We start from the raw sequence: 53224 nt of genomic DNA on the forward strand, positions 1-53224 counted from the left end.
GTCGATCGGTACTGGAGCGCCGGGTCAGCGGCGTGCGCGTGGCGCGTCGCGATGAGCGAGCACCCACCGATGATCGCTGTCCACACAACCGCCTTGGCCCACAGCTTCATCACAGCCCCATGCCGACCGTCGCCATCGCGGCGGCCATGATGATGGCGCGACGGATCTGCTCGTGCCCGGTGGACGTGACGAGGATGCGCTTGAACGCGCGGCGATCCATCCAGTAGCCGACATGTGCGGCGACCGTCAGGTTGGCGAGCTTCCACAGCACGACCTGCACTTGCGGCTCGACGCCGAGCGTGCGCAGCGCGATGCAGCCCGCATACAGCACGGCTGCGATCAGCAACCACTCGATCATTCGCAGTTTGTCGGTCTTGCGCATATCAGCCTCCCGCTAGTTTCTTGAGCCACCCGGATCCGGCGCCGTACACCGCGACCAGCACGATGACCCGGATCGCCCAGGTCGTCAGGATGGAGATGACGCCCTTGCCCACGTTCGTCTGCAGGCGCTGCACGACTCGCTGTTCCAGCCCGTCGATGATCGCGTCAATGTCGGCATCGCTGAGTTTTCGTTCTTCGTCCATGTCGGCCTCACGCTTCGACGAGAACGTCGCCTGCTGGCACTACTACCTGCCGCCCGTCCGTGGACCCCGTGGCAAGTACGGCGCTGCTGCGTGCAAGGCAATTCGCGTCGACGGTCTGTTGGAAAATGATTCGTTGTACTGACGAGATTCTAGCCGCGTATTCGCTGGTATACGAGATCACGAAAACCTGCCCGTGGCCGGTGTCCAGGTGATCGGCAAAAACCGATCCAACGGCACCGACCGACACTGCGGCGCTGAGAGCCAAGCTGGGCGCGGCTGCCAGGGATCCGGCTCGCGCTGCTGCGCTCGCGCCGGTGATTCCCAGCGCCGGAGCAACGCTGCCGGTTTGACCCAGACCCGTGCATCCACCTAACAAGTTGGCAAGAAACGCGGCGAAGCCTCCGGCCGCCCCACTCGCCTGTGTACCGGTGATGCCGATGGACTTGTCGTTCGCGTTGCCAGATACCGTGCCCGTGTCACTGATCACAACGTCGCCGCTTAGCGCGGCAGCGATCATGGGAGCGATATAGCCTGCGCTCGTGGCTGACTGCGCACCGGTAAGCGACCCCGCGCAGATCGCGCTGAGCGCGCCAATTTCGGTCGCTGTGGACGTACCGGACAGCGCGACGCTCATGGCCGCGCCCGCAGTGCCCGCATCCCCAGACGCAGTGGTTCCCGATACGCCCTGCGCGGGCAAAATCATGCCTGCTGCGCCGGAGCTGGATGCGTTCGTCAATCCCTGTGCGGGGGCGATCGCGCCCGCTGCACCCGTCGATGCTGCACCGGACAGCCCTTGCTCCGGCGCAATCGAGCCCACCGCTCCGACCGCCTGCACGCCCAGCTGCGCCAAGTCGATCTCGGCCGCCACATTGCCTGCGGCACCTACACCGCTGACGCCCGAGATGCCCTGCCCAAGCCCCCCAACTGCGCCAGTTGCCGCCGCGCCGGCCAGCCCTTGCGTCGGCGCGACATTGCCAGGCGTGCCGACCGCGGCCGCACCGGTGAGCGCTGGTGAGATGGTTGCCGCGGCATTGCCTGCCGAGCCCATAGCCGAGGCGCCGGCGAGCGCCTGCGCGGGCGCCACCATGCCAGTAGTTCCGCTCGCCTGAACCCCAGACACCGTAGGCGCAATCGTCACACCCACAGATCCAACCGCGCCACTCGACGCCACGCCCGTCAGGGCGATCACGGTGCCCGAGGCGCCAAACTGGAAATTGACGGCCCCATGCGCCGGCGGCGTGTAGCCAGTGGACGTGAAATTGAAGTTGGCCGCGTTGTGGCTTGGGGGCGTGTAGGCCATCGCTTACCCCGGCACGACTTGATCGTAGATCAGCGCCTGATACGTCGTCGGATCGAACGCAATCACCTCAACATCGGCCCAGTTCGACCCGCAGTTGATCGAGTAATTGCCACTGCCATCCGTCGTGGCGCTCCCGATCAATTCGCCAGTGGCTTTCGCGTACGCGCGCACCAGCAGTCCGGCCGTAGCCACACCAGCCACCTGCACATTTCCCGACACGCTGCGCGCGCTCGTCGGCGCAGCGACAGTAAGCCGGTGCCCACCGGCAAACGCAGGCGGGGTCCAGATAGGCGACGAGTTGAAGGCAGCACTTTTGTGCCCGTTCGAGCTAGGCGCGTTTGTGTTGGACCCGACAAGGAACGTGCGCACCTGTGCCTGCGTCCAGCCGGTCTGGCTGTACACGCTGTCAGCCGTTGTCCAGTTCGCGCCGTCGTCCGAATAATCGAGACTCCAGATGCGCGGCGAATCCGTGGTGAAGGTGTCGTTACGCGCGGTCAACGAGTATTCCACGATGTTCACGGCGCTCGGGAACAGATACTGCCACCACACTTCGATCGAACCGTTGCCCGTTGCAATCGAATAGGTATTGATATTGCCATCGAACAGGTTCGACGCTGGGTAAGAGGCGTTGACGTTGGTGCCCGACGCAGTGCCCCCCGTCGCCGCCTGCGACCCTCCCACCGTCGTGTGCAGTCCGAGTTCGGAAAATCCGCACCCGGAACTACCGTTGTTGCTTCGCGCGTGAAGCCGCCAGTAGAGGTGGGCCATGATTTAGCTCCACGTATTACTGGTTTCGAGAATGATCTGGCCGTTGCCACCGGCACTGTTGGTCATGTTCAATGCCTTGAACGACTTCCCGGACATATTGCCGGAACCCGTAAACGTGTCGCCGTGGCCGAGCGGTTGGCTGTGCAGCGGTGCCCACAGTCCCTTGAGATAGCCGCGAACCGCGCTTGAGTGCCCAACATAGATCGGCGCCATTTCAAGGCCACCGCTCGCCGGGTTCGGATACGCCAGCGCCGCACTGGTCCCTCCGGTAGTAATGTTCGCCGTCGAAGGGCCCGCCAACGCCGAGGTGTGCTTGCAAAACTGCACGCTCCCCACGGTGGCCGTGAAAGACCGGGCAAGGAAGTGGCCGCTCGACGTCGTGCTCAAAATCGACGCGCTGCTTCCAACCAGCAGCGGCAGATTCTCGCTGTTATTCGTCCCGACGTTCTCGGCGCTTCGCCCAATCGTCATGGTGTTCCATACGTCACTCGGCGTATAGCTGAAGAAATCACCGAACGCGAACCCCATCGAGTAGTTCGGGCTAGTGACGTCACCCGTGTCCACGAACAAATAGAACACGGTTGCGTCGGCAAGCAGATACCACGGGCGAACAGTCGAATCTGCCGTCGTCGACTTGCGGCATACGTGTGCGGTAGCGACTTGCGAGGTGGTGGGGAATGGGTTGGTGCCGGTGCCGGTGCCGGTCATCGCCTCATAGCCGCGCATGCGCGCCTCGCGCGCATTGTTCGGGGCGTTGTCGTTCACGTCCAGGTACAGTCCATTCGACCCCGAGCCGTTTTTGTACACCGCGAGGTTCGTGCCGCTGTACGGCTTCGTCCATCCGGCGGCTGACTGCGAGCCATAGCCATTCACCAAACACGCGTCGAGCACGCCGATCAGCGATCCAACCTGCCCGGTCAGCGACGGCGCCGAAGCGTCAGTCGACTGGTAGAAAGTTACTCCCATCGCACACCTCGCTTATGCCAGGCGGAGCAGCGCATTGTTCTGGTCGTTCGTCGGCATCGTCAACGTCAGCGTGCCGGCCGTGATGGTCTGCGCGCCGAACGTGTGCGCAGAGATCGCCCGGTTGCTCTGCGTGCTGTTGTAGAGCAGCACCGTGTCGAATGCGGCCGCCAGGGTCACGTTCGAGAACACGATCGACGCGGACGGTGTCCAGTACCCCGTCGTGCCGCCGGTCGTGGGCGCGTTGGCGTTCGTCACCGTCACGCCGCCCGCCGTGTAGTTCGTGCCCGACACCTCACCCGTCGCCGAGTAGGCCGTCGTGCCTGCACCGATCGAAGCCGTGGTGAGATAGAGAGCCGCCTTGATCGTGTCAGCGCCAGTGCCGCCGCGCGTCACGGTCGTGCCAAGTGCGTGGATACCCGACAGCAGCTCAGCCTTGAACGAGGTGCACATCGCCTGAGAGTTAGCCATTTCGTACTCCTGAATATCTGCCTGAAAAAATCAGCCGATCGCCGCTGCGGCCAGCTCGCTGAACGGGTTCTTCTTCATGTGGACGTGCGCGCTGCGGTGCACGAGCGTGTCGGTCCCCTTCAGTCGGTACTCGACCCACGAGACGATTTCATTCTCATCCTCGTGGCCGCCCGTGCGCTTGTCCAGCTCCGACTCGTCGCGCTCCGTCATCTCGCCGTCAATCAACACCGGAATCATCGTCATTTCAGTCTCCAGATCATTTCGTGATTTTCTTCGGTGGGCTCACCATCCCGAGGCCCGGCCGCTTCGTGCCCTTACGCGCCTCGCTGAAAGCGATCGCTTCGGCCTGCTTCTGCGGCCGGCCTGCTTTCACCTCGGTCGCGATGTTCTTGCTGATCGTCGCGCGGGAACCGCCTCGAACGAGTGGCATGCTAGCTCCTTACTGGATCGTGATCGTGCCGCGCATCAGCTCGGTCACAATGCCCGACGCGTCCGTCACGTCGAACGTGTAGTACCCCATCGTCCACGGCAGGGCAGCAGTCTGCAGCTCGGGCGTAAGCGTCATCAACACCATGTCGATCGCGATCTGGCCGCCCGTGCTCGTCAACGTCGTCAGGGGCGTGCCGGTGCGGTCAGGGTTATCCCAGATCGTCATCGCTGCAGTCACGCCAGTCAGCACGGCCGGCGTGTTGTAGACCAGAAATCCGCCTGACGTGTACGGCGTATAGGTCGCTGCGTTCTCGCCGTTCAGCGCCACGGTGTCCACCGACAACACGGTGGACTTCTCCCAGTCCGGCCCCTGCGGCGGGTAGCGCGTCGCGTTGATCTGCGTCATGCCGCCGGCGGCCACCACGGCCACCGGCCAGCCATTCGGCACGCCGTGCGCGGCCGCGGTAATCACGGGCGGCGTCGTCTGCGTGATGCCGGTGATCGGCACGCTCGTCAGCACGTCCGTCGCCCAGCGCACGGTCGGATGGAACGTCGCGCCCGCGCTCACGCAGAAGTCTTGCTGGTTCTGGCAATCGCAGCTCATGAGCGCTCCACCTGTTCGGAATCCTGACGAATTATAGCGATCACGGCTTCTCCGGCATAGCCGCGTACCGGAGCTGTTGCTGGATCACCGGGATCTTCCGCGGGCCAGCCTGCACACCCGTGCCCGTCATCGCGCCCACCGCATACCCCTGCAGGTGCGAGCGAACCGCTTCGCCCACGCCGCGGATCGGCTGGAACGGGTTCTTCTGGTTGAACTCGTGCATCGCATCCAGCGCATCTTGGCGCGCGCCATCATCGCCCGACGTGACCGCCTTGTAGAGCTGGTCGGTGATAATCTGCCGGCGATACAGCAGGCGGTTCTGCGTCGAGCTGAAGTCCTCGGCAGCCTCGCTCTGCTCGGCCTTCTTCGCCGAGCGGAAGCCCAGCCCTTGCAGCGCGATGTCCCAGCCGTTCGCGCGCAGCGGAATCGGATTGCCTTTCGAGTCCGTATATCCCCTAGCCGCAAGCTCGACCGCCTTGTACGGCGCCTTCAGGCCCGACGGCAGCATCTGCTCGACGCCCTTCGCCACATACCCATCGCTCACCTTCTGCAGCCCGAGCGCCACGTCGATGCCGGCATTCAGCGCCGGTCCGAGCAGCTGTTGCGACAGCGACTCGAACCGGTCCTTCAGCAATTGGCGGCTCGCGATGAACTCGCTAAACGGCAGCAGATCTTGCAGCCCGAACGTCGACGTGTCGGCGCCGATCAGCTGACCAAGCCCGTGCGAGGCGATCGCGCCGCCCTCCTGCCCGAGCGTATCGGCAAGGAAGTTGCGCGCGCTCGACCGGATGTCGGTCGGATGGTCCTGATCTTCCGTCAGCATGTTGTACACACCGGCGAACGCGTTGGCGAACGGCAGGCCCATCGCTCCGGAGATCATCACGGTGGTCGCCATCAGGCCGGCGAACTCGCGCCGCGCCTCCTGCGCGCGCTGCTGCCCTGCCGCGCTCATGTCGCGGTTGAACACGCCATCGTTGACCGTGCGCACCAGCTGCTGCATGGTCTGGAAGTTGTAGTTCATGAACGACAACATCAGCGGCGTCACCTTGCCGAGCGGCCCCTGCTTGCTGAGCCAGCGCGCGGTGTTGTCCGGATCGAAGTTGTCCATCACGCGGCTGATCGCCTTGATCCCATACTCGGTGTTGGCTTCGACGCCGGCCTGCTTCACGCCGGCTGCACCCTTCTCGGCCAGGCGGTACGCGGCGAGCCCGGTGACGATCCGGTTGACCGTCTCGGCATACTGCGCGGTCATCGCCGCAAACCGGACGACGTCCTGCTTGGTCTGGCTGCCGCCACCCGTGGCGAGCCGCTGCAGCTGCTGGCTTTCGCCCAGCTTCAGCACGCCGCGATCGTGCGCTTCCTGCAGAAATGCGCGCTCGGTGGGCGTCAGGTTGACGCCGTCGAGGTTCATCTCCGCGCCAAGCACGCCGCGCATACCGTTCTCGTCCCAGCCCGTGCGGATCGTATTCGCCACGATCTTCATCGCAGCGGCCGTTGCGCCGCCGATCTCCTTGCCGGCGGCCACCATGCCGTAGCGGCTGCCAAGGTACGGCAGGCCGCGATGGTACGGCTGGGCCATCGTGCGGATCAGGAACGCCGGATTCAGCGTCAGATAGAAGCTGCGGCCCAGCGAGTTGATCAGGTTCACCGCGCCGCCGCGCACCGGGTTCATGCCGTTCTGGTAGCGCGTGTTGATCTCGTCGGCGATCGACTGCGCGCGCAGCTTGGCGTCCTCGCTGCCGGTGCGGTTCAGACTCGCGATCGAGTCTGACATCTGCTTCAGCGCGCCACTGAACGCCGGCGCGGTGTACACGTTCGAGATGTCCTGCACGGCGCCGGACGCGCGGCGTGCGAAGTTGCCCACGAAGTCGCCGTCGTAACCCGGCACACCGCGGCGCTGCATCTGCGCGGAGCGGGACGACGTTTCAGGCAGCATGGACAGCAGCTGGCGCGTGACCGCGGCCTTCATCGCCTCGCCCTGCTCGGCCGTCAGCGCCGGGTTCATATCCACTTCGTCGTGCAGGCTCGCGAGCATTTGGCGCAGCGCCGGCGAGACGCCAGCTGCGTTGACCATACTGCGGTCGGCCACCATGCCGGACGCGGAACGCTCCGTGTCGAGGAAGTTGCCCGCCGCCGCTTCCAGCTTGCGGCGCAGGCCGGCGGCCTGGTCGGCGGTGTCGACGCGGAAGAACGCGTGGTTCTGGCCACCCTGCAGGTTGCCGAGCACCTTGTTCGTGCCGGCCAGCGCGGCCTGCAGCTTACCCACCGTCGCGGCGTCGATGCCCGGCTTGAAGCCGATGCTGACGAAGAAGTCGCCATCACGGCCCAGGCTGAAGTACGGGTTGTCGTACTGCGGCCGGTACATCTGCTCCAGCTCGGCCATGTGTGCGCGCAGCGGCGTGCCTTCCGGCAGCTTGCGTGCCGCATCGAACGCGGATTCCACGCGCGCCGCGAGCGTTGCCGCTGCGCCGTCATAGTGGAACGCCGGGTTGGCGTTGCGCGTCGACTGGAGATCCTTGCTCATGAAGTCGAGCCCGCGCGAGTGGATTGCCGCCAGTTGGCCTTCCTGCCGAGCATTCGCCACGCGCGCTTCGAGCGCCGCGCGCGCCGCATCATCCGGCGACATGCGAGCCAGCTCCGCTTCGAGCCGGCGCGTCACGCCGGCGCGCGCGTCCATCAGGTTGGCGATGATCGTGGCCGTTTTCGTCACGAGCATCTTCCGCCCCAGCTTCTCGCCATCGGTGAGCGCCTTGGCGGCGTCCGGGTTGGTGCGCTGCAGTTGCGTGAATTCACGGTGGATACCGTCGATGAACGCCTTGTTCTGCGGGTCAAGATCGGGGTGATTCTTCAGGTTGTCGGCGAAGTTCAGCTTGTAGTCGAACTGGCCGATGCTGCTCTCGCCGCCCAGCTTCATCATCTGCATGCTCAGATCGCGCGCCTTGTCTGCGTCGCTCAGCTTGTTGAGCATCTGCTGCACACCCGTCGCGAACTTGCCGTTCTGCCCTTCGATGTGCTCGGAGGCAAGCCGGCGGCTCGTCATCGCAGCCTCGTAGGCATCGAGCCCCTTCGAGAAGCCGGACTTCACCAGCTCGGGGATCGCCCGCACGCCATCGGCAATGTTCTCCACCGTGCGGCCGCCGAGCGTCGCGCGCAGCAGGCCAATGCCCATCCGTCCCACATCGAGTTTGTCCTTGACCTGGTCGTACGCCGCGAGCTTCGCGTGGAATGAATCGTCCGTGACCTTGGCGGCCTCGGCCGGCGACCGATCGAATGCCTGCACCTTCGCGCCATCGCCAAAGAACGCATCACTCGCCTGCATCGCGCGTTCGAGCGCAGGCCGGTCCTCGACCGACAGGCCCAGCAGCCGACGGATACCGTCCACCGCGCGCTGCCACAACGACTTCTGCGAGCCCTGCTCGCGCAGGAACTGCTGGAACTCCGGGTTCGAGTGCAGCTCGGCCACGAACTCGTTCGCGTCGGTCAGCCCGTACTGCCGCTCGGCGCCAGGCGCGCTCAGCGCAGCCTGGCGCACCTGCTCGATCTCGCGCAGAGCACGCTTCATCTGCGCTTCGGCCTGGGTATGCGGCGTTTCGAGCGATGCAGCACGCTGCAGGTTCGTCAACGTCGCCGCATGCACAGCCTCGTGCAGGATCGTCGACTCTGACTCGTGCCCGCTGTTGATCTCGATCCGGTCAAGCACCGGGCTGTAGCGCCCTGCCATACGCGCTTCGAGGAAGTTCGGCGCGATCTGCGTGTTCAGCCCGAGCGCACCCAGCCGCTCGGACAATGACTTGACCCACGGCTCCGATCCATTCTGTGCAAGATGCGCGAGAACGTCAGACAGCTTGCCCGACTGCGCGGCGGGCGCCAGCAACGATGGGTCAACAGCATCCGGTGTTGCCGCCCGCGGCAAGCGCTGCGACTTCGTGTACGGCTGGTCGGTCTGCCGCGCGAAGCCCACCACGTCGCGGATGAAGTCCTCGCTGTGCTTGCCACCCGTCGGCGCGTTGATCGCCGCGAGCGTCTGCCGCAGCCCCTGCACGTCCTCGTAGCGCTCCTGTTCGAGCGGCGACAGCTGCTCGCCGCCGCGGACGCGCGTGTTGAAGTCGGCCAGGGTGGCATCCAGCTTGTCCGCTGCGTCCTGCGCCTGCTCGCGCACCGACGGCGCGATATTCTCGCTCATCGTCTCTACGTGCGCGGGCGGCTCGGCGTTGTCGGGAGCCGGCGTGGGGATGTTGGTCCCGAGCGCATCCACGTGCGCGGGCGGCTCGGCATTGTCGGGAGCCGGCGTCGGGATGTTCTCGCCAAGCGCTTGGGCTTGCGCGGGCGGCTCGGCCGACATCCGGCCCGCCGTCGGCGCGGCGGCCGGGACTTCCGGCACGGCTTCAGGCGGCGCATTCTCGGCCGCATCCGACTTCCACTTGTCCAGCAACATCGTCATCCGGTCGCGCACGCCGTCCGACATCTGCGCCTTCGGGTCGTCGATCGCCGACTGCAGCGCGTCGATCTGGTCCTGGTGCGACTGCATCTTGTCCAGCCCGAGCGCGTCCATGCGCTTCTCGAACGGCACGCGCGACTGCGCTGTGGATTCGAGGCCTCCGGCTTCCACGGCCGACTTCCAGTCGTCGACGATGTCGGTGCGCGCCTTGGGCGCGTTGGCATCCGGCTGAATCTCGCCGCGCTCGGCGGCGGCGGCCGCCAACGCCTCACCGTTTGTCCGGTTGGCGATCGCCGCCGTCTCGCTCTCACGCTGCGCGGCGAGGTTCGAATAGGCGCGGTCGACCTGCTGCTGGCGCAGCGCCGACTGCAGCGCATCCCCCAACTGCGTGTTCGTGCGCTCCGGCGCGCTGCTCTCGGTGCTCGGCTCGACGGCCGGCTGCTCGCCAGTGGGCGCCGCTTCCGGCGCAGCCGCGCGCTGTTGATCCTGCATCTGCTCGTAGCGCGCGATGTTCTCGCGCATCACGGCGTCTTGCGTCGCCGGATCCGCCAGGTACGCACGATATTCCTGCACCGCGCGCTGGCCGCCGATGCCATTCGCTTCGGCGAATTCCTGGCGCGTCATTGGCTGGGCCGGCGTGGCGCCACCCGCTTCCAGTTCTCCAACAAGCTGTTGGTGGATGGTGTCGACGCTGTCGGCCACCTGTTGCGCGGCTTCCGGCGTTTCGCTCGGGCGCACGGCGGCGTTCGGCTCGAACCCGAAAATCTGGGCGCGTGCGGCGTCTTGCTGCTCGGCCGGCAGGCCGTTCAGGTACGACTCGACAGCGCCAAAATCCCGCGTCGCCGACCCGTCCGGGAACGTGTAGAGCTGACCGGCCGGCAGATTCCCCAGGCGCGGCGTCGGTGCAGGCAGCGCGAGCGTGGGTGCTTCCGGCGTCTCGGGCGCGGGCGGCTGCACGGCGTCCGGTTCGAACAGGCGCGGATCGACCGGCAACCCCTGCTTGTTCGCGATCGCCACTTCGGCATTCGCGCGGAACGCGGCCGCCGCTTGCGGATCGGCCTTCGCCAGCGCAGTGGTGTACTGGTCGGCGAGCTGCGCGCGGATCTCCGGCGCCGTATCCGCGCTGCTCAGTGTGTCGGTACGCATCTTGGCCGAACGCACGCCGAGCGCACGCGAGGCGAGCCCGAGCGGCGACATCACCGCCGTCAGCCCAAGCATCGGCACGATCGAATCCACCGCAGCCTTCCACGGCCCCGTGTCGTCAATCCCGGCCTGCTGCTCGATGATCCCTTGCCCTGCCGCTTGTGTCACGCCGGCGCCCACCGCCTCCAGCGTCGACACCGGCAACTGCTTGAGGAACGGCATCAGCGCGCCGCTCGTGCCAGTCAGGTTGCCCAAGATCCCTTCGGCCAACGAACTGCCTTCTGCGCCCAGCACCTTGCCTGCCGCCGTGCCGACCGCGCCGAGCATCTTGCCTCCCACCATCCCGAGCCCGGTTTGGGTGACAAACGTCTGGGCGGCGTTCAGGTTCGCCGCGGTGCGCGCGACATCCGGCGCGACGCCCTTGGCCTGGGCCTTTTCAAGCGTGCTCTGCCCAGACGCGGCACCGAACAGCGCGCCGCCGGCGGCCGCGCCGATCAACGCGGTGACAGCAGCTGGAATTTCGACCGGCGATGCAGCGATCGCGCCGCCGACAGCAAGCGGTACGGCGGCGACCGGCGCGACCTGCTCGGCACCTTGCGCCAGTGCGTTGACGATCGAGCCATGCTGCTCCGGATGCAGCTGCAACCAGTTCTTCTGCGCCATCTGGTCGCCGAACTGCGTCGCGGCGCTCCCGACGTTCTGCATCGTCGGACTCTGCACCATTCCGCCCACGAACTTGACCGCCTGGCCGCCGAGTGTCGGCAGGTCGACGAGCGCGCCGCGGGCGAGGCCGGTGCCAATTTCGCCGAGCGCGCTGCTGGACTGAGGTGTGTATTCTGTTGCCGAACTCGGGTCAAACTCGCTCGGGGCGAGCGTTGCGGTACTCGGGTCAAAGTCGGACATTATTGCCCTACCTTTTTGTACGTGCCGTCCGATTGGTAGACCGCCACGTTCCCGGATTTATCGACATACGTCTTACCGACGACCGGCTTCATCGTGGATGGCGGCGTAGGGTCATACTGCATGGGAACCATCCCAGCCACCGACGGACGCTGCCCATACGTAGTCAGCGGAACAGCCATTTTCGTTGACGGGTCGCTACCAACTACAGTGCCAGTCGGCACTGACCCGGTCGCAGCTTGATAATGCTGCTCGCCCACTTCCATGCCAGTCCGCACCGTTGCTTGGTCCGCACCATACATCGCCGCATTCGCGCCGATTCCGGCGCCCGTGATCCCGGCAATCGCGGAATTTAAAGCGTCGACGCCCTGCCCTTGGATTCCAGCGAAATTGTTCGCCCCCGTTGCACCAACCAAATGCGCGAGCCGGAAGCTGTAATTTCCAGGGTCGCCTTGCCGAGCCGCAGCCATGATGTCCTGAATGGCCTGCTGCCGATAAGCGGTTTGCTGATCAAAGCCGGCCTGAATAGCTGCCGCCGGGTCGATAAACTTCCCGCCGACCGCGCCCCCGCCTGAGACGCCCGCTGATGGCGCCATGTTCGCACCGGTCGCCCACGTCCCTTGCCCGGCGATATCCGAGGGTGATAGAGCCGGACGGCTCCCCCCGGGCATCCCCGCCGGCAAAGGCGGCACGTTCCACTGCGCCGGCGACGTGTATCCTTCCGGAATGATCCCCTTGAGCGCGAGCGATTGCTGAGAAGCTGCGGCAGGTGGGTGAAACGTCGGCAAGCTGTTCACGAATGCCTGCGCGCTCTGTGACTGCGGTGCAGGCGCGGCGTTGGCAGGGATCACGCCCTGCAAAGCTAGGGGCAAATTCCGAGGTGGCATTGCCGGCTGCGCGCCATACCCTGCCATCTGCGGCAGCTGCCCAGCAACCCGCATCTGGTCGATCAGATTGCCCATCTGCGGAGCGGGTGCCGGCGGCGATGACGGTTGACCAACCGCAATGTTGCGCGGCGTCGAAATTCCCGGCACCGCAAAGTTCGGCATCGAGTTGATGAAATCCTGATTCAGCGGGCCACCGGCCATGATATGCACTCCTGAATATTTATCGCCAATTATAGGTGGGCGCAGGATTTTGCCGTCGCCGTCAATCTAGGCCGTAGTTTCCCGGGTAGGTGTATATTGATTTAGCACCACACTACAAAACGGGGACAGCCATGAAAGCGACCACAGTTGCTGGGCAGTTTTTAATTTGTATGCTGATTGCAAACGCTGCAGTGGCGCAACACTATGCCATAGACCCTCAGACGGGCCAGGTATATCCAATTATCGGTGGCAACCCAGGGCGCGGAGTCCCGGTCGTCATTGATAGCTCTGGGAACCCCACTGCTATCGTCCGCCCGTCCCAAGACTGTGAAGAAGCAAAGTGGCGGCTGCAAGAAAACTATCGCCTTGCCGCTAGTCAAGGTCGTCCCCTTCCGTCTGATTTCGTAGCGGCATCAAAACGTCGAATCGCCCACTTGTGTGGCTACTAGCACCCAGATTACGGGGTGTAGTTGTAATTCGTGTTCGTACTGGTGTTGTTGGCCGTGCTCGTGAGCGTGGTCGTCTGGTCGCTGGTCGACGAGCTGGTCGAATCAGATTTCGACGTGGAATTGCTGGTCGAAGCGCTGGCGCTGTTGCTGACGTTGTACCCGACGCCATAGCTGACGTGGTCGCCAATCTGGCCCGACAGGTTGATCGACGAAAGTGCCGATGCGGCGAGCTGGGCCGCGACCTGCGCGCCGCCCTTGATCGCCTCGACGAGCAGCGTCACCTGCTCGGTAATCAACTGAATATTGGCCTTCGCCGCCTCGATACGCAGGTTGCCGGTCGCCACTGACACATCGGTCTGCGCCTTCAGCACTTCAACCTCGCTGTTGACCCGCGCCGATTCACCCTGCACCTCGGCCGTGTACACCTGGCCCGACGTCTCGTAGACCTTTGCCAGCGTGCCCACGCGCTGCGTTTCGGAGTCGACCTGCACCCGATACGCGTCGGTCAGTGCCTTGAACACGTCGAGCGGCAACTGCTGGTTCACCCGGATGTCGATGTCCTTCTGCGCGACGAGCGCGTCGACCGTCGACTTGAACGCCTGTACCTGACTGCTGTACGCGCCGGTCTGCGCCGAGAAGATGTCCACCTTCGTGGCCTCGGCCTTCACCTGCGTGGCATACGCGTCGTACTCGGATGCCTTGGCGCGCACCGTCTCGGCGTACGCGCCGACCTGCGCGGCGAACGCCTCGATCTGCGTCTTGTTGACCGTCGCGGCCGTGTTCGCTGCCTCGACCTGCGAGCGGAAGATCTCGACCACCATGCGCGCGGCGTCCACACGCGCCTTGTACACGTCGATCGCCTGTTGGTTGATCTCGCCGATCAGCCGCTGGCCTTCCAGCTCGGCTTTGTAGACGTCCAACTTCGCCAGCTCGGCCTGCAGGGCAGCCTTGTAGACCTCCACGTTCGCGACGTATGCCTGGATGTCTGCGCTGTATCGAGCAACAACTTCATGGAAAATATCAATGCCGGCCTGCTGCGCGTACTTCGCCGTCTCGAACGCGCGCTGCGCGATCTGGTTGTTGTAGGTGATGAGCCCTTCCTCGACTTTCCACGCCGTGTCGAATGCAAACCGCCGGTTGCTCTGCTCCAGATCGGCCTGCTTGATCATCACGTCGCGCGACGCCGTCGATACGGCGCTTTGAGCATCCTGCAGCGCGCGGCCAATCTCGATGCTCAGCGCGCCGGGCGGCTTCGTGAAGCCGCGGGCTGCGTACGAGCGCGTCGCGTCCATCACCTTCTGCTGGGCGCCAACCACCTCGCGCGCGCGCGCGCGGTCCCAGATCGCTTGCTCGACCGCCGGCGCCAAACCCGTGGACGTACCGTTCACCCAGACGTCGAGCTGCGTTTTCAGGTCCATCAGCAGCTGATCGGTGTATGACTGCTCGCCGAACGCGAAAATATACTGCGGCGCAAGCGGCGACCCGGGCTGCACCGCCGTGAACGTCGGCAGGCTCAGCAGCGGCTCGGCGGGCACGGTGATGCCCACCAGGCTCGGCACGTCGGGGAGCGCAACGGCAGGGGCGTCCGGAATCGCCACCGTCGGCAGCGAAGGCGAGGCCGGCAGCGTCGCCGACAGCTGGCTCGGCACCGTCGGCATGTTCAACGGCATCGGCTGCGCGGTGAACTGGGGCGCGGTGCCAGGGCTGATCCCCGTCACCGCTGTCAGTGTCGGCGCACTCGGCGCCGATGGCAGATTGAGCGTCAGGTCAGCCGGCGCGACAGGCACGGGCGGCGGATTGAAACCCGTCACCAACGCGCTGACCGGCGGCAGCGTGCCATCAACCGGCGGCAGGTTGAGCAGCGCAGACGATGCGTTCGAGATCTGGCCGAGAAACGACTGGGCCTCGGTGAATGCAGTGTCCGCGTATCCCTGCGCAGTATTGAATCCCGTCGTGACGAGCGCCGCAGCGCCCGTCGACTGCGGGGGCGGCGGCAGCTCCGACCCTGCATCCGGCCCGAACACACTGTCGACAAGGAAGGTAGTGACGCTCATCGCACAGCCCTGTGAATGATTACGCGGAGTCTATAACTACTTCGCATTCCTGTCTAATTGGCAGGAAACCGGTATCAAAAATTGATCGTGGCCGTCGTGTCGCCCTGCCCGAGCCACGTGAGTGGCGCGCGCTGCGCGAGGCCGAACACACCGCCCTGGTCGGGAGTGTAGATGTACGCACCGGCCGGCAGCGCCATTACGGTCGGATTGCCATGGATATCCCACACCACCGGAGCCGACGCATTCGCGCCACCGATCGCAGTGCCGCACGGCGATACACAGTGTGCTGCGGTCAGCGCGCCGAGCCCCATGACGCCTTTCGATTTCGACCAGATGAAGCCATTGCTGGTCCACGCCGAACCGAACGTGCCACATGCCACAGTGCCGTCCGCGCTGATACCCTCGACTTGACCTTGCCCGAGGGTGATTACGCCTTGCGGCGTCCAGAGCACAGCCGTCTGGTTGGCCTCGCCATAATTCGTGCACCCGCCGAATGTCGTGCCTGCGTAATCCATGGCAAAAATTTTCGCGCCGTCGATCAATTGGATCGTCGCGCCCGTCGTCACGTCGACGATTACCGCCGCCTCGATCGCGCCATCCGCGCCACGACCGGCTGCAGTTTTTCCATTGCCGGACATGACAACAGTTTCCGATGCAATCTGGGTCGGCACTGACACTTGCGAGAGCGGTTGGAAAATGCCGCTGCTGCGATGCCATACGTACCCGATCGAATACGCCCCGCCGACGGGAACCGCTGCGATGCCAACCGAGCCGCCATCATACGAGATAGACGCTGCCGTGGAGTTACCGCTGCCATTCGGATCGTTCGATACGCCCGGCACTGGGATATCCAACAGGCCGCCGTTGCGCGTGTACACCACACCGTTGTTGCCTTCCCAGCCGACAGCCACGTGTCCGTCCGCTGACACGGACGTGAGGTATTGGCCGATGTCGGAGTTGCCGAACGATGCACCCACGTCGATCGGAGCGTCGTTCTCGGATACCCAGTAGATACCGGAGAGCCCGAGCGTGTAGTTGTACGCCCCGCCCACGCAAACGTACGAAGGCGACCACGGGTACGTGATGCTCGACTCTTGCGGTTGCTGCGCCGGAGGCGTCACGCCTGGAGGCGTTTCGGTGTTCACGTTCATCGCGATACCCGGCGGCGATACGATCCGTACAGAATCCTGCCCGAATCGTGATCCGACCGTGATCGACACGCCGTTCGGCAGTGTGACGGTGCGCTGCGATTGCAACAGGCCGCCGATCCGCATCTGGTTCTTCATCACGCCGAGCAGCGTGCGCGCGACCCCAAGGTACGGCGCGGCTGCGTCCGAATCGTCGCCGAGGCTCTTGCGCATCTCACGAAATTCACGCATCGCCCCCTCCAACCCGGCGGCGCAGCTGCGTCGGCTTCAGCTCGATCGCATTCATCTCGAAGTCAGCTCCGTTCTGATTGCGCACCTCGAACTGCCAGTAACGTGCCACGAGCCCCTTGCCCAACCGGACATGGTTGCCGTGCAGTCCCGACTTGCCCGTCGCGGTCAGCAGGTAATCACGCTGCGTCACTTCATCCGTGAACACGCGCAAAATCAGGTTGCCATCCGTGCGGTAGCCGACGTACACGCGATCGACACGCTTCAGGTGCGACGTGCTGAAGTCGGTGATGCCGACACGCGCGGCGGCCTGGATCAACGCACCATTGTCGGTGTTGCCGCCGAGCGTGAAAATGCCTGCTGAGCTGGCCGCCAGGTACACGCCACCGAACTGCGCAAACGAATTGAACGGGAAGTTGCTGTACGTCGTCACGCCCATCTGCTCGGTGTGCATCACGATCGTATTCGACGCGGTCGGGGCCGGCACGGTCGCGGCCGCGTTGCCAGTCGACACCAGCTGAAGGTGTGGCAGCACCAGCTGTACCGACCCGACGACATTCTCGTACCCGGATGCCGTCAACTGCACCAACGGCAGCGTGAATGTCGATTGCCCGACCGTCCCAGTCACACCCTGCGCCGCGAGAGCCAGCGCGCGCAGCGCATTGGTCGCCTGGCCTACGGGCGCAGCCAGCCCCGAAATACTGAGCTGTGGCGCCGGCAGCGTGACGGCAACCTGCGCCACAATCGGAACATCGCCAACGATCGCCAGCGTGGGCGTCGATAGGGTAAGCGCGGCCGCGGCAGCCGCCCCGACCGTGCCCGAGGCGATAAGCGTAGGCGCGGGAAGCGCGAGAACCGCAGCATTCGGGCCAAAAGCAGCCAGCGTGGGCGTGGGCAGCGACAGCGCCGCCGTACCAGCGACGCCTGTAATTGCGCTGATCGCCAGCAAGGGTGCCGGCAGGGTCAGGGCGTTCCCTGAACCAATGCTCAGCACCGGCGCCGGCAGCGTGAGCGCCATTGTTCCGGCAACGCCAGCGGCGCCGGTCGCCGCGAGCACAGGCGCCGGCAGCGCAAATTGCACGCTCGGCACCGCGCCGACGCCGGAGATGGACAGTTTCGGTGTCGGCAGCGTCAGCGCGGCCACCGGCACATTCACGAAGCCACTCTGCCCGGTAGCGCCAACACCTGACAGCGCTAGGGTCAGGTCGGCCATACGTTACCCCTTATTGAGCCGGTACTGCCAGCGACCACGATGCGATCGTGGTCGTCGCCCCGCTGGCGAGCGCCGTCGAGTTCAGGTTCAGCTCGGCGCCCGACGTCGCGATTGCGCCGTCCATTCGAATCATAGTGCCAGCCGAATCGAGTGCTTTCGAGTCGGCGACGCTGCCGTACTGCCGGAACCAGCCAGCCGTGCCGGTCGCCGCATTCACGCCGCTCCACGCGTCGGCAGCGCGCTTGGGGAGCGCCCCGTTCGCTGCAGCATCGAACTGCAGCCCATTGGCCGGGTTCACGCCGCCGGCCATGTTTGCGTACGTCGCCGTCATCGTGGTGAGCGAGCCCGATACCGCGAGCCCGTTCGGGCCGGTGCCGGTGCCCGGCAATGCGCTGATCGTCACGACCGCGCCCGAAGCCGTTGCCGTGTAATCCGGCGACGTCTTGTTGCGGTTGATCTGCGCAGCGACGTCGAGCGCGGTCTGCGCGAGCGTCGAGTCGAAGTTGATCGTACCGCCGAGAATGTCGTCCCCATTGACCGTGATCGTGTTGACCGAGCCGGACGACCCCGCAAGCGTCACCGAACCGGTCGCGAGCACTTCGCTCGTTACCGCCGCGGAGCCCTTGGTGATCGTGCAGAGCAGCGTGCCGGTCGGCGCTGCATCGGCGGATGCCGGCTGCGCACCACTGTAAATCTCGATAATGCCATTGCGGAGCGCGTCGTCGATCCCGCCTTCCTTCGCGAGAAAATTGCGCAGCCCGGTGGAAAGTCGCATCGTCATTTCGTACTCCTTAGAGATTCGCTGTTGCAATATAGCGGTTCGGCCCTGCCATGAACAGGGCCGCGCCCTGGCCGCCCGCAGCAAACGGATAGTGGCTGCGCGTGAGGTTCCGAATCGTCAACTCCGGCATGCCAACGCACAATCCCTGCGTCGTCAGCCACATCGGCAGCTCGCGCACGCCGGCCGAATCGTCACCGAACAGGGATCCGTCGACAAAATCCAGCGCGCCAGGGATCGCGCCGTAGTTTGCCTTCGGCACGTACTGGAAATCCTTTGGGTCATTGCCGACCAGCACCCCACACGAGCGATCGGTGCCCACGAAGAACCCGCTGCCGCGCGCGCTGTCGCCCAGTTCCTTATCGGTCATCGGCGCGAGCATTGTGATCCGGCCATCCAACGCGACGTACTCACGCAGATCGAACAGCTCGTAGCCAAATCCCGACGAGTAGAACAGCACGTCGCCCACCGCCACGAACAGGCGGCCGCGGTAAAACGCGACCAGCTGCCCGGCCGGCGCCGGCCCGAGAAACTGTGTAGCGATCGGGTAGCTCAGCTCGGTCGTGTCATTCGCGTAGGTAAAAGTCTGAACAACATTGTCCATCAGCCCCGCGAGATACAGCACCTCGCCATTCGGAGTCGACAAGTACAGCGCTTTGCTCGCCACATCCGGGTCGAGGCTCGACGGCATCGCGAACGTCAGGCCCGTACCATCGGGCACTGTGATTGTGCCCGCGCGCGGCGCGCCCGACTCCTGGCCGTCCGAGCGCCAGTACGTGATGGCGAATTGGTACGTGGCGGCTGGCATCTGGCCGACCGTGATGCTCGGCACCGGCAACGGCGGAACCGGCAGCCCCCAGCTGCGCACAGCGCCCGTCTCACGCTCGATGATGCCGGTATCGGTACCGTTCGAAAAATAGACCCGATCGCTGACTCGCTCAGCGCTCAGCCGGCTCTGACCGTCCGCCAACACAACAAGAGGATGCGCTGTGAAGTTCGCCAGCAGCCGCTGCAGCTGGCCGCCCGACACGAACAGGCAGAACTCCTGCATCGGGTCGGCCCACAGCGAATGCGCCGCGCCCGCAAGCGTCAGTGCGTAGCCATCACGCCGCGACAGCCGGCCGGTCTTGTCCAGGTCGACGTTGTCACCGATCGCGAGATCGCCCGAGCCAAAGCGCTCCGGCGTGACATCCCCGCGTAGACCCGTGAACGTCTCATAGGTGACGACGTCCTGGTCGCGTTCCTGGACTTGGTTGTCGGCCATCGCGCGTCACCGAACCCAGGACGAACCATTCGCGCCGTAGCGGATCTGCGTCGGCGCGAATATTTTCCGCTTCACTTCGTCCTTGGCAAGCTGGACGGCTTCGTCGAACGCCGCTTTATGCTGATCAGCGGACGTCGGCGCGCCGGCGTCACCGTCGAACGTGCGCTGTGCGCGGTACGCTGCCCATTCGAGCACGTCGAGCTGGTAATCCTCGGGGATCTCGGACTCGCGATCCAGGCACTCCTTGCTGTAGTGCCCCATCGGCAGCCGCACCACACGGAGGTAGACGGTCTGGCCATCCTCGTTGGCACCCGGAGTCGGGTAAAACGACAGTGTCACTCGGCTCTGCCGGGCGTACACCAGCGTTTCGTCGGTGAAGTAGGCCAGCGGCGGCCCTGGCGGCAGCGTTGCCGTGTACGGGTCCGCCGGGTTCCACACCATCGCTTCGGCGGGCGTCGACTGAAAAATCAGTGAGTGACCGCTGCGCTGCAGATCATACGGGCCGGGGCCGCCGGGCGCCGTGTACGTCGCGGTCAGGACAGATAGTACGCTCGGATGCAGCGGGTACGTCTGCACGCCCTGTTTCATCCGTACCTGCACCACTTCCGGCGTGGTGCTGTCCCGCATGATCAGCGTCTGGCGTGCGAACCGCCGCTCCGCGTCCTTGATATACAGCAGCAGCGTTTCGTCCGACCACAACGAATCGGTGTCGCCCGCGATCAAGTCGCTGCGGTCGCGCAACACATTGAAGCGCAGTTCGCTGAGCAGTTCACCAAGTGTCATGGCCGTTGCGCCTTAGCCGCGGAGGACGCGGTACGGGAACCGCAGGCGATCCTTGTAGCCGATCACCGACTTCATCTCGTCGAGCACCGGCACCGACATCACGGCGTGGTCAAGCACGTCCACGACGCACTCGGGCACCTCGACTTCGACTCCCGCTTTGATCAGAAACGTCCGGCCGTTCACGCCAATGAACTGGCCGCCCGGAGGAATCTCGTCGATATCCTCCAGCATGATCTTGATCTTTTTCTCGGGCGCGGCCTGCTTTTCGGCGGCCTTGCGCTGGCCGCGCGGCGCGAGCGGTGCGGTCACATCGCCAGCGGCCAAGGCATCGGCAGCTGCATTCAGATCGGATTGGCTCATGTCAGTCTCCGGATGATGCTTGTTTGAAGGCGTCCGCGTATTCCTCATCCGCACTCGGCGGGGGCTTCAGCGAATCGAGATGCTGCGCGACGAAAGCCTTGACCTCGTCGGCAGTCGTGAACGCGTAGCCCTTCCACGGATCTTCCCAGTCGGACTTCGGCTTACGGTTGTTCTCCATGACCTTCGGGTCACAGATTTCCACCTCGTAGCCGTTTTCCAGCTTCTCGATCCGCAGAACAGTGTCTCCGCTCATCGCAATGGCTCCGTGTTGCATAAAAAGTGGCCGGATCGCCCGAGGGCATCACCGGCCCCAAGGAGACACGGTTTAGCCGATCGCTTCCCAGACAAACGACGAGCTGGCCGGTACCGACGCCGCCGGCATCGTGAACGTACCGTCGTTGCCGGTCGCCGGCGCGCCGACGGACGGGCCAGCGGTCGTGCTGAGCGTGACCACGCCGGTCGAGCCGACGGTGTGGACCGAGTTGTTCGCGGCCATGCCGTCGTACCACTCGTCCTTCGTCAGCGCGCCCGAGCTGGTCACGTTGACCCAGCGGATGATGCGCGGCTTGAAGCCGCAGGTAATCGTGAGGGCAGCGGCCGTCGCCGAATCCGTCACGACCACGCCGGTCGCATGGTTGACGATGCTGTCGGCGTTCGCCTGGGTGTTCGTGGTGAGTGCCATGATGGGCTCCTGAGTCGGTTCGGTGTGCAAACGCCCCGCTTAGCGGCGGGGCGTCCGTCAGTTCATCGCCGGGACGTTACGCCGTCGCCGCGACTTCGAGGCGAGCCATCCAGCAGTCGTTGAGAATCACTGCGGCGGTCATCGCCTTCCAGCCGACCGTGCCGCGCTGCGCGAGCGGGTCGCCAGCTGCCGGCTTCGGGTTCACGACCATCGGCACGAGCGAATCCTTACCCTTCAGCGGGACGATGCCGTACGCGTCGCGGCCCAGGTACAGGACTGGGTACACATCCGCGCTGGTGCCACTCGTCGAGCGCATCGCGCCTGCCGAGCCGCCAGCATCCGCCCAGGGAGCGAAGATCGTCGACTGCAGATATCGCACCGTCTCGACCGAGCCGATTTCGTTTTCCCACGGCGTCACCGTGCCGTACTGCTTGGTCGGGACGAAGCCCGTCATGTTGCGGATATCGGATTCCAGGTCCGGGTGGACAAGGCCGATGAACGCCGCTTCGACCGGCTCCGTACGGAAGTCGGGGGTCGACTTGACGATCTGCGTGATGCGCTTCGCGTTCTGGCGGGTGAGCGCCGTCGTCACCTTGCGCTGCATCGCTGTCGAAATCGCGGTATTGACCGAGGTGCGCACCGAGCCGTTGGCGTAAAACACGTTCACGCCAGCCTTCAGCACGTTGAAACGGATCGTCTCGATCGTCTGCGCGGCCGACTCGCCCAGTGCTTCCGTCGCTTGCTGGAGCACCTGGTCTTCGGCCGTATCCATCACGACGTCGGTGATCGTCAGGTAGTCGCCGTATTGCTGCAGCGTGACGGTGTAATCCTGGTTTGCCAGCTTCTTGCCGGTCGGCGTCACACCTTCGACCAGCGGCGTGATCGCGAGCGGCGTGTTGAACGCGTTTGCCGGGTTGCCGTCACCCGCACCGCCCGTTGCGCCAGCGAGAAAGTAGCGCCGGAACTTGGCGACCTTCGTGCTGTTGTTCGGGATCGGGTAGGTCTGGCCGAACTTTTCGAGGACCAGGTACGGCAGGCCGCGCTTGAGCAGCTGACTGACAGCATATGCGGCGACTCGCGGCGAAATATCGCCATATTGGGTTACGGCAGTCATGGCTGACTCCTGTACAAAAGACAAGGAACGTTCGTATTCCTAACTTTCGCAGTGTCAGCATCTCCCCGCTTGAATGGGGCGCCGCAGTGCTACTGAATTACGTGCGAATCTACACCCGCCGGTCAGACCCCGGCAATAGCCAGCAGTACGCTTTTGACCGGCAAACTGATCGACATGCTGTTAATACCTACACGAGTGGCCGTGCTGTTGAGCACGGCCAGCATTGCATTCTTTTCCTCAGTGCTCACCTGTAACTGCGCAATTGCATCCGCGGTCAGTGTGCTCGAATTCAATGCTTCCAGCGCCTCGACCAGTGGGCGCGGCGCTGCGATCCCCTGAATTTGTGCATTTGTGATGGACATGATCCGCCCTCCCGATTAACTCAGGAATGCAGATTACTTCATCCCTGCGAACTCGGCAAATGCCCCGTCGAAATCGTTCGGATCGGGCGCGCTCGTCGGCTCGCTGCGGCTCGTACGCACCGGCTTGAGCGCCGCGGCTGCGGCTGCCGCGGCAGCCGGCAGCGCGGGGGCTGCGGACGCTGCCGGCACAACGGGAGCTGGGGCAGCAGCGGGAGCAGGTGCAGCGGCGGGGGCAGTGGCGGCAGCAGGCGCAGCAGGTACAGGAGCCACATAGTTCGTCTCCTTCTTGAATCGCGCGATCAAGTCCGCCACATCCTCGGGCGTGCCCGTCTCAGTGACAGTCTGGTACGCGGACTTCAGATAGGCCGGCTGGGCATCCACCCACGCAAGCACGGGGTCGCGCACCTGGTCATAATCGGGCACAAGCGACTTGATGTCCGCGTACTGCGTGCTCGATGCAGCCTTCGACGACAGCGACTCGACCGCGTCGAGGCGCGCTCCGACCTGGCCCAGAATCCAGCTTGCGAGGTTCACATACTCGGCTCGACGCATGAGCTGTTCGCCCTTGGCGACATCCGGCCATTCCTTCACATAGGCGTCAATGAGCGCCTGTTCGTCGGCCGTGTATGCCGGCTTGGGCGGTTCTTCGACTGCCGGCGCGGCGGGAGCGGCCGCCGGCGCCGGCGCCTTCTTCAGCTCGGCCAGTTCAGCCTGCATCGCAGCCATCTGCGCCTGCCAGTCGGCAGGCGGCACGGCGGCCGGCGCAGGTTCAGCGCCGGCCGCAGGTGCACTCGCCGGTTCCGTCCCAGAAGTAGCAGCCGGGGGCGTAGCAGCGGTTGCCGCGGCCGGTGCTGCTGCCGGCGCAGGCTCCCCCGTGGTGGCAGCCGATGCGGGATCGGCCGCGGGCGCAGGATCAGCAGCCGGTGCCGGCTCAGCGGCGGCCGGCGCGGCTGCGCCGCTCGGTTGCTGCAGCTCGGCGAATGCCGCGGAAAATTCATCCTCGGGGGTCGGCGTGGCCGGCGCGGCCGGCGCCGCTTGCGTGGTCGTCGTCATGGTCGTCTCCGATTAAAACTCAGAACAATTCTTTCAGCAGCGAGTCGTACAGCTGCGCCTTTGCCTGCAGCGCTGGAAAATCAGCCAGCTGGCATCGCCGCAGCTGTGAGTCCAGATCCTTGAGCCGCATTCGCAAGAGCTGCTGGAGCGACAACAGGCCCGACCGCCCCGCCTGCGACTCCAGACGCACCTGCTGCACCAGCTCCACGTCCATCCGGCGCCGCTCCTGCGGCGGCAGTTCCTGCTCCATTGCCAGTCTCCATGAGGTTCGGCGCGCTCACCTGGTCCGGGTTGAGCCCCTTCTCCAGCGCGCCAAGGATCGTGTTCGCGGTCGTCGCTTCCGCGTTCGCCGCATTCTTGCCTGCTTGCGACAGGTTCTTCAGCGAGTCCGACAGCAGCTTGCGCACTTCAGCCGCGGCCATCTGTTGCGCCTGCGCCTGCTGCGCGGCCGCCTGTTGCTGTCGCTGCTCATCGACCTGCTGGCACTCGCTGTCGTTCATCACGACTTCCTCAGTGTCCAGGTCGCGCACGCGGGCGCGGGCGCGCGCCAGCCCCGGCCACTTGATGTACGGCCGTTCCTCCGGCTGCAGCGTCTGTGCGTACTGGTCGAGCTGCGATCCCAACACTTCCTTCGCGATCAGCGACGTCGCGCCGCGCGCAACCGGCTTGAAATCGCCCTGGACAGACTGGTCCGAGTTGAAGTTGCGGTTGAACACGAGCAACGCGCCGACGACCGACTCGGTAAACGCGTCGAAGCTGCGCACCACGTCCTTGAACGGCAACGCAGCATCGCCGCGCAGCATCGACGCGCCGGCCGCCGTGCGGAACGGCTCGCTCGGGCCTTTCTGCAGGTCGCCGCCCGTCGCCGGGTTGACGAACGTTTCCGTGTCGGCGAACTCCTGAAACATCTTCGCCAAGCTCTGCAGCTCACCCAGGTGGGACTGCAGGTCGATCGAGCGGATCGCCGGATACTGCATCGTTGCGAGCTGATCGTCGTCGCGATAGAAAATGTGATCCGGGTTGATCGCCTCGATATCCTGGTGCAAGTTTAGAATCCGCGTGTTGATCTCGAACACGCGCTGCACCGCGCCGTTGTCGAGCGCCATGCGCACCGCGGCGCACAGGCCCATCTGGCTGTCGCGCATGATCTGCGGCAGGCCGTTGCCGAGCAGGAAGCTTTCATCTTCCTCGAAGATGAAGTGGTGGTACATCGGCATCTCGCCGTCGGTTTTCAGCTTGCTCCACGGATCGAGCTGCGCACGGATCACGCGGTTTCCCATGACCCACACGTTCGCCCGCACGTCCTCGTCCAGTTTGTCGTCCGGCACGTCGACACCCATGTTCGCCATGTCGCGGCCAGACATATACCCTTCCCAGACGATCGCCTCGAACTTGTTACGCGCGGCCTGCGACACGTTGAGCGCCGAGCCCATCGCGCGCAGCTCTGTCTCGAACGCGCGGCGCACGTAATTGCCGGTCGGCGACTCGCGCAGGAACGCGTCGATCTGGCTCGCCATGAAGTCCTGACGCTGCTTCAGCATGATGACCTGATGCTTGCTCATCACCACGCGCTCGAACTGACCGTCCATCTGGTTGAGCGCCTTCGCCGACATATCCGGGTAATAGTCCCAGATCGGCACGAACTCGAAGCGCGGGCGGTACGCGGTGTACGGCTGCGCGACGAGCCGACCGGCCGCGTCCTGCCCCCAGCGTCGCTGCGTCTGTTCCTCGACGAACGGCCCCTTCAGGATGCCGCAGCCGTACCGAATGCCACTCGACAGAACCTTGCGGCAGAGCGCCACGTAGTCGGCCATGCGCGCGCCGCCCAGCTCCGCGAGCTGATCCTCGATCTCCAGCTCCATACGCTTGGCGCGCGACTTCGCGAAGTCGCGAATCGCCTGCTCGATCGCCTCGTCGCTCGGCTTGGCCGGCGTCGGCGGTGCGGGCATGCCTGGCGCCTGCATCTGGGGCGCCGCGGCCTGCATCAGGCTGTCGAGCACCGACTGCAGATCCTTCTCGTCCAGGTCCGGCACGGGCGACGCCGCCACCGTCCAGTTCTTGTCGTCGGTCGGAAACAGCAGGTTCATCAGCCGCGACAGCATCGACACGCACTTCACGCGCGTGAGCTTCGGATACGCGCGAGAGCGGTTCTTGTCGAGCTTGCTCTCGATGTCCGGATCGTAAATGCCGAGGTACTGCCGCGCGTTCATCTCCCAGCGCAGCTCGGCGATCCGCCGATCAGTCTCGTACTGGGTGAAGCGCGACGCCAGGTCTGCGCCCACCCGGCGCAGCACCGCGTCGTCGATCTTGCCGTGCACGCCTTCCAACGTCGTTGTCGCGTTGGGCTGAGTTGCGGAAGGAATGATGGTGTCGGTCGCCATAGGGATCTCGGGAGCAGGCTAGATTATTTCGGCATCCTAATCATTTTGGGCGCGCTAACGGACTGCATAGGGATTGCCCCTACTTCGCTGCCCCCACCCGCGCGTAGCGACCTGTTTGCCTGCGCGTTCCTCGCCGCGGCGGAAGTAGCGCACCAGGTACTCGTACGCGTTCGCCACGTGCGAATGCATGCTCTTGTCCGGGATCTCGCGCTGCACGTCAGTCTTGCTGACCGTGTACTTGTAGCCTCCCGTCAGCGCGCGGATCAGCTTGATGCAGCCAGGGTCGATCGTCATGGCCGGCCCGTCGCCAGTCAGCCGCATCAGGTAGTACTGCACCGGTGCTATGCGGCTCTCGATCGAATTGTCCGTGTCGTAATGAACGGCAAAGTGCTTTTTCAGCTCGGTGATCACCGAGCTTCCCTGCTTCGCCTGACTCTCGTTCACGCTGGCCGGGTCCGGCACCATCAGAAAATCGAACCCAAGGTACTTGCGCATCAGCAGCGGCTTCAGCTTCTCCGCGATCATGCGGTCGGTGGCGAAATCTTCGAGGACGAGTTCGTCAAAGACCAGAACGCGGCCCACGCTGTCGTCGTATTGTCCGAGCACGAGAGCAGAGCGCATACCAGGGTCATAGCCTGCCACCAGTTGACGGGCTCGGTTGGGCGTGAGAGTTCGCTTGCTGACATGGAAGTCCCGGTTGAACATCGGGTAGACCGGCTTGCCGACGAGCGAATACCCCCACTCGACCTCGATGAACTGCTTGATCCAGTGCTTCGTCTTGCCTTTCGCCAGGTTCGTGTAATAGTCGCGCTTGCCCGGCAGGTTCTCGGTGTTCTCGGCTTCGTCCGAGAATCCGCTCGGCTGCTTGAAGTACGTCCAGTTCTCCGGCACTTCCTGGTCGGCCGGCAGCTGGTCGCGCGCTTCTTCCTCCAGCATCGGGTACCACCACACCGCCTCCATGCCAGGGTTGCTCGCGCCCCACATGCCCCAGTTCGTCGCGCCGCCCTCGATCTCCGGCGGGTAGCGGCCGCAGCGGGCGGACAGCGCTTCCACGATCGCCTGCGGAAGCTCGACGAACTCGTCGATGATCGCGAACGTCACTTCGAGCGACAGCACGCGGTTGATGTCGTCCGGCGTATCGAGCGGCCGGAACATCACCTCGCACTCGACGTCGCCGTAGCGCAGGATGAAGTCCTTGTCGGTCGCCTTCCAACGCCCCGCCTGGCCATCCTTGAACCAGTACATGAAGCTCTTGATCGTCGTGTCGCGCAGCTGCGGCGCCGTGTTACGCACCACCACGCAGCGCGAGCGGCGGATGCCGTCGATCGGGCTCGGCGCCTGCAGCTGCGCCATGTAGATCAGCTTCATGAAGATGCCGGTCGTCTTGCCCGAGCCGACCGGGCCGACGATCCAGTCGAGGAACAGCTCCCCCGCGCGGAAGTGCTTGATGAACGCCTTGACGGTCGGCGGCGGGGTGTAGTTGATGCTCGCCATCAGCCGCGGCCCTTCTTCACGCGCAGCCCCGCGACGAGAAACGTCGGCAGCGCCGCCGTGAGCAGATGATCGAACAGGTAGGTCAGCGCTTCGTCGGTGTCCGGGTTGATCGGCACGCCGACATGCCCGAGCGTCGCGACGGCCACATGCAGCAGCTCGTGCGCGAGCGTCGGGATCGCCCCATCAAACACGCCGATCATGTACGCGCGGCCGCCATCCGAGCCCTCCAGCGCGTGCGTAATACCGAGCGCGAACTCGGTATCGTCCCCCGGCACGCCGAACTTGTCCGCCACCGCGCCCCATTCCTTGCGGGTGCGGCACAGCACGACCTCGCCGCCGTACAGCGGGATGGGGATGATGACTGCCCTGGCCTTTTTCATCGCCGGCACCCCGGCAGCTTCCAGACCTTGATGAACGGGCGGCCGTACGCCAGCATCCACGCGTCATCCTTGCGCACGATCTTCATGCGCCAGCCCTCAGCCTGCACGAAGTAGCGCCCGATACGTACATTCAGCCATGCGCTGCTCATGCCTGGGCCTCTGGCGTGCCGGCGACGAACGGCTGGATCTTGTCGATCGTCACGATCGTGGCAAGATGCGCGAACGTCATCACGCCCATCGGCGACATCATCACCGCGAGCGCATCGGCGAACCCGATCACGTCTCCGTTCTCGTCGAACACCGGGCCGCCGGAGTTGCCCGGCGCAACGTCTGCGGTAATGGTCGAGCCGCCCTGGTAGCGCCCCTCGGTCATGATCCGGTTGTAGACCAGCGGGTCGCCTATCGTGTACACGGGCGCGAACTGATCTGGCATGCGCTGCGCGAACCGCACGGGCTTCATGCTGGCCTTCTCGGCGCACACCACGGCGATATCCAGCTGCGCATCCTGGCGGACCACCTTGGCCTGGTGCTCGACCTTGTCGGCGCCGGCAATGCGTACCGTCTTCTCCGCGCCGTCAACCACATGCTCGGCCGTGACCACGCAGTGCTTGCTGACCGGGAAGCCGGTGCCGTGCCCCGAGTCGGTCATGACCGAGACGACGGAGCCGACCGACGCGCGCTGCGTCGACGCCAGCGACGTGCAGGCCACGAGGGTCGCCAGAATGATGAATGCGAGAATGGAGCGCATGTGCGTTCTCCTGCGGCGCGTCACTGGATGGCGTCGGTGGATGCGGGGATATCGCTGGACTCCAGCAGTCGCAGCGTCACGGAACCGGCTTCGTGGTCAGCACCAACAACCCACCGGAAGGCACCGTTGTCCAGCACGCTGCGCATCACCAGCTCGTCCTCGGCCGTGATGATCACTTCCGTCACGCCGAGTTTCGCCAGCAGACACCCCAGCAGAATCGCGTCGGTGTCGCTCTCCGTGTCAAGGATGCGCAGCATGGTCAGGATTCCTGATTATTTGGGGCGAAAAATCAGAGCTGCATGCGGTTCAGCAGTTCGCAGTTCCGGTCGATGACGGCTGCGATATGCGACCCCAGCTCCGACAGCGCGACGCCATGAGCGGATGCCGCTTCAGGTCCGGCAGCGGCCGGCACCGAAGTCAACGGGCACGGCGGGGCAAGCACCACGCGAAGCCGCGCCTCGATCTCCTGTTGCTGCGCGTCGAGCACGCCAACCAGAGTGAGCAGTCGCGACATCATCGCGTCGATCTCGCTCGCGGGGGCCGGCACGGTCGATGCGGCCATTTTGCCCTGCGCGGGGGAATTGGCGTTCAGCTGGTCGGGGTATGGCAGCATTGCAGTCTCCTTGGGTAAAGTCGGCCTCAGCCGAGATTCAGCACGATGTTGAAGTTCGGTTTGCCGTCAGCGTCGGCGGCCTTGATGTCCAGGCCGGCCCACTTCACCGTCGACTTGATCAGGTCCGCGCGCACGCTGTCGCTCGTCGCCGGGTTCTGCACCATCGAGAACGACGTGGCGAGGAAAGCCTCGGCCTGCATGCGGGCCTTCACCTTGAAGCTCATGCCCTCGACGCGGAGCATTTCCACGGCTTCCTGGTACGCCTTGATGAACACCGGGTGCGCGATGATGCGCGCGAATTCATCGCGGGAAATGCCGTATGCCTCGCACACCTCCCGCGGCTTCACCTCGCCCATCGCCAGCTCGATCGGCAGCATGGCCGGGAAACCGATCTGGGCCGGGTCGCGCGCTGCCATCTCCAGCAGGCGACGCAGCGTGTCCTCCTGCGCATCGGCTGGCAGGTTAGACACGTACTCGGCGATGTCGGTCGTCCCCGGCTTCATTGCTTCGGAATCCTCTCTATTTACCCGGTAAGTCTAGCCGACGGGGGCATAGACAAACGATCGGCAACCGACGCAAACGGATCGGTAGTTTCACTGGCATTATTGGTTTTAAAGTCATTTGCCGTGACCACCTGCCCAGTCGCCGCGATTCGGCTAAATATCCGATACGCCTTTTGATACGTAATATTAATTTGTTCGGCGAATACCGTAAGCGGGCACAAATTACCATCCGACATCTTTACGGATAAACCGACCTCACGTCGCGCGACTTTCTTTCGTGGCGACTTCCACCGGCAATTGTTACATTTATAGGGCTCGTTGGGGTTTATCCTGAGCAGCTCGTGCCCCGGCACCCAGGTCGATGCCATCTCGAAAACGAAGGCATCGAATTTATCCCATTCAGGCGAAACTTCGCCCTTGCTGTGCATTTCACTCCACACAGTTTTGAGCGCTTCGCGCAGCGCCGCGAATCGTTTTGGCGTGCCCACCGACTGCAGTGCCACCGCGTGCCGATCCGCATTCTGCTCCTGACGTAAGCAGCCACATGATTTAGTCTCTCCCCGCACCAGCTTGTCCGTACGCACTGTCTTTGCAACTGATCCGCATTCGCAATCGCAAAGGTGGTACGAGCCCACCCGCTTGGTCGCCGTCAATCGACCGAACTTATTTCCTATGATGTTTTTAGCTGCCCTGGACATGTTATTCCCCCGAATTTCTCTGGTTCCTCGTGCCGCGCGCACCGACGCGCAGGCTAGTTTTATCCTACAAACTGTCAGCCGTAAAGGGATGAGCAGTAGGCATATTTGCCCGCAGTTTCGTGGTTGTGCTACGGGGGAATTTAATATCTATAGGGGCAATTAAAAACCCCGCAAAATTCTTTACCCATAGGGGCAATTAATTTTCGGCGCATTTTATATGGGATTGCATGGACGACGACCCCGCCCACCCTCCATCTCATCCCCCTGGGTACCCCCGGCCGGGAGCAAGTAATTCTTTCTTTTGCGCGCATTTTCAGGACGTTTGGTCGCCTCAACCGCTTGTCCGCGTATTTGCGTTAATCCGTGAATTGCATAAGATGCAGTCGCGGGGCAACGTTTCGCTCCAAACGTGTTGGGAGAAAGAGCAGTACAGCGCGCGGATCGCTCTATCCGCTTACTTGTTGGGAGAAAATCATGATCGTCCATACGTCCATCGCCACGCCGGTTGAAGTCCTGCCGTTCCACAAGTCCGCGTACGATATCGTCGCTGCCGCACGCAAAGCCGAGCAAACCATGGCTGCGAAGCTTTGCGTGTTGCTCACCTCGCGCTACGGCGACACGATGCCGACCTTCGCGCAGTACCGCGCCGATCACGACGCGCTCGCCGAGTTGGCGAAGGCTAAGGGGCTGACGGACAACCAATGGGTGCGCAAGCCCTACGCGGCCGCCGTGATCGCGACGTACGGCGCGTTGCCCGTGTCAATGGATGCTGCGAGCGTCACCAAGCGCGCGCAGCGGCTCGCTGAGCTTGAACCGCAAGCCCAAAAGGCTTACGCGGATGCCAAGCAGGCAGCCATTGACGCGGGCAAGTCCGCCCCGATCGCGGAAGCGATTGCACAACATGCGGTCAAGACGTCGAAGAAAGCCGCGACGCCGTCGGCAGGCGCGCCGAAGGGGGAAACGCAGGTTCACCCCGTTTCGCAGTCCGAATCGGTCGAGCAGTTCGTCGCGCGTGTTGGCATCTTCACGGTGCTAGACGCATGCACGCACCTGCTCGCGGCCGAGCGCAAGACGGCTCTCCAGGCTAAAACGCTCAACGCGCTATCCGATCAACTGCGCCGCGAGCTGCAACCGGCGAAGAAGGCCGCGTAACGCGCAACGTGTTACATGACGGTCAGGCCCGTGAGTCGACACGGGCCTTTTTTCTGAGCGAATCATTGTTGGAGAAATCATCATGGAACGGTCTTACCGGTTTTTCGTGCAATACGTTGATGGGCACGTTGACTATCTGCGCGTGTCGGCAGAATCGGCGGTCGCCGCGTGCGTGATGCTGGAAACCAAGGTGGATATGGGCCAACTTGCCCACTACACCCTGGTTATCGGGCCGTGAGTAAACCACAACGGGGCTACTAGAGGAAATTCTAGGCAAATTCTAGTTTCCTCTAGCGTTCCTCTAGATGGTCATCTAGTCCACGACCGCCCGCAAACCCTTGTTCCACAAGGGTTCTTTCTATTTCAATTATTTTTACTAGAGGACTAGAGGAAACTTTTTACCCATCTCTCGTCACGCGCGACCCTCGTTATCCAAATGAATGGTTGGCCCGCAAATAACAACTCTCGTGTACCCATAGGGGGAATTGCCCATATATGGGAGTGACCGAAAAGTTTCCTCTAGTCCTCTAGTGATCTCGCAATCCCTTGCTGCATAAGGGTTTCACGCTAGAGGTGCAGCATGCCCAGTCCTCTTGTTGTTCCTCTAGCCAGCTCTACTTTCCTCTAGGCGGCCCTGTGATGCCCTTTGGCGATGGCTCTGTATTCGTTCGCGACCTTTTCCGTCCGGTTGAATACTGCATATGCGTGCATCCCTGCGCGCGCGACGTAGCGTTAGCGCACTTGGCACTTGGTGGGCAGTGCGCACTGATAGATAGAACATGCGGAGTCGCCGTCCACGTGGTAGGCGATGCATCGGAGGATCCTGACTTTTCATCGGTGCATTTTCCCTCTCATTGGCACCTCGTATTCTCGTCGCGCTCGGTTGCTTGAACCTTCGATCAATCCGACACTGTGATCTAGCAGTCATCAGGAGTCCTCATCATGACCAATGCAACCGACCGGTTCCGCAATCGCCCGATGACGGTGCGCGTATTCACCCTATGCACTCGCTGCAGCACGCTTCGCGATGACGTGGAGATGCGCACCGTCTACATGCTCGACGGCAAGCGCACGGTGGAATCTTGCGCTTCGTGTTACCGGCAAGTGCTCGCGGATATAACCGCGCTTTGCCTGGGTTAGGACAATCGGTTGTCCTGACCACTTGTCTACAACTTGTTAGGAGAAAGCCATGCAAACCCAGAACTATGTCGTCCTGTACCGCGATGCCAAGACCGGCGAGCAACACAGTGTGCCGCACTGGACGCTGCGCGCCGCACAAAAAGCCGCTGGCGCCCTGATCCGCGCTGGCGCGCTCAAGGTGCGGATCATCTGAAGGTGGAGATCAGGTCGCACCTACCATCTGTCCATAACTTGTTAGGAGATAACGATGGAACCGCATAGCCTGTCCGAGCTGGATCCGGCAGCCCGCGAGCGAGCCATTGCGTGGATGCGCGAGGCCGAGGCCAACGACTACAGCCCGGCCGACGTGATCGACGACTGCCTGACCTGCCTGCAGTTCCTGGGCATCGACGTGGACAACGATCGCAAGGGCCGGCCGGCCGTCGAGTATTCGGTCGGCGGCAATGACGACTACGTCGCGTTCTGTGGTGGCTGGCGCGTGGCGGATATGGACGTCGCCGGACTGCTCGCCTACGCGCCGCAGGATGATGCGTTGCATCGGGTGGCATCGCAATTCACGGCGATCTTGCTGCAGTGGCCGCTCGCGACGGCTGGTATCGGGCATACGGGCCAGCGTTTCGTGATCGACGTGGACTATGGCGATGACGTGCCCTGCGACGGAAAAACGCTGATCCAGTTGCTGCTCGTCGCCGTGAAAGCCGCCGCCGCATGGATGCTGGCCCGCATGCAGGCCGACTACGAGTGGCGCACGTCCGACGAAGCCTGCATCGACTGCATCGAGGCCAACGACTACCGGTTCACCAAGGCGGGCGAGTTCGTGCCCGAGGTGCCGGCCTGACCACCACACGAAGGAGAAAGACCATGAACTTTGCACAAATCCACGCGGTAATTGACTGTCTCGAAACGCAGGTAAGCGAACTGCGCATCACGCTTGAGGTATTGGTGGCGATGGACATGATAATTTCCGCCGTTTCCCAGCAGAACGTGATTGACGCCCTGTCGCAGCAAGTGCGCCAGCTTCGCATTTACGCGGAGTCTTGATCGCAGATCGACCAACCGCTCGCGCTATAGGAGAAAGACCGTGACTCAGCACGTCGAAATGGACACGAACGGCAAGACGGCCGACGAACTGCACGACCGCATCCGATTCCTTCGTGATGAACGTTTGAAGCTGCTGCGCAAGGATGGCCGCATTCCGTACAGCGGCCCGAACCGCGACACATACGACCAGATGACCAGCGAAATCGAAAACCTGATGGTTCTCTGGCGCTACGTGGCCGACGCCTAACAACCGCCCCCGCTACAGGAGAAAGACGATGAACCGCGAACCGTCTAAGTACGTATGTGCGCGATGTGGTGCGTCGGTCGGCTATTGGTATTTCGGTTGGAAACACCAAACGGGATGGCACAGCCCGCCAACGTGCGGGCAAAAACCAGTACCAGTGCTGCGCGAACAGTACAAGCCGGCCTAACAACCGCGCCCGCTACAGGAATCTGACCAATGAACACGCATACCGCATGGGTGGTCCCGCGCCACCCGACCAAGTATTGCGAGCCGTATCGTGAACGGCGGAAGCTGACGTTTCAGGTCGAGCCCGTGCCGCGCGATATCGTGGAGTCGACACGTGCGCTGCTCGGCGAGGATCACATGCTCGTCCTGTCAGGCCCGCGCGGGCCGAGGGGCGGATGGCCGACGCTGCGCTACCTGCGCGCTGACGAGCCGCTACCCAAGCGGATACTCGGCTGCCGCACCGAATACACAGTGCACGTGGTCGTGACGGATTGAGAGTAATCGGCGGCACGCCGATACTAAGTACTCCGATGTACAACTTGTTAGGAGAAGGCGATGCCGAAGTATCGCGTGTGTCTGGAGGAATTGGTTGAGTACGAGCTGTTCGTCGACGCGGCAAATAAAGACGAGGCCGAACAGAAAGCGCGCGAGCAGTTCGCGGCACTCGGCCCGATCCAGCGGAACCGTGCCGTCGCCGCCATTCCGGCCCGTGAAGTAACCGAATGCCGCGAATGGTCGGCGTGACACCCGGTCAGGACAACCACCTGTCCACAACTTGCTAGGAGAAACGCAATGGCCACGTTCATGGTTGCCGACGCAGATGGCAAGCGCACGCTCGAAGCTGAACAGCTCGCAACGTTCGCGCACTACACCCAAGGCGTGCAGTACCGCTTCGTCGTGACGAAATTGCCGCACGAGCACGTCGGGTCCGTCACGCATCGCGCGAGCGGCAGCAAGGTCTGCTCGCTGACAGTCAACGGCATGCTGGCCGCGCTGAACGACGCCAAGGTGGCAGGCGAAGCCGAGCTGACGAAGCTGATCGCACGGCACGGCGAGGCGCGCGTGGCATCGGTGCTGCGCGCCGCTGAAGCGTAAGACCCAGACACCCGGTTGATCTGACCACCTGTCCACACGTTACAAGGAGCACATCATGGAATGCCAAGGCACCAACTGCACCGTCAACGACAGCTACAACGCAGACGTCGCGCACAGCACGCAATGTCAGTTCGAACACTTCTGCGCGGTGCGTCAGCTGCCGATGGACAGGACGGTCGACAACCGCCGGTTCTGCAGCATGGAAACTGAGCACGCGTGGGCAGCGTTCACCTGGAAGATGGACCCGCAACCCGGCTGGCCGGCGTGACCCATCAACCAACACGTTACAAGGAGACGACCATGTCACTCCGCAACTCCGTTCTACTCTACCGGCCGAGCCTGTCCATCTGGACGGCCAAGCGCCTGGACAAGGCCCAGAGCCAGAAGGTTACGCAGGATGCCGGCGCCACCGACGGCAGCGCCCGCGTGCACAAGGATCTGTTGCCCGACTGCACCGAGCTGGACGACGTGCAGAAGTGGGCGAACAGCTATCGCACGTTCATCTACACGAACACCGCACCCTGGGACGACAGCGGCTGGCGCGTGGGCAACGTGGCCCGGCACATGGACTTCATCGCCGAGTCGGGCGACCGCATCACGCAGGGCTACCTGCTGGTCGACGCGCTGCTGGTCAAGTATCAGCAGGCCGTGGCCGAGGCGCAGTTCCGGCTCGCGCACCTGTTCAACCCGAGTGACTACCCCGGCGAGCAGGAGGTGCGCGCCAAGTTCCGCTTCTCGCTCGACGTGATGCCGCTACCCACCGCTGACGACTTCCGCATCGTGGAGGGTGTCGACCAGTCCGAGGTCGATCGCCTGATCGGCGAGGCAACGAGCGCGACCGAGCAGCGCATCGCCGATGCGATGGCCGAGGCATACAAGCGCCTGCACGGCGTGGTGTCGAAGATGGCGTCGACGCTCGAATGCTACGGCGACAAGACGGTCAAGAAGTTCAACGACTCGCTGGTCGGCAACATCGCCGAACTGGTCGCTGTGATGCCCGCTCTCAACCTGACCAACGACCCGAAGCTGGCGCAGCTGTGCGACGAGGCGCGCTCGCTCGCCACGTACAGCCCGGTCGACCTGCGCAAGGACGAAGCCGTGCGCGCGGCGGCGATCACCGAAGCCCGTGCGCTCGCCGACAAGTTCCGCGACATGGTCGAGCAGGAGGAAAAGACTACGGTCACGCGCGCAAAATCGGACGCTGCGCTGGTCGCCGATCTGATGGAGGTGTGACGTGCACCCGACCGCTGCGTTGCTGGCGCTGCACGGATGCCAGTTTTATAGCTTCGAGGGAGGCGCGTTACATGCGGCGCTGGCACGCGCTCCAGAGCGGAACTTGTCAGGACTTTTCTATTTGTCATATCGCGGGGATTGGGAGCGCCAGACCGTGCTTATACCGGAGCGATATCACCGATGTGACTGGTCCGATATACCCGACCGTAAGTGGGACGTGATTCGCCCCGATCTGCTGCACCGTTTCATTGAGAGTATTACCGCGTAGGATCACACTGTAATCGTCGTCACCAATGACGACTCACTTGTTAGGAGACCAGATGAAAACCCTGCTACTTTCTCAAGGCTACGTCGCGGTGGTAGACGATGCGGACTATGAGGATGTAGCGCAATTCAAGTGGTCAGTGCTGCGGGCTGGACAGTGGCTGTATGCGATGCGTACGTGGCGCGAAGATGGTCGAGGCAGATGCGAACTGATGCACAGGCGAATCCTTGGGCTACATCGCGGCGACCCAACGAAAGTAGATCATCGCGATGGAGACGGCCTGAACAACCAGCGCAACAATCTGCGTCCTGCCACTGATGCGCAAAACATGTGGAACAGTCGGCGACCACGCAACAATACCAGTGGGTATAAGGGGGTCAGCTACTACACTGCAAAACGAAAATGGTGTGCGGAAATATCCGCGCACAGCAAGCGTAAGAAACTTGGGTATTTTGATTCGCCCGAAGAAGCATATGCAGCGTATTGCCGTGCCGCTGCCGAACTGCACGGTGAATTTTTTAATTTTGGCTAACTGGTTAGGAGAATTAATCATGTCAATTCGACTCCGTGAACTGCCCCCTGTTCTCGTCCGCAACTACATCGCCCGCACGAACACGTTCATGGCCGGTAAGCCGGCGATCGGTAAGACGACGATCATCAACGAGTTCGCCGAGCAGATGAAGAAGCGTATCGAAGGCTTCAAGGTGTGGGCGTTCTACGCGCCGACGATGTCGCCGATGGACATCGTGGCGAGCGCACCGGACTACGAGCGCGGCACGCTGCGGCTGTACAACAACGAGGCGCTGCCGAACGCCTACGTCGACGCCGACGCGAAGGGCATCGTGTTCTTCGGCGAGCTGCCGAACGCCGACCCGGCCACCGCCAAGCTGCTGCAGAAGTACATCAACGGCGAGGACATGTCCGGCTCGCTGCGCAAGCCCGACGGCGTCATCGTGATCGCCGACGGCAACCGGATCGAAGACAAGTCCGGCGTGCAGCAGCAGGGCCGCGCGTTCCTGTCGCGCTTCGAGCATCTCGACGTGTACGTCGAGCCGAACGACAACATCGAGTTCGCCGCCAAGCACGCATGGCATCCGTTCGTGCAAACGTTCTTCAAGGACAACGCGCATCTGATCGACAACTACGACGACGTGTTCGAAACCACGCAGTCGGCGCGCGAGCGGCGCAAGCAGGCGGGCGGCGACGCATCCGACCGGATGAGCGAAGAAGGCAAGCGCGGGATCTGGTCGAACATGCGGGCCTGGGAACGCATCAGCCGCAAGGAATACGCGGCTGACGAGCTGTCGTCGCCCGTCACGCTGGCCGAGTGCATCGGCAACCTGGGCGTCGGCGTGGGCACCGCGTACCACACGCACAAGGCGATCGCCGGCACGATCGCGAGCGTCGACGAGGTGATGAAAGACCCGGCCGGCGTCGAGCTGCCCAAGGGCATGGCCGAGCGCTACATGATGGCGATGATGGTCGCGCTGCGCTGCACCGAGGATCAGATGCCGCAAGTGCACACGTTCGGCCAACGCCTGCCGTACGAGTTCCAGACGGTCATCCTGAAGAACATCGTGCGGCGCAAGGGCTTCGACTACCAGCGCGGCGGCACGTATGTGAAGTGGGTCAGCGATCCCGAGCTGAACCGCTTGCTCGCCGGGAAGTGATCGTGGGCGCGACACGACGCCTGCGGTGGGGCACCGCAGGGTGGGTCGAGATTGCTGTGGATCCGATCCCCCTCGACGCTGCGGTTGCCCACTACGAGCTTGGCGGCATGCTTATCGGCATGCGCGGAGGATTGCCGGTCGCGCTCCTTCGCGGGATGGGCGTGGTTAACCCGAGCGCGAGCCTGATGTGCGGCTGCGAGTGGCACCTCGTCATCACGGACAGCTGGTCGCAACAACCATCTGTCTCGAAAGGAGATTGAAATGGCCAAGCTCTGTTTCCTGCTGGCGATAGCGTGTGCCGCGGCCGGCATCGTCAGGGACGACTTCATCGGGCTCGTGTTCATCTGGGCCGCGCCGTACTTTGTCCTTTGCGGCACGCTGATCTCCCTGGGCAGGAGCCGCCATGCACCCTAAAGCCGTGACGTTGATGCTCGCAGGCTTCGAACCGTTCAGGTTCAAGTCACGGGGAGCGTTCGTACGCGTGATGCGAACGCCGTATGAGGCGTTCGCATATGGGCTGATATACAGCGACTGCTGGGAATATAACCGCGCGCCCCAGCCTTCCGAGTACGAACCGATCGACTGGAGCGCAGTCCCCTGTTCGGTATGGGACGCCCTGCCTGACGAACTGCTGCAACGCGCGATCGAAGGAGCCTGACATGCACCCGAAAGCTGTAACGCTGGCGCTGGCTGGGATGGTGCCGTATTGGCTGCCGCCTACCAACACAGTGAGCTTCCGGCGCCCTGGGTTTGCGTACAACGCATGGGGAGCAACCATCAACATAGATTTGCTGCGTTGGCGCGGGGCGATGGCAGCCGACCCGCGGATGTACGAGCGTGTCGAGTGGGACTACCTGCCCGATGGCGCATGGGACGCCATGTCCGACGAGCTGCTGCAACAAGCAATCCAAGGAGAATGAAAGTGGAAGAAACCAACCTGGCCGCGGCCGCCTTCGTGCGCATCACGCTGCGGCGCGAACTGAGCTTCTGGACCGAAGTGGCCTACTCGCTGACCGTGCGCGAGGCAACCGATGTGCCGACGGCGGCGACCGACGGCCGCACGCTGTTCCTGAACCGCGAGTTCTTCGGCAGCAAGCCGCTCGACTATCAGGTGCTGGTCGTCCTGCATGAGCTGATTCACAAGGTGCTACTGCACTGCACGCGGCGCGGCGCGCGCGATCCGATGCTGTGGAATATCGCCGCCGACTTCGTCGTCAATGCCCTGCTGAAGGAGAACGGGTTCGACATCCCGCAGGGCTGGTTGTACGACGCGAAGTATCACGGCTGGCTGACCGAGTCGGTGTATGCCGACCTGCAGAAGCAGGTCGACGCCAAGGGCGGCATGGCGCAGGCCGGCATCTCGCTGCCCGAGGGGTGGCAGGATATCCACGACGTCGACGGCGGCGCCGAGGAAGTCGAGAAGTATGAGCAGGAAGTCAAGGCGCTGGTCGAGCGCGCGACGGCGAACGCCCGAGCGATGGGCACCCTGCCCGCCGGCATCGAGGCGGGCGTGGTCGAGGTGTACAAGCCTGCGCGCGAGCCGTGGTTCAACCACCTGCACCGCTTCATGCAGGCGCTGTCGTCGAGCGAGTACAACTGGGCGAGGCTGAACCGTCGCACGCTGCGCACGCACGGCTGCTTCTCGCCGATGCACCAGAACGATTCGCTCGGCGAGGTGGCCGTGTTCATCGACACGTCGGGCAGCTGCTACGACAAGGCGCAGCAGTCGAACTTCGCCGGGCACCTGAACGCGATCCTGTCCGAAGCCAAGCCGCAGAAGGTGCACGTCTACTACTTCGACACGCGCGTCTACCCCGGCGACCAGATCGAGGCGGGAGAACTGGACGTGAAGCTGCGGCCGCGCGGTGGTGGCGGCACGTCGTTCGCCGGGTTGTTCCGCCAACTGGAGGACGACGGCGTCGAGCCGGCCGTGTCGATCGTGCTGACCGACCTGATGGGTACGTTTCCGGCCGAAGGCCCGGCTCACCCGGTGATCTGGGCGAACATCATGGATCACGGCACGGCGCCGTTCGGCGAGACGATCTATGTCGAAGCCTGACCGCATGCTCGTTGAGCTGAAGTTGGTTGGCGTCCGCCCCATATTCTTCGTGTGCCCGCGCACGACGGTGGGCGACGCCCTTACCACCCTCATCAAAGTGAATCTGAAGTCCGTCAATCATAGTCAGCTTACCCCTACCGTGACGAGCCTCATCGTCTGGGCGCATGGCCAGGCGATTGCCGAAGGCGTCATCCAGGATCTGCAGACGTGCCGATTCCAGCGTAACCCGCAGGAGTATGTCGCGGTTCACATTTATGGGTTTGATATGTGCGACGTCGAGGCATGACATGGACCGCGCAGCGATGGAAGCCACCCTGGCGTTGCTGGGGTGGCAGTGTGTGGTTGATCAGTGGCCGGTTAGAAACGCTATCGACTGGAACTTGTGCCGCGGTGAGGATCTAGTGTCGTTCGATTTCAAAGATGGAGTGACCGTGTATCGCCCGGCTACCAATGTGCGCGAGGCGCGGCCTTTCTCAGACATGCCCGACACTGTCTTTCGTCAGCTGGCACCCTACGCCTTGGAGCAGAGCAATGAGCGCTGACATGCCGCGCGAGGCGATGATCTCGCACCTGGTGCTGCTCGAATACTTCCCGTTGCGCCTGCCGTATCTCGGGATCGCCCATCCGTCGGGTGCGTATCACTTTTTGAGTGGGGTGATTGACCCCGCCCTCGGCCGGCGCGTTACCGTGCGCGGCGTATGCAAAGGCACCGAGCAGGACCGAGCCGAACCGTGGAGCGAGATCACCGACGACATGCTGGTCGCATTCATGGCCGACTTGGGCCTGATGGAACGGGAGTGACGACATGGACAGGACAGCAATGGAGGCAACGCTCGCGCTGCTGGGGTGGAGGCAGGGATACTTCATCGGGATGGAAGGAAAGTACTACAGCAGGCCGTTCCCCGGCCTACGCGGTGATGGGTACGATGTATGGGTAGGTATCCTCGATGATGCAACGCAGTCCCCACACCAGAAAGACGACTTCGAGACGGCCCAGATCGGTGAGGCCGCGTTCTGGAAGTGTGCCGCCAGGGCGATGGAGATATCGAATGCTGCCGCCTGATGATGTGCTCGTTGCGCACCTGACGTTGCTGGGATTCCTGGGCTGGCGGCAAGACTGGGAAGGTAAAGGCGCCCGCGAGAATGCCGAGTGGTCCATCTGGATTCGCGGGCATGAGGCATGGTGGAACGCTGGACAGGCCAAGGTCGAAGTGTTCAAGATGGAACCGATGCAGTCTACCTTTCCACTGGTGTCCCTCGACCAGCTTCCTCGCCCGCTGTTGCGCAAACTGGCCGCCGAGCTGCTGGAGTGTGAAGATGAACGCTGAGCGCTGGACGCGCGACCAGTACATCGCGCACCTGTCGCTGCTCGGATGGCACGCTGTTTGGTATCCGGACCAACCGCATTGGGGGCGCGGGATCGGCGGTGTGGGTCGAGTGCTCTGGTTACGAGGCGCCGGAGTGCCCGCGCCGGACGCAATGGTGATGGAGTACGGAACCGATCCGCCAAGCAAACGCTGCGACTGGGGCAAGCTTGGGTACTACTACCTCGAAGCGTTCGTTCGATACCTGGAGGCGAACCATGATCTACGACCGTGACGCGCTGATCTCGCACTTCGTCCTTCTCGGCTGGGAGCCGATACAGGTAGTAGAGAACCAGTATATCCACCGGATCGCCATGCTGAACGGCGACCGCATTATGTACATCGACTCGTACGTGGTATCGCGGCATGCTGGAAATGTTGTGCACTTGCCGGCGAGCCCGGCGTTCCTCATCGTGCGCGGCCGGACTGCGGGCTGGGATGACTTTGCCGACCATAACCTGCGCGAATTCTACCGGGCGCTCGCCCCTGACCGATCGCCTCCGTGACCGTAGTAAGCTGTGCCGTTTGGGAAAAATCTGGAGACGATCATGTCTGATGTGAACGCTGAATTGCTCGCGATGTGCAAGGAACTCCTTGACCGCACGCGGCGCATGGAGTCGCGGATGGTGCAGCTCGGCGATCACGTCGGGGCAAACCTTCGCTCGAAACAGAAGATCGAGATCAAGCCGGACCCTGCCGGCGGCGTCATGGTCACGATTGATTCGCTTGACGTATCAATGTCGCGAATTGTTACGGAGTTGAAGCAGCACGGCCTGTCCGATGAACAGCTCGGCGTCGACATCTACCTGCCCGGCAGTGACGAGATGATCGCCACGCTTTACGTGCCGAAGTAAGTCCGCAGCCGCCTTGCAAGTATCGGCGGCTGTTTTTAACCTGGTAATACTTAGGAGTCCTACCATGTCCGAAGCGACCCAACCCCTCCCCGCTGAACAACCGCCCGAAACCGCTGCCCTGCTCGACGCACTGCCCGGCATGGTCGGCGGCCTCGATCGCGCGATCTTCGACACGACTGGCAAGAAGATGCCGTTCATGCTGGTCGTGTTCAACAACGGCGGCGCGATGCACGCGACCAACGTGCACCCGCCTGTCGATGCGTTCCGCGCGCTGAAGGAGCTGGCAGCGAACCTCGGCGATCTCGACGGAGGTAGCGATGCGACTGGCTGAATACATGGTCAAGGCGACCGCGAAGCAATGGCTTCATCCGCCCGAGCTGCCGTTCATCAGACAGTTCGGGTTCGGTGAGATGTTCCGGATCGGGTTGGTCGGAGCGGACGGGTCGGTGATCGTCGACGATTTCGAGACGATGCTCGGCATCATCCGCTCCGAGTTCGACGCGTACCCCGAGTACCTGCCGCACATGGAGATCCGCGGCTGGAACAGTAGTCCCCTCGTCGTTGCCGTGAAGAACCTGTGGCTGATCGTGACGGCAGTGCAGTACACCGACGAGCTGACGCGGCCACCGTTCGATATGGATGAGTTCCTGCAGAAGATCCGGGTGGCCGTCGCGACGTACAACCTGCGCGGCACCTGGTATCAGTTCAACCAGGAGAATCTGTAATGTTTTCGTGGCTTCCCCGGCGCAAGCAAACGCGGACCCCGTTTCAAGTCGGCTACGACAAAGTGATGGAAGCACATCATCGCGGCGTCCGTACTGGCGCGATATTCATCACGGTCGCCAACCTGGACGCATATGGCAAGTGGCCGGATGAAGTGCGGGGGTCGTGGAAAGCGCTTGAGGACATCTGCAATCAGGAGAATCTGTAATGTTTTCGTGGCTTTCCACCCAGCTTGCCCGGCGGCGCTGCTACCGCATGGGCTACGACTGCGTGATGACGCAGCACAAGGAAGGTGCGTCGCTTTACGTGCTGATGCTCGCGATCGCCGAGGCACACGCTGAAACCGGCTACACGTCGGACGTCATGCGCGGCGCGTGGAAGGCCATAGAAAACCTCTGCAGGGAGGGATAAAAATCATGGACATTTACGGCCTTGACTTCGAGACGTTTTATGGCGACGACTACACGTTGTCGAAGCTGACGACGGAGGAATACGTCCGCGACCCGAGGTTCGAATCGGTCCTGGTTGCCGTCAAGCGGAACGCGGAACCGGCGTTCTGGGTGCCGCGGCCGCAGATAGGTGAGGCTTTACGGGATCACCGTATCGACCGCAACGGCGTCTACTTCCACCACGCCCACTTCGACGGCCTGATCCTGAACCAGCATTACGGCATCCGGCCGGCGATGATCTTCGACACGCTCGGCATGGCTCGCGCGCTGCATGGCGCGAACGGCGGCCTGGCGCTTGCGAAGCTGTGCAAGCGCTACGGCCTGCCCGACAAGGGCGACGAGGTGCACAACGTCCGCGGCATGCGGTATCGCGACTTCACGCCGGACGGTCTGCGCCGGTACGGTGCGTACAGCTGCAACGACATCGAGCAGACGTACGAGCTGTTCATGCGGATGGTGACGCAGTTCAACCGCGAGGAACTGGAGATCCACGACCAGGTGATCCGGATGTTCACCGAGCCGGTGCTGCAGCTGGACGCCGACACGCTGCGCAACTACGCGGATCACATCCGCGCCGAGAAGGTCACGCTGCTGATGCGCGCCGGCGTGCAGGTGGACGACTTGATGAGCAACGACAAGTTCGCCGCCGCGCTGGAATGGCTGGGCGTGCAGCCGCCGACGAAGATCAGCCCGGCGTGGCTGAAGAAGCCGCCGGCCGAGCGCACGATGCCCCCGCCGCTGGTCTACGCGTTCGCCAAGACCGACCCTGGCATGCAGGAGCTGCAGGAGCACCCGGACGAGGAAGTGCAGATTCTGGTCGAGGCGCGGCTGAAGAACAAGACCACGCTGATGGAGCGTAGCGCCGAGCGATTGATCGGCATGGGCTCGCGCGGGCCGGCCACCGTCTACTACAAGTACTCGGGCGCCAGCGGCACGCACCGGCTGTCCGGCGGCGACAAGACGAACTTTCAGTCGATGAAGCGCGGCAGCGACATCCGCAACTCGATCGTGGCGCCCGACGGCCACATGATCGTGGTCGGCGACTCGTCCAACGTCGAAGCGCGCGTGCTCGACTGGCTCGCGGGCCAGGAGGACATGGTCGCGGCGTACCGCGCGTACGACGCCAAGCGCGGCCCGGACATCTACTGCGTGATGGCCGAGAAGGTGTACAAGCGGCCGATCGTGAAGGCGAACGACCCGGACGAGCGGCAGATGGGCAAGCGCGTGAAGCTGGCGTTCGGCTTCGGCATGGGCGCCGGCCAGTTCGCGATCTCCGTGCGACGCGAGGCCAAGGACAAGGACGGCCGCCCGCTGATCATCGAGCCGAAGTTCGCGCAGGAGGTGTGCGACATCTACCGCGGCTCGCACCCGCAGGTGAAGAAGCTGTGGGCGCGCGGTGACGACGCGCTGCGCGCGATCGCGGCCGGCGAGATCGGCATCAATGTGGACTTCCGCGGCGTGGTCAAAACGTGCAAGGACGGACTGCTGATGCCCAACGGGATGAAGATCCTGTACCCGGAGCTGAAGTTCGAGCCGGAGCTGGACGAGAACGGCAACCCCGTCAAGGTGTATGGCAAGGTGCGCGGCGAGTGGACGTTCTGGAACGGCAAGGCCCGCGAGAACATCTATGGCGCCAAGGTGATCGAGAACATCGTGCAGTGTCTCGCACGGATCATCGTGTTCGGCCAGTGCCTTGCATTCGTGAAGGAGTGCCGCGCCGAGCAGGTCTATTCGAAGTGGGCCATCTCGTCGCACGACGAAGGCGGGTTCGTGATGCATGCGTTCGAGGCACCGTGGGGCGCCGAGCGGTTGCTCGCCCACCTGCGCGTAGCGCCGGCGTGGGCGCCTGACCTGCCGCTGAACGGCGAAGTCGGGTTCCACCAGCGCTACGGCAAGGCCAAGAAGTGACCCCACATCAGACAGGAGGAACCGTGGAAACCCTGAATTCGGATTGCGGAATTGAAAACGCGGCGCTCGCGAATATACTCGCCATTACCGCCGCGTTTTATGAAATTGCGAAAGCGAAAGTCATTTCCGGACAAGAAGTTAGCCGGGAAAACATCGCTTCGTTGAACGCGGCGCGCAAAGAAATCGCCGCCGCGAGACGCACCCTGGCCGAGTAGCCAGCTTTTTTATCCCAGAGATAGTTAGGAGTCCACAATGGATCAGAGTCAAATCGACGCCGATCAGGCCGCAGTCGCTGCCGCGCAGCAGGCCGAACAGGCAGCCGAGCAGCAGCTCACTGCCGATCAATCCCAGCTCCAGGCCGAGCAAGCGGCCGCACAGCAGGCTGCAGCAGACGCTGTAGCGGCCGCCGCAACTCAGGCCACGGACGCCGCCCCGGCCCCCGTCGCATCTCCGACCGCTGATGCGCTGCACAGCATCTTCGATCGCATGGAAGCCACGGCAGCCAAGTGGGGCAGTGACGTAGCGCACGAGTTTCACCAGCTGATCAGCGAAGCGCGATCGCACCTGTAAAAAACTGCAGCGCTGATTTAGGGGACACCGCGCCGGCCTTTCGTCGGGCCGGCGCGGGTTGCGAAATGACGACTCAAGCCGGGGATAACAAATGGCGACCCAATGGTATTTGGAATCGACAAAAGCTGTCGGGCTGCGGTTCAAGATTTTGAAGCTCGACAAGCAAACAATGCGCGCGGAATTGCTAGGAGACACAGGCGTTCCGTTCGAACGGGTAATTACCGAGGACGTGTTGCAGAAGTACGGCTACAAGGTCGTGAAGGTCGACGAGCCCGAAGCCGTCGTCGAAGCGTGAAGTGTTACGTGGTCAGTCGAACCGATCCCGCCCTCGCCTACGAGGTGGTCGACTGGAACAAGGAGACTCAGGTGGCTGTGCTGCGCGGGAGGTACAGCACCTTTACCAACATAGGATTCGACCCGGCGAAGCTGAAAGCGGACTGGTATCTGACCGCTGATGCGCCGGAGTTTTTGAAGGGGAACTAAGATGCCGAGCCCGAAGGGATACGTCAGAGATTACAGGCGCGAGAAAGAGACGTCGGACGCGCGCGGCGAGAAGCCGAAGCGCGCGGCGCGCAACCGCGCCCGCCGGGAAATGCTGAATCTCGGCATGGTCAAGAAAGGCGACGGCAAGGACGTCGACCACAAGAAGCCGCTGTCGAAGGGCGGCGCCGAGACGGCGCGCGGCAACCTGCGCGTGAAGTCAGCGCACGCAAACCGCAGCTTTCCGCGCAAGCCGGACGGGAGCATGAAATGAAGAACGCTTGCATTGGCGTGGCCTACGCCATCGGGATCATGAGCACGGTCTACGTCCTCGGCCAAATCGTAGGTTGGGCAATTGTGCACGTGGGGGTATGCGTCAAATGAAGCCCCTACCCTGGAGCCATTCGTCGCTGATCGGCTTCGACACCTGCCCGCGCCAGTACGAGGAAGTGAAGGTGCTGCGCAACTACCAGGACCAGAAGAACCCGGCGTCCCTGTGGGGCGACCAGTTCCACAAGGCCGCGGAGACGTTCATCCGTGCGAACTGTGGTGGGCTGTCTCAGTCGACGCTGTCGAAGGAGATGCAGCCCTATTCCGGGTATCTCGCGCAGTTCATCTGCCGCCCCGGCGTGACGCTCGCCGAGCAGGAATACGCGCTCGACCTGCAGCTGCGCCCGTGCGAGTTCCTGGGCGACAACGTGTGGATGCGCGGCATCATCGACGTGCTGAACCTCGACGGTACCGTCGCGCGTGTGGACGACCACAAGACGGGCAAGAACCGGAAGAAGGACATGCAGCAGCTGATCATCTTCGCGCTGCTGGTGTTCTATCACCACCCGGAGATTCAGACCGTGCATACGGCGTTCCACTGGGTGCAGCACGGGTTCGACGAGTCGGCGAAGGATCGCGAGACGTTCCACCGGCATCAGATCCCGCAGCTGTGGGCGACGTTGCTGCCGCGGCTGCAGAGTTACAAGGCTGCGTTCGACGCCGGCATTTTCCCGCCGAAGCCGTCGGGATTGTGCCGGAAGCATTGCCCGGTATCGACGTGCGAGTACTGGACGAAGGGGCCGCGGCGATGAGCGCTACCCCCGAGGGAAAAATCAAGGCGAAGGTGAAGCTGCTGCTGAAGGCGTTCAACGTGTACCAGCATTGGCCGGTACTGCGCGGTGAAGGCTCGCCGACGCTCGACTGCAACGCGTGCGCAGGCGGCTACTACTTCACGATCGAGACGAAAGCGGAAGGCAAGCGCCCCACCGCGCGGCAGCAGATCACGATGGGCGAGGCGCGCGCCGCCGGCGCGTTCGTGTTCGTCGTGTCGGACGACGAGAGCCTGCTGCGGCTGAAGTGCTATCTGGAAATCCTTCTCGCGCCCGATTTTCGTGGCGCTTGATAGTTAGAACTCCTACTAAATCATGATCGTCCACACCCCGAGCAAATCGGTGCTGCTGCGTGCGAAGCCGGAGACGCTGGCGATGCTGCGGCAGATCTTCCCGTCGCACCATCGGCTGATCGACTACCAGGCGCACAACCTCGCGCTGCCGCACACGGTCGACGTCGTGAAGGTGCTGCGCAACATGGGCGTCAAGGTTCCGTCGCCCGTGCGGTACTTCTACGACTTTCCGCGCCCGGCTCGCTTCGCCAGCATCTTCGATCACCAGTACGCGACCGTCGACTTCTTGACGCTGCATCCGCGCTGCTTCGTGCTTAACGAACAGGGCACCAGCAAGACGGCGAGCGCGATCTGGGCGGCCGATTACCTGATGGCGATCGGCAAGGTGAAGCGCGTGCTGATCGCGGCCAAGCTGTCGACGCTGGAGCAGGTGTGGCTGAACGAAATCTTCGACGTGGCGATGCACCGCACTGCCCTCGTCCTGCACGCGTCCGCCGACAAGCGCCGCGAGCTGCTGGCCAAGCAGGTCGACTTCTACATCGTCAACCACGACGGGCTGAAGATCCTGTCGCCCGACATCATCCGGCGAGCCGACATCGACTTGATCATCGTCGACGAAGCGAGCGCGTACCGGAACTCGCAGACGGCAGCGTACAAGACGCTGGAGAAAACCGCGCGCGGCAAGAAGCTGTGGCTACTGACCGGCACGCCCTGCCCCAACGATCCGACCGATGCGTGGGGGCTCGCGCGACTCGTCGACCCGACGCGCGTGCCGCCGTATTTCACGCAGTTCAAGCGGATGACGATGAACCAGGTATCCACGTACAAGTGGGTACCGAAGCCCGGCAGCCACGAGATCGCATTCAACGCGATGCAGCCGGCAATCCGCTTCAAGAAGTCGGAGTGCCTGTCGCTGCCGCCGGTGACGTACAGCAACCGCGCATGCGAGCTGTCGCCCGAGCAAGCTACCGCGTACAAGCAGATGAAGGCGCACCTGGTCGCGGAAGCGAGCCAGATCCAGATCACCGCGGCGAACGCCGGCGACAAGCTGTCGAAGCTGCGCCAGATCCTCTGCGGCGCGGTCAAGGACACGCAGACCGAGCAGTACCTCACGCTCGACCATGCGCCGCGCCTGCGCGTGCTGCTGGAGTGCATCGAGGAAGCGTCGGCCAAGGTGCTGGTCATCGTGCCGTTCAAGGGCATCGTGGACACGCTGCGCGCCGAGGTGCAGACGTGGCATGACCATCGCGGCGACGGCCGGCGCGTGGAAGTGGTCAACGGCGACGTGACACCGACCAAGCGCAACCTGATCTTCCAGGACTTCCGCGACGACGACTCGTTGACCGAGCTGATCTGTCACCCGAAGGTGATGGCTCACGGACTGAACATGACGCAGGCGGACATGGTCGTGTTCTACGCGCCGATCTACAGCAACGAGGAAACGTTGCAGGTGATGGACCGCATCAACCGGCCCGGCCAGACCCGCAAGATGACCATCCTGCGCATCGTGGCCAACACGATGGAGCAAGGCATTTACTCGATGGTCGAGAACCGCGCGCAGACTCAGGAGTCGATTCTCGCGCTGTATCGCAAGGCACTCGAATCTTAGTTGGCTTGAAACAATTCGGACTCCTGCTCAGTATGGAGTGACGAACTCAATCGGAGGTGCATGATGGACAACAACCAACTGGCGACGTTCCTGGCTTCACTCGCCGATATGCCGGTCGACAAGCTGGTCAAGCTTTACGTCAAGACGCGCGAGACGAAGGCCGCCGCGACGAAGGTGTTCGATGCGCAGGACGCGCAGTTCAAGGCGATCATGGAGACGGTCGAGAACCACCTGCTCGCGGCGGCCGACCGCGAAGGTGTGGAAGGCTTCCGCACCGAGTACGGCACGACCTACGCGGCCGAGACGCAGAAGATCAGCATCGCCGACGACACGGCGTTCGAGACGTTCCTGCGCGCGCAGGCAAACCCGTTCCTGTTCTTCGAGCGGCGCGTGTCGAGCAAGCACGTCAAGGACTATATGGACAACTCGGACGGCGCCGCGCCGCCGGGGCTGAACATCTTCCGCGAGCGGTGCATGCGCATCCGGAAAGCGACCGGAGAAAAGTGATGACCGCGCCGGCCAGGTATCACGGCCGGACGGTGCAGGTGATCCAACGCATGTGTGCGCACAAGAACAGGTATCCGGACGAATTGACGGCGCGCGCTGCGGGTGCTCACTATGTCACCCTCGGCCAAGTAAGTGCGCTCTGGGTCTACCGCTGCCCGATCTGCAATGGATTCCACCTGACCAGTCAGCAGCAAGGCAAGCGCCAGAACGCGATGTACGGACTTCCCACCCCCAAGGAGACTGCAGCATGAATGCACCTACAACCGCCGAGCCGACCGACGCAATGGTCGATCTGGAAACGCTCGGCACCGAACCGTTCTGCCCGATCCTGTCGATCGGCGCGTGCGCGTTCGACTTCGGCCCGGACAGCGCGCTCACATGCGCCGACGATTTTTATCAGGCAATTACTTTGGAGTCCTGCCTTTCTGTCGGGCTTCGCGTCGACGCCGGCACGCTGAACTGGTGGATGGAGCAGGAGCCGGCCGCGCAGGCGGTGTTTCGCGATCCGCGCGCCGTGTCGCTGCCGCTCGCGCTCGATGCGTTCACCGACTGGTGGAACAGCCGACCGATGCGCATCTGGGGCAACTCGGCGCGTTTCGACATGGGCATTCTCGCGGCCGCTTACAAGGCGTGTGGCAAGGAAATCCCGTGGCGCTGGAGCAAGGAGCGCTGCCACCGGACGATCTGCAACCTGGCCGGCGTCGGTGGCATTCCGGTCGAGCGCTTCGGCGTTCACCACAACGCGCGCGACGACGCGATCACGCAGGCGCTTCACCTGCGCCGCGTCTGCGCCGCGCTTCGTATCACCCCGCAGTAACCCGACAACCGCAGTACCCCACAGCGTCTCACCAAGGAGATTCACCATGTCCAACATCATCCCCTTCGCCGCCACTGGCGTAATGGAAGTCCCGGCCCACGTCGCCGCGCTGTTCGACGCCGACAGCAACATCGCGCCGCGCGTCACCATCAACCAGCTCTCGTACAAGGGCAAGGTGTGGCGCCGCATCGTCGACGGTGAGGAAACGAAGCTGACGCGCAAGAACGCCGACGGCGACACCGAGCCGGTGCCGATCGTCGGCCTCGTCGTGCTCGACCACAACAAGAGCCGTTCGCGCGCGTACTACGAAGGCGACTTCGTGGATGGCGAAAACAAGTCGCCGCGTTGCGCCAGCATGGACGGCGTGAAGCCGGACGCCGGCATCGAGAACCCGATCGCCGCCACCTGCGCGAGCTGCCCGAACGCTGTCAAGGGATCGAAAATCTCCGATAGCGGCAAGCAGACGACGCTGTGCTCGGCGAACAAGCGCCTTGCCGTCGTGCCGGCCGGTACGAACGCGATCAAGACCCACCCGGTGCTGCTGCTGCGTATCGCCCAGACGTCGGTATGGGACAAGAACAACCCGCACGAAGCGCAGGGCTGGTACGCGTGGGACCAGTACCTCGACCTGCTGCGCGCTCGCGGGGCGAAGAACACGGCTGCCGTGGAAACGCGTGTGAAGTTCGACCTGGACAAGCCGTATCCGAAGCTGCTGTTCTCGGCCGCTCGCTGGCTGAACGAGGACGAAGCCACTGCCGCGAAGCTGCGCCGCGTGGATGCGAGCGACGAGATCGCCAAGATCCTGAACGGCGCGGGTGACGACGGCGTCGCGGGTCAGCCCGGTATCCCGGCCGAAGGCGTCGAGCAGGCAGCAGGCGCGGCGCAGGACGACGGCGCAGCTGCGGCGCAGGCAGCAGCTGCCGCCGCAGCGAAGGTCGAAGCCGACAAGGCAGCCAAGGCCGCGGCGGACAAGGCAGCGAAGGCAGCTGCCAAGAAGGCCAAGGAAGAAGCGGCCGCTGCTGCCGCGAAAGCTGCCTCCGATGCTGCCGCAGCTGCTGCCGCAGCGGCGCAGGACGACGATGGTGGGTTCGGCTCGGTCGACGATACCCTGGCAGCAGAGGCACCGGCGCCCGCTGCTTCGGCCGCGCAAGCGTCCCCGGCAGCCGCTGCGGCCACCGTGGAGGCAGGTGTGCCGGCTGGGCTCGCCGACCTGATGGTCGGCTGGGACGCGTAAGCGCTCGGGCGGGGGTTCGCCCCCGCCCCGCTTGCCTGCTCCCACTGACCACCAAGGCTCCCTATGAATGCGCGGCAATTCCTCGAACGCATCCTCCCGTCCACCGGCGTGATCTTCACGGCCACGCCGGTGACGCACGGGTGGAACAACATGAGCCACCCGTCGATCGACGCGGCCGTGGCGCGCATCAACGACCTGACGTTCAGGCAAGAGGCTGCGTACTTCGCGGTCGCCACGTACGCCAAGGACAAATACTGGGACGAGCATTTCAAGAACCCGGACGGCACGTTTGGCAAGTGGCGCACGCGCACGCAGTCGAACGCCCAGTCCGTGAAGTCGTTCTTTCTCGACCTGGACGTCGACGCCGCGGACCCGCTCAAGTTCGCCTCGAAGGAACAGGCGATCGCCGAGCTGCGCA

At 63.5% G+C, this 53224-nt stretch carries 78 protein-coding genes (2 of these 78 only partly in view); 45 read left to right on the forward strand and 33 right to left on the reverse strand.

Annotated elements, in window-relative coordinates; genetic code table 11:
* The 33 genes from BX604_RS36540 to BX604_RS38800 form a co-directional block, all read right to left on the reverse strand.
* A protein-coding gene (locus BX604_RS36540; RefSeq protein ID WP_143748177.1) for a transglycosylase SLT domain-containing protein crosses the window boundary here: on the reverse strand, positions 1-110 show its start. Its footprint begins 499 nt before the window's first position; only the first 110 of its 609 coding nucleotides appear in the window; it begins with the start codon at positions 108-110; its stop codon lies beyond the left edge, outside the window.
* Entirely contained in the window at positions 110-382 is a 273-nt protein-coding gene (locus tag BX604_RS36545; RefSeq protein WP_098556683.1) for a putative holin, read from the reverse strand. The genes BX604_RS36540 and BX604_RS36545 overlap by 1 nt, the downstream gene beginning before the upstream one ends.
* A gap of 1 nt (position 383) precedes the next feature.
* On the reverse strand, positions 384-584 hold the full coding sequence (locus BX604_RS36550; protein ID WP_098556685.1) for a hypothetical protein: 201 nt from the start codon (positions 582-584) through the stop codon (positions 384-386).
* 7 nt (positions 585-591) lie between these two features.
* Positions 592-1884, reverse strand: a complete 1293-nt coding sequence (locus BX604_RS36555) for a hypothetical protein (protein ID WP_098556687.1) — start codon at positions 1882-1884, stop codon at positions 592-594.
* Between the two features lie 3 nt (positions 1885-1887).
* Positions 1888-2652, reverse strand: a complete 765-nt coding sequence (locus BX604_RS36560; protein ID WP_143748178.1) for a discoidin domain-containing protein — start codon at positions 2650-2652, stop codon at positions 1888-1890.
* Between the two features lie 3 nt (positions 2653-2655).
* On the reverse strand, positions 2656-3618 hold the full coding sequence (locus tag BX604_RS36565; RefSeq protein WP_098556691.1) for a hypothetical protein: 963 nt from the start codon (positions 3616-3618) through the stop codon (positions 2656-2658).
* Positions 3619-3630: 12 nt separating this feature from the next.
* Complete coding sequence (locus BX604_RS36570; protein WP_143748179.1) at positions 3631-4086, reverse strand: hypothetical protein; 456 nt, start codon at positions 4084-4086, stop codon at positions 3631-3633.
* A 30-nt stretch (positions 4087-4116) separates the two neighbouring features.
* Positions 4117-4329, reverse strand: a complete 213-nt coding sequence (locus BX604_RS36575; protein ID WP_098556695.1) for a hypothetical protein — start codon at positions 4327-4329, stop codon at positions 4117-4119.
* Positions 4330-4342: 13 nt separating this feature from the next.
* On the reverse strand, positions 4343-4516 hold the full coding sequence (locus tag BX604_RS39270) for a hypothetical protein (protein ID WP_179894953.1): 174 nt from the start codon (positions 4514-4516) through the stop codon (positions 4343-4345).
* A 9-nt stretch (positions 4517-4525) separates the two neighbouring features.
* Positions 4526-5119, reverse strand: coding sequence for a hypothetical protein (locus tag BX604_RS36580; protein WP_098556697.1), 594 nt, complete (start codon positions 5117-5119; stop codon positions 4526-4528).
* A 40-nt stretch (positions 5120-5159) separates the two neighbouring features.
* A complete protein-coding gene (locus BX604_RS36585; protein ID WP_098556699.1) occupies positions 5160-11603 on the reverse strand; it encodes a PLxRFG domain-containing protein in 6444 nt (2147 codons plus the stop codon).
* Positions 11603-12688 (reverse strand): hypothetical protein, encoded by a 1086-nt coding sequence (locus BX604_RS36590; protein ID WP_143748180.1) that lies wholly within the window; start codon positions 12686-12688, stop codon positions 11603-11605. Before BX604_RS36590 ends, BX604_RS36585 begins: the two co-directional genes overlap by 1 nt.
* A gap of 457 nt (positions 12689-13145) precedes the next feature.
* Positions 13146-15191, reverse strand: coding sequence for a hypothetical protein (locus BX604_RS36595; RefSeq protein ID WP_143748181.1), 2046 nt, complete (start codon positions 15189-15191; stop codon positions 13146-13148).
* Positions 15192-15265: 74 nt separating this feature from the next.
* A complete protein-coding gene (locus BX604_RS36600) occupies positions 15266-16570 on the reverse strand; it encodes a hypothetical protein (protein ID WP_143748182.1) in 1305 nt (434 codons plus the stop codon).
* Positions 16563-17780: a hypothetical protein gene (locus BX604_RS36605; protein WP_143748183.1), complete on the reverse strand. Its 1218-nt coding sequence runs from the start codon at positions 17778-17780 to the stop codon at positions 16563-16565. Before BX604_RS36605 ends, BX604_RS36600 begins: the two co-directional genes overlap by 8 nt.
* Before the next feature lie 10 nt (positions 17781-17790).
* A complete protein-coding gene (locus BX604_RS36610) occupies positions 17791-18555 on the reverse strand; it encodes a hypothetical protein (RefSeq protein ID WP_143748184.1) in 765 nt (254 codons plus the stop codon).
* 16 nt (positions 18556-18571) lie between these two features.
* Positions 18572-19822, reverse strand: a complete 1251-nt coding sequence (locus BX604_RS36615) for a hypothetical protein (protein ID WP_098556711.1) — start codon at positions 19820-19822, stop codon at positions 18572-18574.
* A gap of 6 nt (positions 19823-19828) precedes the next feature.
* Positions 19829-20605 carry a phage adaptor protein gene (locus BX604_RS36620; RefSeq protein ID WP_098556713.1) on the reverse strand — a complete coding sequence of 259 codons (777 nt, stop codon included), beginning with the start codon at positions 20603-20605 and terminating at the stop codon, positions 19829-19831.
* Between the two features lie 12 nt (positions 20606-20617).
* The gene (locus BX604_RS36625; protein ID WP_098556715.1) at positions 20618-20965 is read right to left on the reverse strand and encodes a hypothetical protein; all 348 of its coding nucleotides are present in this window, start codon (positions 20963-20965) and stop codon (positions 20618-20620) included.
* A gap of 1 nt (position 20966) precedes the next feature.
* Complete coding sequence (locus tag BX604_RS36630; RefSeq protein WP_098556717.1) at positions 20967-21218, reverse strand: hypothetical protein; 252 nt, start codon at positions 21216-21218, stop codon at positions 20967-20969.
* 72 nt (positions 21219-21290) lie between these two features.
* Positions 21291-21647: a hypothetical protein gene (locus tag BX604_RS36635; protein ID WP_098556719.1), complete on the reverse strand. Its 357-nt coding sequence runs from the start codon at positions 21645-21647 to the stop codon at positions 21291-21293.
* Between the two features lie 76 nt (positions 21648-21723).
* Positions 21724-22761, reverse strand: a complete 1038-nt coding sequence (locus BX604_RS36640) for a N4-gp56 family major capsid protein (RefSeq protein WP_098556721.1) — start codon at positions 22759-22761, stop codon at positions 21724-21726.
* 122 nt (positions 22762-22883) lie between these two features.
* Positions 22884-23123 carry a hypothetical protein gene (locus BX604_RS36645; RefSeq protein WP_098556723.1) on the reverse strand — a complete coding sequence of 80 codons (240 nt, stop codon included), beginning with the start codon at positions 23121-23123 and terminating at the stop codon, positions 22884-22886.
* 33 nt (positions 23124-23156) lie between these two features.
* Positions 23157-24176, reverse strand: a complete 1020-nt coding sequence (locus BX604_RS36650) for a hypothetical protein (RefSeq protein ID WP_098556724.1) — start codon at positions 24174-24176, stop codon at positions 23157-23159.
* An 80-nt stretch (positions 24177-24256) separates the two neighbouring features.
* Positions 24257-26557 carry a hypothetical protein gene (locus tag BX604_RS36655; protein ID WP_143748185.1) on the reverse strand — a complete coding sequence of 767 codons (2301 nt, stop codon included), beginning with the start codon at positions 26555-26557 and terminating at the stop codon, positions 24257-24259.
* 54 nt (positions 26558-26611) lie between these two features.
* Positions 26612-28051 (reverse strand): hypothetical protein, encoded by a 1440-nt coding sequence (locus tag BX604_RS36660; protein WP_098556728.1) that lies wholly within the window; start codon positions 28049-28051, stop codon positions 26612-26614.
* Complete coding sequence (locus BX604_RS36665; protein ID WP_143748186.1) at positions 28051-28431, reverse strand: hypothetical protein; 381 nt, start codon at positions 28429-28431, stop codon at positions 28051-28053. The genes BX604_RS36660 and BX604_RS36665 overlap by 1 nt, the downstream gene beginning before the upstream one ends.
* Positions 28428-28580: a hypothetical protein gene (locus BX604_RS39275; protein WP_179894954.1), complete on the reverse strand. Its 153-nt coding sequence runs from the start codon at positions 28578-28580 to the stop codon at positions 28428-28430. Before BX604_RS39275 ends, BX604_RS36665 begins: the two co-directional genes overlap by 4 nt.
* Positions 28577-29179 (reverse strand): S1 family peptidase, encoded by a 603-nt coding sequence (locus BX604_RS36670; protein WP_098556732.1) that lies wholly within the window; start codon positions 29177-29179, stop codon positions 28577-28579. The genes BX604_RS39275 and BX604_RS36670 overlap by 4 nt, the downstream gene beginning before the upstream one ends.
* A 20-nt stretch (positions 29180-29199) precedes the next feature.
* Complete coding sequence (locus BX604_RS36675) at positions 29200-29436, reverse strand: hypothetical protein (protein WP_098556734.1); 237 nt, start codon at positions 29434-29436, stop codon at positions 29200-29202.
* Positions 29437-29468: 32 nt separating this feature from the next.
* On the reverse strand, positions 29469-29792 hold the full coding sequence (locus tag BX604_RS36680; protein WP_143748187.1) for a hypothetical protein: 324 nt from the start codon (positions 29790-29792) through the stop codon (positions 29469-29471).
* 26 nt (positions 29793-29818) lie between these two features.
* Positions 29819-30295 (reverse strand): hypothetical protein, encoded by a 477-nt coding sequence (locus tag BX604_RS36685; protein ID WP_098556742.1) that lies wholly within the window; start codon positions 30293-30295, stop codon positions 29819-29821.
* 20 nt (positions 30296-30315) lie between these two features.
* On the reverse strand, positions 30316-30993 hold the full coding sequence (locus BX604_RS38800; protein WP_143748188.1) for a hypothetical protein: 678 nt from the start codon (positions 30991-30993) through the stop codon (positions 30316-30318).
* 474 nt (positions 30994-31467) lie between these two features.
* Between BX604_RS38800 and BX604_RS36690 the strand changes: the two genes are divergently transcribed.
* The 45 genes from BX604_RS36690 to BX604_RS36870 form a co-directional block, all read left to right on the forward strand.
* Entirely contained in the window at positions 31468-32145 is a 678-nt protein-coding gene (locus BX604_RS36690; RefSeq protein WP_098556744.1) for a hypothetical protein, read from the forward strand.
* Positions 32146-32227: 82 nt separating this feature from the next.
* A complete protein-coding gene (locus tag BX604_RS39280) occupies positions 32228-32383 on the forward strand; it encodes a hypothetical protein (protein WP_179894955.1) in 156 nt (51 codons plus the stop codon).
* 704 nt (positions 32384-33087) lie between these two features.
* The gene (locus BX604_RS38805; RefSeq protein ID WP_143748189.1) at positions 33088-33285 is read left to right on the forward strand and encodes a hypothetical protein; all 198 of its coding nucleotides are present in this window, start codon (positions 33088-33090) and stop codon (positions 33283-33285) included.
* Between the two features lie 49 nt (positions 33286-33334).
* Positions 33335-33478, forward strand: coding sequence for a hypothetical protein (locus BX604_RS39285; protein WP_179894956.1), 144 nt, complete (start codon positions 33335-33337; stop codon positions 33476-33478).
* A gap of 114 nt (positions 33479-33592) precedes the next feature.
* Entirely contained in the window at positions 33593-34123 is a 531-nt protein-coding gene (locus BX604_RS36695) for a hypothetical protein (protein ID WP_098556746.1), read from the forward strand.
* A gap of 23 nt (positions 34124-34146) precedes the next feature.
* A complete protein-coding gene (locus tag BX604_RS36700; protein ID WP_098556748.1) occupies positions 34147-34326 on the forward strand; it encodes a hypothetical protein in 180 nt (59 codons plus the stop codon).
* A 58-nt stretch (positions 34327-34384) separates the two neighbouring features.
* Positions 34385-34573, forward strand: a complete 189-nt coding sequence (locus BX604_RS36705; RefSeq protein ID WP_098556750.1) for a hypothetical protein — start codon at positions 34385-34387, stop codon at positions 34571-34573.
* A 213-nt stretch (positions 34574-34786) separates the two neighbouring features.
* A complete protein-coding gene (locus tag BX604_RS36710; protein WP_098556752.1) occupies positions 34787-35071 on the forward strand; it encodes a hypothetical protein in 285 nt (94 codons plus the stop codon).
* 60 nt (positions 35072-35131) lie between these two features.
* Entirely contained in the window at positions 35132-35320 is a 189-nt protein-coding gene (locus BX604_RS38810) for a hypothetical protein (RefSeq protein WP_143748191.1), read from the forward strand.
* 48 nt (positions 35321-35368) lie between these two features.
* Entirely contained in the window at positions 35369-35671 is a 303-nt protein-coding gene (locus BX604_RS36715) for a hypothetical protein (RefSeq protein ID WP_098556754.1), read from the forward strand.
* Positions 35672-35726: 55 nt separating this feature from the next.
* On the forward strand, positions 35727-35939 hold the full coding sequence (locus tag BX604_RS36720; RefSeq protein ID WP_098556756.1) for a hypothetical protein: 213 nt from the start codon (positions 35727-35729) through the stop codon (positions 35937-35939).
* A gap of 32 nt (positions 35940-35971) precedes the next feature.
* Positions 35972-36904 (forward strand): hypothetical protein, encoded by a 933-nt coding sequence (locus BX604_RS36725; protein WP_098556758.1) that lies wholly within the window; start codon positions 35972-35974, stop codon positions 36902-36904.
* A gap of 320 nt (positions 36905-37224) precedes the next feature.
* A complete protein-coding gene (locus BX604_RS36730; RefSeq protein WP_179894957.1) occupies positions 37225-37701 on the forward strand; it encodes an AP2 domain-containing protein in 477 nt (158 codons plus the stop codon).
* A 19-nt stretch (positions 37702-37720) separates the two neighbouring features.
* A complete protein-coding gene (locus tag BX604_RS36735) occupies positions 37721-38839 on the forward strand; it encodes an ATP-binding protein (RefSeq protein WP_143748192.1) in 1119 nt (372 codons plus the stop codon).
* Between the two features lie 56 nt (positions 38840-38895).
* The gene (locus BX604_RS36740) at positions 38896-39099 is read left to right on the forward strand and encodes a hypothetical protein (RefSeq protein WP_143748193.1); all 204 of its coding nucleotides are present in this window, start codon (positions 38896-38898) and stop codon (positions 39097-39099) included.
* A 1-nt stretch (position 39100) separates the two neighbouring features.
* Positions 39101-39253 carry a hypothetical protein gene (locus tag BX604_RS39290; RefSeq protein WP_179894958.1) on the forward strand — a complete coding sequence of 51 codons (153 nt, stop codon included), beginning with the start codon at positions 39101-39103 and terminating at the stop codon, positions 39251-39253.
* Positions 39243-39497, forward strand: a complete 255-nt coding sequence (locus BX604_RS36745) for a hypothetical protein (RefSeq protein WP_098556766.1) — start codon at positions 39243-39245, stop codon at positions 39495-39497. The genes BX604_RS39290 and BX604_RS36745 overlap by 11 nt, the downstream gene beginning before the upstream one ends.
* 1 nt (position 39498) lies before the next feature.
* Positions 39499-39759: a hypothetical protein gene (locus BX604_RS39295; protein WP_179894959.1), complete on the forward strand. Its 261-nt coding sequence runs from the start codon at positions 39499-39501 to the stop codon at positions 39757-39759.
* 2 nt (positions 39760-39761) lie between these two features.
* Positions 39762-40898: a vWA domain-containing protein gene (locus BX604_RS36750; RefSeq protein ID WP_179894960.1), complete on the forward strand. Its 1137-nt coding sequence runs from the start codon at positions 39762-39764 to the stop codon at positions 40896-40898.
* The gene (locus BX604_RS36755; RefSeq protein WP_098556771.1) at positions 40885-41184 is read left to right on the forward strand and encodes a hypothetical protein; all 300 of its coding nucleotides are present in this window, start codon (positions 40885-40887) and stop codon (positions 41182-41184) included. The genes BX604_RS36750 and BX604_RS36755 overlap by 14 nt, the downstream gene beginning before the upstream one ends.
* 16 nt (positions 41185-41200) lie before the next feature.
* Complete coding sequence (locus tag BX604_RS36760; protein ID WP_143748195.1) at positions 41201-41440, forward strand: hypothetical protein; 240 nt, start codon at positions 41201-41203, stop codon at positions 41438-41440.
* A complete protein-coding gene (locus BX604_RS36765) occupies positions 41430-41699 on the forward strand; it encodes a hypothetical protein (RefSeq protein WP_098556777.1) in 270 nt (89 codons plus the stop codon). The genes BX604_RS36760 and BX604_RS36765 overlap by 11 nt, the downstream gene beginning before the upstream one ends.
* A gap of 4 nt (positions 41700-41703) precedes the next feature.
* Positions 41704-41961, forward strand: coding sequence for a hypothetical protein (locus BX604_RS36770; RefSeq protein WP_098556779.1), 258 nt, complete (start codon positions 41704-41706; stop codon positions 41959-41961).
* Entirely contained in the window at positions 41948-42226 is a 279-nt protein-coding gene (locus tag BX604_RS36775; RefSeq protein WP_098556781.1) for a hypothetical protein, read from the forward strand. The genes BX604_RS36770 and BX604_RS36775 overlap by 14 nt, the downstream gene beginning before the upstream one ends.
* Positions 42216-42497, forward strand: a complete 282-nt coding sequence (locus BX604_RS38815; protein ID WP_143748196.1) for a hypothetical protein — start codon at positions 42216-42218, stop codon at positions 42495-42497. The genes BX604_RS36775 and BX604_RS38815 overlap by 11 nt, the downstream gene beginning before the upstream one ends.
* Positions 42481-42768: a hypothetical protein gene (locus BX604_RS36780; protein WP_098556783.1), complete on the forward strand. Its 288-nt coding sequence runs from the start codon at positions 42481-42483 to the stop codon at positions 42766-42768. Before BX604_RS38815 ends, BX604_RS36780 begins: the two co-directional genes overlap by 17 nt.
* A gap of 42 nt (positions 42769-42810) precedes the next feature.
* Complete coding sequence (locus tag BX604_RS36785) at positions 42811-43116, forward strand: hypothetical protein (RefSeq protein ID WP_143748197.1); 306 nt, start codon at positions 42811-42813, stop codon at positions 43114-43116.
* A 64-nt stretch (positions 43117-43180) separates the two neighbouring features.
* Positions 43181-43447, forward strand: a complete 267-nt coding sequence (locus tag BX604_RS36790; RefSeq protein WP_098556787.1) for a hypothetical protein — start codon at positions 43181-43183, stop codon at positions 43445-43447.
* On the forward strand, positions 43434-43841 hold the full coding sequence (locus tag BX604_RS36795) for a hypothetical protein (RefSeq protein ID WP_143748198.1): 408 nt from the start codon (positions 43434-43436) through the stop codon (positions 43839-43841). The genes BX604_RS36790 and BX604_RS36795 overlap by 14 nt, the downstream gene beginning before the upstream one ends.
* A complete protein-coding gene (locus tag BX604_RS36800) occupies positions 43841-44047 on the forward strand; it encodes a hypothetical protein (RefSeq protein ID WP_098556791.1) in 207 nt (68 codons plus the stop codon). Before BX604_RS36795 ends, BX604_RS36800 begins: the two co-directional genes overlap by 1 nt.
* Positions 44047-44250, forward strand: a complete 204-nt coding sequence (locus BX604_RS36805) for a hypothetical protein (RefSeq protein WP_098556793.1) — start codon at positions 44047-44049, stop codon at positions 44248-44250. Before BX604_RS36800 ends, BX604_RS36805 begins: the two co-directional genes overlap by 1 nt.
* A gap of 5 nt (positions 44251-44255) precedes the next feature.
* A complete protein-coding gene (locus tag BX604_RS36810; RefSeq protein WP_098556795.1) occupies positions 44256-46196 on the forward strand; it encodes a DNA polymerase in 1941 nt (646 codons plus the stop codon).
* 23 nt (positions 46197-46219) lie between these two features.
* Positions 46220-46411, forward strand: coding sequence for a hypothetical protein (locus BX604_RS38820; protein WP_143748199.1), 192 nt, complete (start codon positions 46220-46222; stop codon positions 46409-46411).
* A 37-nt stretch (positions 46412-46448) separates the two neighbouring features.
* Entirely contained in the window at positions 46449-46766 is a 318-nt protein-coding gene (locus tag BX604_RS36815) for a hypothetical protein (RefSeq protein WP_098556797.1), read from the forward strand.
* A 91-nt stretch (positions 46767-46857) separates the two neighbouring features.
* Positions 46858-47061, forward strand: coding sequence for a hypothetical protein (locus BX604_RS36820; RefSeq protein WP_098556799.1), 204 nt, complete (start codon positions 46858-46860; stop codon positions 47059-47061).
* Between the two features lie 8 nt (positions 47062-47069).
* Positions 47070-47249: a hypothetical protein gene (locus BX604_RS36825; protein WP_143748200.1), complete on the forward strand. Its 180-nt coding sequence runs from the start codon at positions 47070-47072 to the stop codon at positions 47247-47249.
* Position 47250: 1 nt separating this feature from the next.
* Positions 47251-47520 (forward strand): HNH endonuclease, encoded by a 270-nt coding sequence (locus BX604_RS36830; protein ID WP_098556803.1) that lies wholly within the window; start codon positions 47251-47253, stop codon positions 47518-47520.
* A gap of 106 nt (positions 47521-47626) precedes the next feature.
* Entirely contained in the window at positions 47627-48328 is a 702-nt protein-coding gene (locus tag BX604_RS36835; protein ID WP_179894961.1) for a PD-(D/E)XK nuclease family protein, read from the forward strand.
* Positions 48325-48639 (forward strand): hypothetical protein, encoded by a 315-nt coding sequence (locus BX604_RS36840; RefSeq protein ID WP_098556807.1) that lies wholly within the window; start codon positions 48325-48327, stop codon positions 48637-48639. The genes BX604_RS36835 and BX604_RS36840 overlap by 4 nt, the downstream gene beginning before the upstream one ends.
* A gap of 22 nt (positions 48640-48661) precedes the next feature.
* Positions 48662-50248 carry an SNF2-related protein gene (locus tag BX604_RS36845; protein ID WP_098556809.1) on the forward strand — a complete coding sequence of 529 codons (1587 nt, stop codon included), beginning with the start codon at positions 48662-48664 and terminating at the stop codon, positions 50246-50248.
* Positions 50249-50311: 63 nt separating this feature from the next.
* Positions 50312-50755, forward strand: a complete 444-nt coding sequence (locus BX604_RS36850) for a hypothetical protein (RefSeq protein ID WP_098556811.1) — start codon at positions 50312-50314, stop codon at positions 50753-50755.
* Positions 50755-51006 (forward strand): hypothetical protein, encoded by a 252-nt coding sequence (locus BX604_RS36855; RefSeq protein WP_143748201.1) that lies wholly within the window; start codon positions 50755-50757, stop codon positions 51004-51006. The genes BX604_RS36850 and BX604_RS36855 overlap by 1 nt, the downstream gene beginning before the upstream one ends.
* Positions 51003-51572 (forward strand): 3'-5' exonuclease, encoded by a 570-nt coding sequence (locus BX604_RS36860; protein WP_098556813.1) that lies wholly within the window; start codon positions 51003-51005, stop codon positions 51570-51572. The genes BX604_RS36855 and BX604_RS36860 overlap by 4 nt, the downstream gene beginning before the upstream one ends.
* Positions 51573-51618: 46 nt before the next feature.
* Positions 51619-52806 (forward strand): hypothetical protein, encoded by a 1188-nt coding sequence (locus tag BX604_RS36865; RefSeq protein WP_143748202.1) that lies wholly within the window; start codon positions 51619-51621, stop codon positions 52804-52806.
* A 63-nt stretch (positions 52807-52869) separates the two neighbouring features.
* A protein-coding gene (locus BX604_RS36870) for a DUF927 domain-containing protein (RefSeq protein ID WP_098556815.1) crosses the window boundary here: on the forward strand, positions 52870-53224 show its 5' portion. It continues 2588 nt past the right edge of the window; only the first 355 of its 2943 coding nucleotides appear in the window; it begins with the start codon at positions 52870-52872; its stop codon lies off the right edge, out of view.

Source organism: Burkholderia sp. JKS000303 (genome assembly GCF_002563755.1).
GTDB lineage: Bacteria > Pseudomonadota > Gammaproteobacteria > Burkholderiales > Burkholderiaceae > Burkholderia > Burkholderia anthina_B.

Bases quoted from the DNA above. Each gene is read 5' to 3' on its own strand.
- BX604_RS36610 (WP_143748184.1), bottom strand. From the start codon at position 18,555: ATGCGACTTTCCACCGGGCTGCGCAATTTTCTCGCGAAGGAAGGCGGG.
- BX604_RS36585 (WP_098556699.1), bottom strand. From the start codon at position 11,603: ATGTCCGACTTTGACCCGAGTACCGCAACGCTCGCCCCGAGCGAGTTT.
- BX604_RS36575 (WP_098556695.1), bottom strand. From the start codon at position 4,329: ATGACGATGATTCCGGTGTTGATTGACGGCGAGATGACGGAGCGCGAC.
- BX604_RS38800 (WP_143748188.1), bottom strand. From the start codon at position 30,993: ATGTCCAGGGCAGCTAAAAACATCATAGGAAATAAGTTCGGTCGATTG.
- BX604_RS36715 (WP_098556754.1), top strand. From the start codon at position 35,369: ATGGCCACGTTCATGGTTGCCGACGCAGATGGCAAGCGCACGCTCGAA.
- BX604_RS36700 (WP_098556748.1), top strand. From the start codon at position 34,147: ATGAACTTTGCACAAATCCACGCGGTAATTGACTGTCTCGAAACGCAG.
- BX604_RS36555 (WP_098556687.1), bottom strand. From the start codon at position 1,884: ATGGCCTACACGCCCCCAAGCCACAACGCGGCCAACTTCAATTTCACG.
- BX604_RS36735 (WP_143748192.1), top strand. From the start codon at position 37,721: ATGTCAATTCGACTCCGTGAACTGCCCCCTGTTCTCGTCCGCAACTAC.
- BX604_RS39290 (WP_179894958.1), top strand. From the start codon at position 39,101: ATGGCCAAGCTCTGTTTCCTGCTGGCGATAGCGTGTGCCGCGGCCGGC.
- BX604_RS36820 (WP_098556799.1), top strand. From the start codon at position 46,858: ATGGCGACCCAATGGTATTTGGAATCGACAAAAGCTGTCGGGCTGCGG.
- BX604_RS36635 (WP_098556719.1), bottom strand. From the start codon at position 21,647: ATGGCACTCACCACGAACACCCAGGCGAACGCCGACAGCATCGTCAAC.
- BX604_RS36640 (WP_098556721.1), bottom strand. From the start codon at position 22,761: ATGACTGCCGTAACCCAATATGGCGATATTTCGCCGCGAGTCGCCGCA.
- BX604_RS36695 (WP_098556746.1), top strand. From the start codon at position 33,593: ATGCGCGAGGCCGAGGCCAACGACTACAGCCCGGCCGACGTGATCGAC.
- BX604_RS36665 (WP_143748186.1), bottom strand. From the start codon at position 28,431: ATGAAAAAGGCCAGGGCAGTCATCATCCCCATCCCGCTGTACGGCGGC.
- BX604_RS36675 (WP_098556734.1), bottom strand. From the start codon at position 29,436: ATGCTGCGCATCCTTGACACGGAGAGCGACACCGACGCGATTCTGCTG.
- BX604_RS38805 (WP_143748189.1), top strand. From the start codon at position 33,088: ATGACCAATGCAACCGACCGGTTCCGCAATCGCCCGATGACGGTGCGC.
- BX604_RS36845 (WP_098556809.1), top strand. From the start codon at position 48,662: ATGATCGTCCACACCCCGAGCAAATCGGTGCTGCTGCGTGCGAAGCCG.
- BX604_RS36860 (WP_098556813.1), top strand. From the start codon at position 51,003: ATGAATGCACCTACAACCGCCGAGCCGACCGACGCAATGGTCGATCTG.
- BX604_RS39270 (WP_179894953.1), bottom strand. From the start codon at position 4,516: ATGCCACTCGTTCGAGGCGGTTCCCGCGCGACGATCAGCAAGAACATC.
- BX604_RS36660 (WP_098556728.1), bottom strand. From the start codon at position 28,051: ATGGCGAGCATCAACTACACCCCGCCGCCGACCGTCAAGGCGTTCATC.
- BX604_RS36795 (WP_143748198.1), top strand. From the start codon at position 43,434: ATGCGACTGGCTGAATACATGGTCAAGGCGACCGCGAAGCAATGGCTT.
- BX604_RS39280 (WP_179894955.1), top strand. From the start codon at position 32,228: ATGGAACGGTCTTACCGGTTTTTCGTGCAATACGTTGATGGGCACGTT.
- BX604_RS36775 (WP_098556781.1), top strand. From the start codon at position 41,948: ATGCTGCCGCCTGATGATGTGCTCGTTGCGCACCTGACGTTGCTGGGA.
- BX604_RS36855 (WP_143748201.1), top strand. From the start codon at position 50,755: ATGACCGCGCCGGCCAGGTATCACGGCCGGACGGTGCAGGTGATCCAA.
- BX604_RS36550 (WP_098556685.1), bottom strand. From the start codon at position 584: ATGGACGAAGAACGAAAACTCAGCGATGCCGACATTGACGCGATCATC.
- BX604_RS36600 (WP_143748182.1), bottom strand. From the start codon at position 16,570: ATGCGTGAATTTCGTGAGATGCGCAAGAGCCTCGGCGACGATTCGGAC.
- BX604_RS36605 (WP_143748183.1), bottom strand. From the start codon at position 17,780: ATGGCCGACCTGACCCTAGCGCTGTCAGGTGTTGGCGCTACCGGGCAG.
- BX604_RS36725 (WP_098556758.1), top strand. From the start codon at position 35,972: ATGTCACTCCGCAACTCCGTTCTACTCTACCGGCCGAGCCTGTCCATC.
- BX604_RS38810 (WP_143748191.1), top strand. From the start codon at position 35,132: ATGCCGAAGTATCGCGTGTGTCTGGAGGAATTGGTTGAGTACGAGCTG.
- BX604_RS36765 (WP_098556777.1), top strand. From the start codon at position 41,430: ATGAGCGCTGACATGCCGCGCGAGGCGATGATCTCGCACCTGGTGCTG.
- BX604_RS36690 (WP_098556744.1), top strand. From the start codon at position 31,468: ATGATCGTCCATACGTCCATCGCCACGCCGGTTGAAGTCCTGCCGTTC.
- BX604_RS36830 (WP_098556803.1), top strand. From the start codon at position 47,251: ATGCCGAGCCCGAAGGGATACGTCAGAGATTACAGGCGCGAGAAAGAG.
- BX604_RS36745 (WP_098556766.1), top strand. From the start codon at position 39,243: ATGCACCCTAAAGCCGTGACGTTGATGCTCGCAGGCTTCGAACCGTTC.
- BX604_RS36685 (WP_098556742.1), bottom strand. From the start codon at position 30,295: ATGAAGCCGGGGACGACCGACATCGCCGAGTACGTGTCTAACCTGCCA.
- BX604_RS36770 (WP_098556779.1), top strand. From the start codon at position 41,704: ATGGACAGGACAGCAATGGAGGCAACGCTCGCGCTGCTGGGGTGGAGG.
- BX604_RS36790 (WP_098556787.1), top strand. From the start codon at position 43,181: ATGTCCGAAGCGACCCAACCCCTCCCCGCTGAACAACCGCCCGAAACC.
- BX604_RS36630 (WP_098556717.1), bottom strand. From the start codon at position 21,218: ATGAGCGGAGACACTGTTCTGCGGATCGAGAAGCTGGAAAACGGCTAC.
- BX604_RS36780 (WP_098556783.1), top strand. From the start codon at position 42,481: ATGATCTACGACCGTGACGCGCTGATCTCGCACTTCGTCCTTCTCGGC.
- BX604_RS36800 (WP_098556791.1), top strand. From the start codon at position 43,841: ATGTTTTCGTGGCTTCCCCGGCGCAAGCAAACGCGGACCCCGTTTCAA.
- BX604_RS36850 (WP_098556811.1), top strand. From the start codon at position 50,312: ATGGACAACAACCAACTGGCGACGTTCCTGGCTTCACTCGCCGATATG.
- BX604_RS36705 (WP_098556750.1), top strand. From the start codon at position 34,385: ATGGACACGAACGGCAAGACGGCCGACGAACTGCACGACCGCATCCGA.
- BX604_RS36710 (WP_098556752.1), top strand. From the start codon at position 34,787: ATGAACACGCATACCGCATGGGTGGTCCCGCGCCACCCGACCAAGTAT.
- BX604_RS36835 (WP_179894961.1), top strand. From the start codon at position 47,627: ATGAAGCCCCTACCCTGGAGCCATTCGTCGCTGATCGGCTTCGACACC.
- BX604_RS38815 (WP_143748196.1), top strand. From the start codon at position 42,216: ATGAACGCTGAGCGCTGGACGCGCGACCAGTACATCGCGCACCTGTCG.
- BX604_RS36620 (WP_098556713.1), bottom strand. From the start codon at position 20,605: ATGACACTTGGTGAACTGCTCAGCGAACTGCGCTTCAATGTGTTGCGC.
- BX604_RS36545 (WP_098556683.1), bottom strand. From the start codon at position 382: ATGCGCAAGACCGACAAACTGCGAATGATCGAGTGGTTGCTGATCGCA.
- BX604_RS39295 (WP_179894959.1), top strand. From the start codon at position 39,499: ATGCACCCGAAAGCTGTAACGCTGGCGCTGGCTGGGATGGTGCCGTAT.
- BX604_RS36570 (WP_143748179.1), bottom strand. From the start codon at position 4,086: ATGGCTAACTCTCAGGCGATGTGCACCTCGTTCAAGGCTGAGCTGCTG.
- BX604_RS36580 (WP_098556697.1), bottom strand. From the start codon at position 5,119: ATGAGCTGCGATTGCCAGAACCAGCAAGACTTCTGCGTGAGCGCGGGC.
- BX604_RS36865 (WP_143748202.1), top strand. From the start codon at position 51,619: ATGTCCAACATCATCCCCTTCGCCGCCACTGGCGTAATGGAAGTCCCG.
- BX604_RS39275 (WP_179894954.1), bottom strand. From the start codon at position 28,580: ATGAGCAGCGCATGGCTGAATGTACGTATCGGGCGCTACTTCGTGCAG.
- BX604_RS36650 (WP_098556724.1), bottom strand. From the start codon at position 24,176: ATGACGACGACCACGCAAGCGGCGCCGGCCGCGCCGGCCACGCCGACC.
- BX604_RS36815 (WP_098556797.1), top strand. From the start codon at position 46,449: ATGGATCAGAGTCAAATCGACGCCGATCAGGCCGCAGTCGCTGCCGCG.
- BX604_RS36805 (WP_098556793.1), top strand. From the start codon at position 44,047: ATGTTTTCGTGGCTTTCCACCCAGCTTGCCCGGCGGCGCTGCTACCGC.
- BX604_RS36680 (WP_143748187.1), bottom strand. From the start codon at position 29,792: ATGCTGCCATACCCCGACCAGCTGAACGCCAATTCCCCCGCGCAGGGC.
- BX604_RS36840 (WP_098556807.1), top strand. From the start codon at position 48,325: ATGAGCGCTACCCCCGAGGGAAAAATCAAGGCGAAGGTGAAGCTGCTG.
- BX604_RS36785 (WP_143748197.1), top strand. From the start codon at position 42,811: ATGTCTGATGTGAACGCTGAATTGCTCGCGATGTGCAAGGAACTCCTT.
- BX604_RS36730 (WP_179894957.1), top strand. From the start codon at position 37,225: ATGAAAACCCTGCTACTTTCTCAAGGCTACGTCGCGGTGGTAGACGAT.
- BX604_RS36590 (WP_143748180.1), bottom strand. From the start codon at position 12,688: ATGGCCGGTGGCCCGCTGAATCAGGATTTCATCAACTCGATGCCGAAC.
- BX604_RS36645 (WP_098556723.1), bottom strand. From the start codon at position 23,123: ATGTCCATCACAAATGCACAAATTCAGGGGATCGCAGCGCCGCGCCCA.
- BX604_RS36625 (WP_098556715.1), bottom strand. From the start codon at position 20,965: ATGAGCCAATCCGATCTGAATGCAGCTGCCGATGCCTTGGCCGCTGGC.
- BX604_RS36755 (WP_098556771.1), top strand. From the start codon at position 40,885: ATGTCGAAGCCTGACCGCATGCTCGTTGAGCTGAAGTTGGTTGGCGTC.
- BX604_RS36595 (WP_143748181.1), bottom strand. From the start codon at position 15,191: ATGAGCGTCACTACCTTCCTTGTCGACAGTGTGTTCGGGCCGGATGCA.
- BX604_RS36720 (WP_098556756.1), top strand. From the start codon at position 35,727: ATGGAATGCCAAGGCACCAACTGCACCGTCAACGACAGCTACAACGCA.
- BX604_RS36655 (WP_143748185.1), bottom strand. From the start codon at position 26,557: ATGGCGACCGACACCATCATTCCTTCCGCAACTCAGCCCAACGCGACA.
- BX604_RS36810 (WP_098556795.1), top strand. From the start codon at position 44,256: ATGGACATTTACGGCCTTGACTTCGAGACGTTTTATGGCGACGACTAC.
- BX604_RS36560 (WP_143748178.1), bottom strand. From the start codon at position 2,652: ATGGCCCACCTCTACTGGCGGCTTCACGCGCGAAGCAACAACGGTAGT.
- BX604_RS36565 (WP_098556691.1), bottom strand. From the start codon at position 3,618: ATGGGAGTAACTTTCTACCAGTCGACTGACGCTTCGGCGCCGTCGCTG.
- BX604_RS36760 (WP_143748195.1), top strand. From the start codon at position 41,201: ATGGAAGCCACCCTGGCGTTGCTGGGGTGGCAGTGTGTGGTTGATCAG.
- BX604_RS36615 (WP_098556711.1), bottom strand. From the start codon at position 19,822: ATGGCCGACAACCAAGTCCAGGAACGCGACCAGGACGTCGTCACCTAT.
- BX604_RS36670 (WP_098556732.1), bottom strand. From the start codon at position 29,179: ATGCGCTCCATTCTCGCATTCATCATTCTGGCGACCCTCGTGGCCTGC.
- BX604_RS39285 (WP_179894956.1), top strand. From the start codon at position 33,335: ATGCAAACCCAGAACTATGTCGTCCTGTACCGCGATGCCAAGACCGGC.